Source organism: Microbacterium sp. LBN7, from assembly GCF_045690345.1.
Lineage (GTDB): Bacteria > Actinomycetota > Actinomycetes > Actinomycetales > Microbacteriaceae > Microbacterium.
Window position 1 is genome coordinate 1,413,743 of sequence record NZ_CP147856.1, and the last position, 57,671, is coordinate 1,471,413.

At 69.8% G+C, this 57,671-nt stretch carries 45 protein-coding genes (2 of these 45 running past the window's edge); 9 read left to right on the forward strand and 36 right to left on the reverse strand.

Annotation, left to right across the window (positions count from 1 at the left end):
• The 22 genes from LBN7_RS06760 to LBN7_RS06865 form a co-directional block, all read right to left on the reverse strand.
• On the reverse strand, positions 1-172 hold the start of the coding sequence (locus LBN7_RS06760) for a hypothetical protein (RefSeq protein WP_116634146.1). 185 nt of this gene lie to the left of the window's left edge; only the first 172 of its 357 coding nucleotides appear in the window; it begins with the start codon at positions 170-172; its stop codon lies off the left edge, out of view.
• A gap of 3 nt (positions 173-175) precedes the next feature.
• Complete coding sequence (locus tag LBN7_RS06765; protein ID WP_407361329.1) at positions 176-460, reverse strand: hypothetical protein; 285 nt, start codon at positions 458-460, stop codon at positions 176-178.
• A 10-nt stretch (positions 461-470) separates the two neighbouring features.
• Positions 471-920 carry a hypothetical protein gene (locus LBN7_RS06770; RefSeq protein WP_407361330.1) on the reverse strand — a complete coding sequence of 150 codons (450 nt, stop codon included), beginning with the start codon at positions 918-920 and terminating at the stop codon, positions 471-473.
• A complete protein-coding gene (locus tag LBN7_RS06775) occupies positions 920-1,345 on the reverse strand; it encodes a hypothetical protein (RefSeq protein ID WP_407361331.1) in 426 nt (141 codons plus the stop codon). The genes LBN7_RS06770 and LBN7_RS06775 overlap by 1 nt, the downstream gene beginning before the upstream one ends.
• 192 nt (positions 1,346-1,537) lie before the next feature.
• Positions 1,538-1,858 (reverse strand): hypothetical protein, encoded by a 321-nt coding sequence (locus tag LBN7_RS06780; RefSeq protein ID WP_133192774.1) that lies wholly within the window; start codon positions 1,856-1,858, stop codon positions 1,538-1,540.
• Between the two features lie 35 nt (positions 1,859-1,893).
• Positions 1,894-2,508 (reverse strand): hypothetical protein, encoded by a 615-nt coding sequence (locus LBN7_RS06785; RefSeq protein WP_116634141.1) that lies wholly within the window; start codon positions 2,506-2,508, stop codon positions 1,894-1,896.
• Positions 2,508-3,179, reverse strand: coding sequence for a hypothetical protein (locus LBN7_RS06790; RefSeq protein ID WP_243408860.1), 672 nt, complete (start codon positions 3,177-3,179; stop codon positions 2,508-2,510). The genes LBN7_RS06785 and LBN7_RS06790 overlap by 1 nt, the downstream gene beginning before the upstream one ends.
• Before the next feature lie 112 nt (positions 3,180-3,291).
• Positions 3,292-5,001 carry an ABC transporter substrate-binding protein gene (locus tag LBN7_RS06795; protein WP_407361332.1) on the reverse strand — a complete coding sequence of 570 codons (1,710 nt, stop codon included), beginning with the start codon at positions 4,999-5,001 and terminating at the stop codon, positions 3,292-3,294.
• A gap of 10 nt (positions 5,002-5,011) precedes the next feature.
• Positions 5,012-5,236 (reverse strand): hypothetical protein, encoded by a 225-nt coding sequence (locus tag LBN7_RS06800; protein ID WP_116634138.1) that lies wholly within the window; start codon positions 5,234-5,236, stop codon positions 5,012-5,014.
• Between the two features lie 122 nt (positions 5,237-5,358).
• Positions 5,359-5,652, reverse strand: a complete 294-nt coding sequence (locus LBN7_RS06805) for a WXG100 family type VII secretion target (RefSeq protein ID WP_279303202.1) — start codon at positions 5,650-5,652, stop codon at positions 5,359-5,361.
• Positions 5,653-5,756: 104 nt separating this feature from the next.
• Positions 5,757-10,265: an FtsK/SpoIIIE domain-containing protein gene (locus tag LBN7_RS06810; RefSeq protein WP_407361333.1), complete on the reverse strand. Its 4,509-nt coding sequence runs from the start codon at positions 10,263-10,265 to the stop codon at positions 5,757-5,759.
• A gap of 58 nt (positions 10,266-10,323) precedes the next feature.
• Positions 10,324-11,724, reverse strand: a complete 1,401-nt coding sequence (locus tag LBN7_RS06815) for an RDD family protein (protein WP_407361334.1) — start codon at positions 11,722-11,724, stop codon at positions 10,324-10,326.
• Position 11,725: 1 nt separating this feature from the next.
• The gene (locus LBN7_RS06820) at positions 11,726-13,357 is read right to left on the reverse strand and encodes a serine/threonine-protein kinase (protein WP_407361335.1); all 1,632 of its coding nucleotides are present in this window, start codon (positions 13,355-13,357) and stop codon (positions 11,726-11,728) included.
• A complete protein-coding gene (locus tag LBN7_RS06825; RefSeq protein WP_407361336.1) occupies positions 13,354-14,745 on the reverse strand; it encodes an FHA domain-containing protein in 1,392 nt (463 codons plus the stop codon). The genes LBN7_RS06820 and LBN7_RS06825 overlap by 4 nt, the downstream gene beginning before the upstream one ends.
• Positions 14,745-15,560, reverse strand: a complete 816-nt coding sequence (locus LBN7_RS06830; RefSeq protein WP_116634133.1) for a PP2C family serine/threonine-protein phosphatase — start codon at positions 15,558-15,560, stop codon at positions 14,745-14,747. Before LBN7_RS06830 ends, LBN7_RS06825 begins: the two co-directional genes overlap by 1 nt.
• Positions 15,557-16,864 (reverse strand): RDD family protein, encoded by a 1,308-nt coding sequence (locus LBN7_RS06835; RefSeq protein ID WP_407361337.1) that lies wholly within the window; start codon positions 16,862-16,864, stop codon positions 15,557-15,559. Before LBN7_RS06835 ends, LBN7_RS06830 begins: the two co-directional genes overlap by 4 nt.
• Entirely contained in the window at positions 16,861-19,263 is a 2,403-nt protein-coding gene (locus LBN7_RS06840; protein WP_407361338.1) for a transglutaminaseTgpA domain-containing protein, read from the reverse strand. Before LBN7_RS06840 ends, LBN7_RS06835 begins: the two co-directional genes overlap by 4 nt.
• Positions 19,260-20,522, reverse strand: coding sequence for a DUF58 domain-containing protein (locus tag LBN7_RS06845; protein ID WP_407361339.1), 1,263 nt, complete (start codon positions 20,520-20,522; stop codon positions 19,260-19,262). The genes LBN7_RS06840 and LBN7_RS06845 overlap by 4 nt, the downstream gene beginning before the upstream one ends.
• Positions 20,522-21,493 carry a MoxR family ATPase gene (locus LBN7_RS06850; protein ID WP_116634129.1) on the reverse strand — a complete coding sequence of 324 codons (972 nt, stop codon included), beginning with the start codon at positions 21,491-21,493 and terminating at the stop codon, positions 20,522-20,524. Before LBN7_RS06850 ends, LBN7_RS06845 begins: the two co-directional genes overlap by 1 nt.
• Before the next feature lie 64 nt (positions 21,494-21,557).
• Positions 21,558-27,596 (reverse strand): Ig-like domain-containing protein, encoded by a 6,039-nt coding sequence (locus LBN7_RS06855; protein ID WP_407361340.1) that lies wholly within the window; start codon positions 27,594-27,596, stop codon positions 21,558-21,560.
• Positions 27,597-27,745: 149 nt separating this feature from the next.
• Entirely contained in the window at positions 27,746-28,315 is a 570-nt protein-coding gene (locus LBN7_RS06860) for a DNA-3-methyladenine glycosylase I (protein ID WP_407361341.1), read from the reverse strand.
• Between the two features lie 28 nt (positions 28,316-28,343).
• Positions 28,344-29,390 (reverse strand): NAD(P)-dependent alcohol dehydrogenase, encoded by a 1,047-nt coding sequence (locus LBN7_RS06865; RefSeq protein ID WP_116634126.1) that lies wholly within the window; start codon positions 29,388-29,390, stop codon positions 28,344-28,346.
• Positions 29,391-29,479: 89 nt separating this feature from the next.
• Between LBN7_RS06865 and LBN7_RS06870 the strand changes: the two genes are divergently transcribed.
• Positions 29,480-30,433 (forward strand): hypothetical protein, encoded by a 954-nt coding sequence (locus LBN7_RS06870; RefSeq protein ID WP_407361342.1) that lies wholly within the window; start codon positions 29,480-29,482, stop codon positions 30,431-30,433.
• A gap of 12 nt (positions 30,434-30,445) precedes the next feature.
• Here the strand turns inward: LBN7_RS06870 and LBN7_RS06875 are convergent, their stop codons facing one another.
• From LBN7_RS06875 to LBN7_RS06885, 3 genes are all read right to left on the reverse strand, one after another.
• On the reverse strand, positions 30,446-32,530 hold the full coding sequence (locus tag LBN7_RS06875; protein ID WP_407361343.1) for an acyl-CoA dehydrogenase: 2,085 nt from the start codon (positions 32,528-32,530) through the stop codon (positions 30,446-30,448).
• Between the two features lie 156 nt (positions 32,531-32,686).
• Positions 32,687-34,456: a glycoside hydrolase family 3 protein gene (locus tag LBN7_RS06880; RefSeq protein ID WP_407361344.1), complete on the reverse strand. Its 1,770-nt coding sequence runs from the start codon at positions 34,454-34,456 to the stop codon at positions 32,687-32,689.
• Positions 34,453-35,751, reverse strand: coding sequence for an MFS transporter (locus tag LBN7_RS06885; protein ID WP_116634122.1), 1,299 nt, complete (start codon positions 35,749-35,751; stop codon positions 34,453-34,455). The genes LBN7_RS06880 and LBN7_RS06885 overlap by 4 nt, the downstream gene beginning before the upstream one ends.
• 131 nt (positions 35,752-35,882) lie before the next feature.
• On the opposite strand from LBN7_RS06885, the gene LBN7_RS06890 reads away from it, so the two are divergent.
• On the forward strand, positions 35,883-37,157 hold the full coding sequence (locus LBN7_RS06890) for a TetR/AcrR family transcriptional regulator (protein ID WP_407361345.1): 1,275 nt from the start codon (positions 35,883-35,885) through the stop codon (positions 37,155-37,157).
• A gap of 12 nt (positions 37,158-37,169) precedes the next feature.
• On the opposite strand, the gene recQ is transcribed toward LBN7_RS06890, so the two are convergent.
• Complete coding sequence (recQ, locus tag LBN7_RS06895; protein ID WP_407361346.1) at positions 37,170-39,230, reverse strand: DNA helicase RecQ; 2,061 nt, start codon at positions 39,228-39,230, stop codon at positions 37,170-37,172.
• A gap of 89 nt (positions 39,231-39,319) precedes the next feature.
• On the opposite strand from recQ, the gene LBN7_RS06900 reads away from it, so the two are divergent.
• Positions 39,320-39,652 (forward strand): GNAT family N-acetyltransferase, encoded by a 333-nt coding sequence (locus tag LBN7_RS06900; protein ID WP_116634119.1) that lies wholly within the window; start codon positions 39,320-39,322, stop codon positions 39,650-39,652.
• Positions 39,649-40,584, forward strand: coding sequence for a pirin family protein (locus LBN7_RS06905; protein ID WP_407361347.1), 936 nt, complete (start codon positions 39,649-39,651; stop codon positions 40,582-40,584). Before LBN7_RS06900 ends, LBN7_RS06905 begins: the two co-directional genes overlap by 4 nt.
• Before the next feature lie 41 nt (positions 40,585-40,625).
• Here LBN7_RS06905 and LBN7_RS06910 read toward each other — a convergent pair whose 3' ends face one another.
• The 7 genes from LBN7_RS06910 to LBN7_RS06940 all read right to left on the reverse strand — a co-directional run bounded on the left by LBN7_RS06910 (position 40,626) and on the right by LBN7_RS06940 (position 50,226).
• Positions 40,626-42,083, reverse strand: coding sequence for a cation acetate symporter (locus LBN7_RS06910; protein WP_341946495.1), 1,458 nt, complete (start codon positions 42,081-42,083; stop codon positions 40,626-40,628).
• Positions 42,080-42,454: a heavy metal transporter gene (locus tag LBN7_RS06915; protein ID WP_116634116.1), complete on the reverse strand. Its 375-nt coding sequence runs from the start codon at positions 42,452-42,454 to the stop codon at positions 42,080-42,082. The genes LBN7_RS06910 and LBN7_RS06915 overlap by 4 nt, the downstream gene beginning before the upstream one ends.
• Positions 42,451-43,170: a LytTR family DNA-binding domain-containing protein gene (locus LBN7_RS06920; protein WP_116634115.1), complete on the reverse strand. Its 720-nt coding sequence runs from the start codon at positions 43,168-43,170 to the stop codon at positions 42,451-42,453. Before LBN7_RS06920 ends, LBN7_RS06915 begins: the two co-directional genes overlap by 4 nt.
• A complete protein-coding gene (locus tag LBN7_RS06925; RefSeq protein ID WP_116634114.1) occupies positions 43,167-44,360 on the reverse strand; it encodes a sensor histidine kinase in 1,194 nt (397 codons plus the stop codon). The genes LBN7_RS06920 and LBN7_RS06925 overlap by 4 nt, the downstream gene beginning before the upstream one ends.
• A gap of 18 nt (positions 44,361-44,378) precedes the next feature.
• Entirely contained in the window at positions 44,379-44,618 is a 240-nt protein-coding gene (locus tag LBN7_RS06930; protein ID WP_407361348.1) for a YbdD/YjiX family protein, read from the reverse strand.
• Positions 44,619-44,628: 10 nt separating this feature from the next.
• Entirely contained in the window at positions 44,629-46,884 is a 2,256-nt protein-coding gene (locus LBN7_RS06935; protein ID WP_407361349.1) for a carbon starvation CstA family protein, read from the reverse strand.
• A gap of 177 nt (positions 46,885-47,061) precedes the next feature.
• On the reverse strand, positions 47,062-50,226 hold the full coding sequence (locus tag LBN7_RS06940; protein WP_407361350.1) for a S8 family serine peptidase: 3,165 nt from the start codon (positions 50,224-50,226) through the stop codon (positions 47,062-47,064).
• A 225-nt stretch (positions 50,227-50,451) separates the two neighbouring features.
• On the opposite strand from LBN7_RS06940, the gene LBN7_RS06945 reads away from it, so the two are divergent.
• The 5 genes from LBN7_RS06945 (at position 50,452) to LBN7_RS06965 (ending at position 55,117) form a co-directional block, all read left to right on the forward strand.
• Positions 50,452-50,994: an ECF transporter S component gene (locus tag LBN7_RS06945; RefSeq protein WP_116634111.1), complete on the forward strand. Its 543-nt coding sequence runs from the start codon at positions 50,452-50,454 to the stop codon at positions 50,992-50,994.
• Between the two features lie 98 nt (positions 50,995-51,092).
• Positions 51,093-52,787, forward strand: coding sequence for an ABC transporter ATP-binding protein (locus tag LBN7_RS06950; RefSeq protein ID WP_407361351.1), 1,695 nt, complete (start codon positions 51,093-51,095; stop codon positions 52,785-52,787).
• A gap of 44 nt (positions 52,788-52,831) precedes the next feature.
• On the forward strand, positions 52,832-53,617 hold the full coding sequence (locus LBN7_RS06955; RefSeq protein ID WP_341947876.1) for an energy-coupling factor transporter transmembrane component T: 786 nt from the start codon (positions 52,832-52,834) through the stop codon (positions 53,615-53,617).
• 10 nt (positions 53,618-53,627) lie between these two features.
• Positions 53,628-54,503 carry a siderophore-interacting protein gene (locus LBN7_RS06960; protein ID WP_116634109.1) on the forward strand — a complete coding sequence of 292 codons (876 nt, stop codon included), beginning with the start codon at positions 53,628-53,630 and terminating at the stop codon, positions 54,501-54,503.
• A complete protein-coding gene (locus LBN7_RS06965; protein WP_407361352.1) occupies positions 54,500-55,117 on the forward strand; it encodes an ECF transporter S component in 618 nt (205 codons plus the stop codon). The genes LBN7_RS06960 and LBN7_RS06965 overlap by 4 nt, the downstream gene beginning before the upstream one ends.
• A 53-nt stretch (positions 55,118-55,170) precedes the next feature.
• On the opposite strand, the gene LBN7_RS06970 is transcribed toward LBN7_RS06965, so the two are convergent.
• The 3 genes from LBN7_RS06970 to LBN7_RS06980 form a co-directional block, all read right to left on the reverse strand.
• Positions 55,171-56,511 (reverse strand): DUF222 domain-containing protein, encoded by a 1,341-nt coding sequence (locus LBN7_RS06970; RefSeq protein ID WP_407361353.1) that lies wholly within the window; start codon positions 56,509-56,511, stop codon positions 55,171-55,173.
• Positions 56,512-56,820: 309 nt separating this feature from the next.
• On the reverse strand, positions 56,821-57,438 hold the full coding sequence (locus LBN7_RS06975; protein ID WP_407361354.1) for a hypothetical protein: 618 nt from the start codon (positions 57,436-57,438) through the stop codon (positions 56,821-56,823).
• Between the two features lie 72 nt (positions 57,439-57,510).
• Positions 57,511-57,671, reverse strand: the 3' portion of a protein-coding gene (locus LBN7_RS06980; protein WP_341946504.1) for a hypothetical protein. Its footprint extends 76 nt past the window's final position; only the last 161 of its 237 coding nucleotides appear in the window; its start codon lies off the right edge, out of view; it ends in the stop codon at positions 57,511-57,513.

Below are 57,671 nucleotides of genomic sequence, written 5' to 3' on the forward strand. Positions count from 1 at the left end.
CGAATCCCCAGTTGCCGCTGCCGTAGTCATCGTACGAGCCGCGCACGGCGAAGGCGTCGTACAGGACGAAGGTCAGTTCGACATCCGACCTCTTGTACCTCTTCGTCGCAGCGGGGAGATGCGCGCGGACCAGGTCGAGCACATCGTCCACCGTCATGTCGTCATGCGGCATCTCTCACTCCTCCGTCGCAGCCGGGTTCGGGAAGTCGATACCCAGCGCCTGCTCGAGATCATCGAGGTCAGGAAGCTCGCGTCGTGCCTGGTCGCGGGAGATGACCTGGGGGTAGCTGAAGGCGCCGACCTCCCAGTAGGTGCCGCAGGAGCGGCAGCGACGCACCTCTGCCATGAATTCTTCGCTCTCGCCGATCGTCGCGGCGCGCGCCTCCGGCGCGTACGTCGCCCAATACCCCGAGCAGACCTCGCAGGCACCCGGGTACGTCGAGTCGACGTGCGCTGTCACGAGTCCACTCTCATGGTCGGCGCCGATCGGTCCGGCGTGATCGACCCCAGGACTCGATGCGTTCTCGTTGCGCCGCCATCTGCTCGGCGAAGGTCACGATCTCGTCGAGTTCCGCCGCCGCGAAGGTCACGACCGGCTCCGGTTGCGCATCTTCAAGCGATTCCGGGTGCCTGTACACCACGAGGGCGCCCGCCTCCCCCTGCATTCCGCTGGGAAAGCAATGCACGGAGGCGCCTTGAACCGCCACCCTCCATCCCAGAGGCTCATACTGTTCACGCGCTCGCTCGAAGGCCCAGAACGCGTCTGCGCCCACGCCCGTGAACACACGCTGGTCGAACTCGACGGAGACCGCGTACTCCCTGCCGTTCGGGCGATCAAAGTCCTGCACCACGGCGATAGTCGCGGGAACAGAGACATCACCCGCAGCAGCGATGATGCCGTCGTAGGTCAGGTTCTTCATCAGTCCTCACCGGTTCGCGCCCGTTGCCGAATCGCCTCGTACAGCCGCTCGGTCTCCGCCCGCTGCACGGCCACCGTGGTCACCGACGCGGGATCCACCGGCGCGAACGTGTCCACGAGATCCCCCACGCTCTCGGACGTCATCCGATACGCGCGCAGACCGCCGCCCTGATCACGAGCCATGCCGCTGGGCCAGACGTCGATCTGCGCACCCGCTACGCCGATCCGCCAGCCGAATGGCTCGAGCTCTTCCCGCACGAGACAGAGCGCCTCGAAGGCGTCGTCCGCGCGTGCTTCGGCCGTGCCGAATGCGGAACCGCGTACCTCCACGACCCAGGAGAAGGGCTCCTCGAACCGCCACGACACAGCGGCGTCTCGCACGATCCCTTCGCGCATCACCTGGATCTCGAGCGACCCTGCCGTCATGCTTTCAGGATATCTGCGGGGTTCCTTGTCCATATCCAGTTCGCTCAATTCCCGCCACTGTCGTGCGGACTCGGCGTCGATTCACTCAGTGCCGGCCTCGCTCTCCGCGGAGGCGCATGGGTCCTTTCACGGAGCGACTCTCCACGGCGCACAGGATTCCGTCACGATCGGGCTAGTCTTCGACGCGATGCATCAGCTGCCGTAAGCAGCCTCGTGCGCGGCGAGATACTCGGGCCCGAGCCTCAGACGCGCGTACTCGTCGACGGCTTCGAGAGCCGATCGCACTTCGTCCCGAGTGCCGCGAATACCCAGGCGCCGCCCGAGAACAGTGGACACGACGGCGTCTCCGCCCAAAGCAATACTGAATCCCCAGTTGCCGCTGCCGTAGTCGTCGTACAATCCGCGGACACTGAACGCGTCGTAGATGACGAAGCCGAGTTCGACATCCGACTTCCTCACCAACTGATTCGCAGCGGGGCGTAGTTCGCCGACCAGGGCGAGGACGTCATCCACGGTCAGAACCTCGTGTGCCATTGTCATTCCTCAGGTCAGGGACGATACGCCTGCATCGTCGTCGGATCGAACACGTACCCGTTCCTCTGCAGGAAATCGAGTTCAAAGTACAGTGCGCTGCCTGGGAAGTCCTGCGGGTTGTGGGAGAATCCGATCGGTTTCCCTTCGGCCATCATACGTTCCAGGAAAGGAACGTTGAACGCATCGAACATGTCGTCGTCTGACAGGCCATTCGCATCCTTGATGCTGTCCCACTGGTCGCCGAGGCTGAAGTACGTGGCCGGGGGGTGCCGCCCCTCGGCCACATCGACGTAGCTCGAGGTGCCGGGGACGTAGTATTTGCCGAGGATCGCTTCGAGACCGTTCGGGTTGTGCACACTCTCGTCGAGGAGGTCGAGGTAGTCCTCATCGCTCATCCCCTCGGGCTTGCGGTTCCGGTTCGGCTGCCACGGGTGCGTCGAAGGACCGTTTCCGGAACCGCTGTTGCCGTTGGGGTTGTCGAACCGGTCCTGGCCGCGCACCTGCACGCCGACGTCATCGACGTGCTTGACGATGTTGTCGGCAACCCCATGCAGCTTGTCCTTCGCGTGCGCGAAGCCCTTCAACACCGACTGCTTCACCTCACGGATGATCGGCTTGATCGCACTCATCAGTCATCACCCCCGAAGTCCAACGCCTCGAACTCCGCGAAGAAATTCGACGTCAACGACTGGATATCCGACCCATGCAACTTCATCGTCGACTGCGCATCATCCAACGCCTGCAGATCCGCATAGAACTCATCCGAATCCCCGATGTTCCCCTCCACCATCGGCGCATCCAGGATCGCATCGATCACCGCCGGCAGCTTCTCCGCCATCGGCTCGATCAACATCGGCGCCAACTGGTTCAGCAGCTGCTCCACCGCGATATCCACCGCCGCATTCAACAGCTTCTTCTTGATCAACAGCATCGGCCCCGCACCCGCCGCCGTGATCGGGTTCGTCAACATCGCCACCAGAGTGATCAACGTCGACGACACATCGACGATCACCTTCATCTTCAACGCGAAGATCGCATCCGCACCCACATCCATCGCCGTCGCCGCCGGCGGCATGATGTCGATCAGCTGCTGCAGATTCTGCGACCGGTTCGTGTTCCACGCAGACATCGTCGCCGGACCCGTCTGCCCCCGCAGCGCCCCACCCAAGTCCCCGTTCACCTGACGATCCACCGCCTGGATCACATCCTCCAGATCCGACCCGAAGTTCCGCACCAGGGTCGCACCCTTACGAACCTCGTCCTCATCGATATCCGGCCACTCGAAACCCAGCTTCTCCATCACCCAGACAAGCTCATTCGGCAACATCATTCCCACAGGGACACCTCCACAGACGACCTTACGAGTCGCGACCGCACGGTCGCGATGGGGAGAACAACCCATGAGACCGCGATCACGGAACCGCCTCCCACTGCGAGACGCCGTAGGTGAGGGGGGCCGCGGCACCGGTGCGCGGGGCGATACCCGTCACCGAGCGATCGATGATCGTTGCCCGGGGGTTCATCGCGATGGGCAGCGCGACGGCGGCGCGGACGATCGTCGACTCGATCTGCGCGAGAAGATCTCTCGCCTCGTACACGTCGGTGGTCTGCGCGTACTGCGCGACCAGTGCATCGCGTTCCGGATCCGTGCTCCCGGTGATGGATGCCGAGCCCTGGCCGCCCCACTGGTCGAGGATCTGCTCGGGGGTCTGCGGCACCGGCACACGGGCGATCACGGCATCCCACGCGCCGGCCGCGAGCGCGGCCTCGAAGTCCGCGCTGCCGCAGTCGGCGATGCTCCAGCCCGCTTCCGCGGCGACTTCGCCCAGGGCGACGAAGGCCCCGGTCGCGAACTCGCTCCCGGTGTCGTACAACACGCACACCGACGATCCCGCGGCGATCCCGGCGCTCTCCCGCTCCAGGGCTGCGTCGTCGGCGGGCGTGCCGAGAGCCGCAGTGAACCCGGAGTCCTCGTTGACGATGTCGTAGGCACGCGAACCCGGTGCCGAGAGCATCGACGTGGTTCCCGTGTAGGCGGTCGCCCATACTCCCGAGCCGCGCTCCGTCAGCGCCGTCGCCGGTATCGCACGGAGGAACGCGGCCCGCGCCTGTGCCTCGGTGAAGATCCCGGTCGGGTCGAGCATCAGCGCCCAGAGGGTGCCGTCGTGCCGCGTGTCGACCGTGAAGTCCTCGCGCTCGAGCTGACGGATGATCTCGCGGTTGGCTGTGGTGGGGGCCACCTGTGCGACATTCAGTCGCTCGCCGACCTCGGCCTCGGGCAGGTCGCCGGCCGGAACGAGCTCGATGCGCGCGACCTTGGGCGTCACGAGACCCCGGTAGGAGGGATTCGGCACGAGCGCGACGCTCTGCCCGTCGCCGTCGTCACTGATGCTGTCGACCCGGAAGGGCCCGCTCGAGAGCAGCAGGTCCGCCGCGAGCTTCCCGTCCTTCCCGACCTCGAAGTCGTCGTTCCATACTTCCGCGATCTTCGCGAGGGCGTCGTCGTCGCCGTCCTGGATCGCGCGGATGACGGCCTGCTTCGCCTCCATGGGATCGTCGGTGCCGAACGCCCGGTGCCCGACGACGTGAGCGGGCACGGGTGCGGTGACGGCCTGCTGCCATCCGATGATCGGCTGCGGGTAGGTCACCTCGATCGCGCGGGCGAATTCATCGAGCGCGGGCACCGCCGTCTCGACGGGCTCCCCATCGGCTGAGGCGTTGTCGCCGTCGGCCTCCTCCGCGTCGAAGTAGCCGGCCGCGCCCGCCCAGCCCAGCAGCAGGTCGGCGGCGTCGAGGGGGATGTCGTCCGACCAGACCGGCTCGGCGAGGTCGTACCGCACGGTGAACGGATCGTCGGAGACGATCGTGACCGAGCCGAAGCCCTCGTCCGCCACGAACTCGCCGTCGACCAGGTCGCCGAAGTCACCGCGGATCGTCTCGGCGACGTCGACGTTGCCCGGCGTGGGGGATGCCGCCGCATTCGCCGAGGTGAACGCGCCCGTCCAGCCGACGGTGATCTGCGTGTCGGGCACGACCGTCTCCGGCAGTGCCGGCGTGCAGGCGGCCAGGCCCACCGCGAGCAGCACGGCGATCGGTGCCGCGACGCGGCGCACCCCCCTCATGAGCCGACCGTCACGCGAGGTCGGTGCCGTCTTCTTCTTCGACCAGCGCGCGGAACGGCTCGCTCTCCTCGCTCTCGAGCCAGGCGCGGGCATGCTCGAGCAGCATCGCCGGCGACTCCTCCGCCTCCTCCGGCGAGCCGAACGGCCCGATGACGTCCTCCGAGGGACGCTCGTCCGCGCGCACCACCGACTGCGAGGTCAGGTTGTACCAGTAGTAGCTCTGTGTTCCGGTCATCGCTCGTGTTCCCCTCGTCTTCCCGACTGATTCTATTCGGGGCGATCCGCACACACCCCTGCACAGAGAGAGGTCGTGGGGTCGATCTTCCGATCAACCCCACGACCTCTGTGCGCGATGGTTCAGGCGCCGCCGGCCATGCTCGAGTCGGTGTCGCGGATCTGGTCCGCCATCCGGTCGAGGGCCTGGGCCATGTCGTTCACGGCCTCGGCTGCGTCGTCGAGCGACGTCGTGAGCTCCTCGTACGCCGTGGCGTAGGCGTCGGACGCGTTCTCGGTCTTGAAGCCGTCCTGCACGAGGTCGTCGATGACGCCCTGCAGCTCCTTGAGCGTGTCGGTCACAGAGCTGCGTCCGTCACGAAGTCGCGCCGCGGCGCTTTCCATCTCGCTGTACGTTGCGCCAAAATCATGGGCCATGAGAACCGCCTCCAGTATCTTCTCGTTCAGGCCGCTCGGCCTCTTACGTCGAGGTTAGCCAACGATCCCCGATGGACAAATGGGGAGCGGTGCCCATCTCGGCTCTACCCGTTCGCCGGGGCGTCGGGAACGAACGGGATCTGCATCGTGACCGTTCGCCCCGCCTGCACGAAGATGCCGCGACCGACCGGGAAGTCGGTGCGCTTGACCCGGCCGAACGGCGCCTTGAAGATCGCGTCTCCGTCGTAGGTGTCGGGCTTGAGCACGATGCCCTGACGGCCGGTCTTCCACTCGCCGAGCACGCCGATGCTGCCGCTGGCCCTGCTGATCTCCGCGTCGGCGATCAGCATGTGGTCGCTGTTGTTCATCGCCTGCAGGAGCGCGCGCATCGGACGATCCGCCGGGCCGTCGGCGAGGTGCGGGATGTCCTCGATCACGATCAGGATGCGGCCGCCGGAGATGTCGCTGACGACGAGCTCCGTGAGCTCCGTGGCGAGATCCTTCTCCTCCTCCGGGCGGACGGCGCTCTTGACCCACGGCCGGAAGTCCTTGAGCTCGGAGCGGCGCGTGCCGAAGTGGTACAACCGGATGCTCGGATCGAACCGCTCCATCGCGACGACGAGGGCCTTCAGCGTGTTCGTCTTCCCCGAGGCCGGGGGACCGGAGATCACGAACGATCCGATCGGCTCGAAGCCGTGCGCGGACAGGGTGTCGTCCGCGACGCCGAACACCGGCATCCCGTCCATCTTCGTCGGCATCTCACTCGACAGGACCATCGTCGGCAGGGCGCCGATCTCGGGAAGATCCCGCACGCCGCTCGCGCGGAGCTTCTCGCCCAGCGCGGTGAGCGCCTTGGTCTGCTCGACCACGTTCAGCGTTCCGCCGAGCACGGCGATCTGCGCCTCGTGGCCGTCGACGATCGCGCGCCCCGGTGCCGACTGCTCGTCGAGCACGTCGCGCGGGGCGCCGAGCAGCATGTACTGGCTCGGGTCGCCCATGCGGAGCACGATGCGGCGCGAGATGTTCGCGGCGACCGCGCTGGGCACGGCGTTGCCGCGGTCGGCGGTGATGACCGTGTGCACGCCCAGCGTGCGACCCTCGCCCAGGATGCGCATGAACATGCGGTAGAACGCGTTGCGACCCGCCGTGACCTCCCAGTCCTTCTTGAACTCGGGGTAGTTGTCGATCAGGAGCAGGATGCGCGGCATCCGCGGATCCCGCAGCTCGCGATACTCCTGCACGGACGCGGCACTGGCGGCGGAGAAGGCCGCCGCACGGCGATCCATCTCGCCGTCGAGCGTGCGCAGCAGACGCTGGATGCGCTCGACATCGGCGCCGTCGACGACCGATCCGACGTGCGGAAGCGACGCGAGCGCACCGAGTGCACCGGAGGCGAAATCGAGGCAGTAGACCTGCACGCGCCCGAGGTCCGGTCGCATGCCGGCCGCCGTCGCGATCGTCTTGAGCACGGTCGATTTGCCCGACCCCGATGTCCCGTAGATCACGAGCGAGCCGTCGCGGTCGGGGGCGAACACCGCCGACTGCTGCAGCTGCTTCTCCGGCACGTCGACGAGCGCGAGCGGGATGCGCGTGTCGCCCTCGTTCGGCAGGTCGTGCAGATCCACGAGCGGCGCCAGGTCGTCGAGCCACGGACGGCGCGGGCGCGGCAGGGCCGCGGCCTCGCTCGCCCGGATCAGCGTCGACACGATCCGCTTCTGGTCGTTGGGACCGAGGTCGGCCTCGTGGGCGTCGGAGTCGGCCGGAACATCCGGCTCCCACTCCGCGGCGGAGCCGAAGCGCAGCGGCGCCACACGCACCTCGGCAGCGGCACCGTCGTCCTCCGTGGTCCAGCCGCCCGCGTACGCCGACTGGAAGGGCACGAGGCGTCCCGGTCCGGTCTTCGCGATCGCGCGGCCGGGGATGGTCGCGGGGAAGGTCGCGGCGACGCCGTCGTCGACGACGTCTCGCGAGTCCGCCTCGTCGGCCATGCGGAGGGCGATTCGGAGGTTGGTGTTGGCGCGCAGATTGTCCTTGATGACGCCGGCCGGTCGCTGGGTCGCCATGATCAGATGGATGCCGAGCGAACGGCCGCGCTGGGCGATGTCGACGACACCGTCGACGAACTCCGGCATCTCGGATGCCAGGGCGGCGAACTCGTCGATCACCAGGACGAGCGCCGGCGGGACCTCGGGATCCTGCCGCTTCTCGAGTTCGAGCAGGTCCTTCGCCTTCTTGCGGTTCAGCAGGTGCTCGCGGTGCTGCAGCTCGGCCCGGAGGCTCGTCAGGGCGCGCCGGACGAGGTGCGGGCTCAGGTCGGTCACGAGTCCGACGCAGTGCGGCAGCTCGACGCAGTCGGCGAACGCCGACCCGCCCTTGTAGTCGACGAACAGGAAGGTGACGCGGTCGGGGCTGTGCGCAGCCGCCATGCCGAGTACCCAGGCCTGCAGGAACTCAGACTTTCCGGCACCGGTCGTTCCGCCGACGAGCGCGTGCGGACCCTGGGTGCGCAGGTCGAGCGCCATGGCGTCGCTCGCGCCCTGCCCGATGATCGCGCGCAGCGTGCTCGCCTTCTTCAGGCGCGGCCTCGGGTTCGTCGAGCGGTCGACGATCGTGTTGTTCTGCCGCCAGCGCTCGATCACGACGTTCGGATCCTCGGCGATCGCCGGGTCGACGAGCTGCAGGAACATCACGGCGCCCGGGATGTCGGACGAGTCGTGCACGGCCGTGCTGGCGTCGAGCACCGGCGCCAGACGTCGTGCGAGCATGTGCATGTAGGCGTTGGACACACCCTCGACCCGCACGTGCTCGAAGTACTCGCCGTTGCGGACGAGGCCGACCCGCGCGTCCTCGAGACCCGTGGTGACGTCGATGTAGCTGCGGCATACGGCCGGCAGGGACTCCACGGTCGGCGACACGAAGACGGCGTGCACGCCGTGATCCGCGCCCCGCTCGAGGACATCGGTGAGCCGGCCGCGATCGACCGGAGCGTCGCCACTCACGAACACGATGACGGACAGCGGCGGGGTGCCCTGGTGGTCACCGGCCGCACGCGAGACGTCGGTGCCGTAGAGGAGCGGATTCCACTCCTCCTTGAACGGTCCGCGCGGCTCGCCGCGCCCTTCGCCGGCTCGCTGCACGTACTCCTCGAGGCTGCTCAGCAGGGCGGCGCTCGTCGGAGCGGAATCAGCGAGCGCCATGTCGCGGAACGGGCTCTTCTCGCTGGAGGTGTGCGGCATCCACTTGAGCCAGTCCAGCTCGGGTGTCCAGGCCGAATCGGCGAATGCCACGGCCACCACGTCGTTCGGTGCGTGCAGCCCCAGCAGCTGCACGGCGATGCCGCGCATCGTGTCGGCGACGGGACCCTGCGGGCCCGCGATGCCGATGGATCCGGCATCCGCCATCGTGTCGAACACCGGCACGTCGTCGACGAACTCGTAGCGCTCGCGCAGCCGGTCGACGCGGTCGATGAACTCCGGCAGACCGTCGGGCACCTCGGCATCGTCGATCTTGTTGCGCGCAGGGAGCCGGCAGCTGCCGAGCCGCAGGCCGAGGAAGTTCCAGTGCTCCGGCCGCCGCGTCCACAGCATCGGTCCGAGCCGCATCGCGTGGTCGTAGATCTCCGCGACGGGCGGGGCCTCGGCGTTGCGGGCCTGCTCCTCCTCGGGCTTGCCCCGGAAGAAGTCCTCTTCGAGCTGCTCGTACTGCCGCTCGAAGAGCAGCACCTCGTGATTCTCGCTCTTCTTGCTCTGCGCCGCCTGGTTGATGATGTTGCCGAAGGCCATCAGCGGCGTCATCACGATCATCAGCAGGGATCGCGGGTTCTCGTTGAGCGCGTAGAGCGCCAGGCCCATCAGGATCGGGGCGATCATGATCGGCCACGGGAACAGCTTGCCGATCTTCTCGGTGGGCAGCCGCGGCACCTTGAAGAGCGTTCCCGGGAAGCGCACCTCGACGCGAGGGCTGCGGTTGAAGAGCAGACCGCCGCCGCGTTCGATGATCGGCTCCTCGGTCGCCGAGCCGTCGAAGGAGCGCGCGAGGCGCAGCACGAGGGTCGTGCCGCCGATGATGAACGGCTCGCCCTCCTCGATCCGCACGCGCTGCACCGCGACGCCGTCGACGAGCACACCGTTGGCGGAGTTCAGGTCCACGACCTCGATGTGCGTGCCGACCTCGAGTCGCGCATGGCGCTTGGAGACCATCGGATCCGCGAGGACGACGTCGTTGCCCGCGTCGCGACCGAGGAAGACATGGCCGGAGGAGATCGGGAACTCCTGGCCCGCGAGCGCCCCCGACGTCGCGAGCAGCACCCCGGCGACATCGCGCTGTCCCGCGAAGGAGTAGTCGGGACCGTAGTTGACGATGGATGCCGCGAAGCCGGAGCCGATCGGCGCCTCGCCGATCGGGACGTCGGGCTGCAGGGGCACGAGTCGCTCGGCGTTCGGAGGTGCGACCGCGAGAGTGAGCACATCGCCCTCGGCCACGGGGACCGACCGGGTCGGGTCCGCCGCGGCGACGTGACGGGCCACGTCAGCGGCGGTGGCGGTGGAGTCCGTCGTGATCACGATGTCGACGGGCTCGCCCTCCTGACGGTGCAGGGTCAGCTTCAGCCTCATTCGTCTCCCCCAATGCCGCTGGACTCGCCGGCGACCATCATCGTTCGTCCATGCTCGCTCACCCGCGGACCACCGCGGCCACGCGATCGCCGAGGCGGATCATGTCGCCGTCCACCGTCTGCACGGGTGTGCCGGCGGCGACGCCGTACTCGGTGCCGCCGCGGATCAGGCCCGACCCGTTCGTCGACCGGCAGTCGACGATCTCGAGGCCGCCGTCGATCGGGCGCACCAGCATGTGCGTCTTGGACAGCGACCGGCTGTCGTCCACCAGCGCGATCGGACGAGCGCCGGGATGCTCCGTCGCATCCGGGTTGCGTCCGAGGAGCACGGGTTCGGTGATCAGGATGCTCTCGCCCGTGTCGAAGCGCAGTCCGTAGCGGGCGGCGGGCGCGGGTGCGGCCGGCGCGACAGGCACGGCCGGCGTGGCGGGCGGCGTCGCAGCGACGGGCGGCGCTGCAGGGGCGGAGGCCGGCTCGGGCGCCGGCTGAGGCACGGGAGCGGGATCAGGCGCAGGAGCCGCGGCGGGCACCGGAGCAGGAGTAGGAGGAGAAGCCGGCTGCGGCGCCGGCGCCGCGCTCGAGAGGTCCGCGCGGACCACGCGGTCCCCCTCGGGGATGCGGTATCCACCGAGCACCGGCTTTCCGGCCTCACCGGGGCCGACGTCGACGACGGGGGCAGCGGGCAGGCCGACAGACGGACGCTCGTGGGCCTCGTACGGGCGCGCGACGCCGAGCACGCCCGCGCTGACCCGGCTTCCGGGGCGGTACGAGGGCTGAGCGGCCGGGTCGATCGGCGTGGCGAGAGACGGCAGGGCGGAGCGCTCCGGTGTCGGCTCGGCCTTCACGACCTTGCGGGCGACGCGCATCCGCTTCTCATCGAAGGGGTTGAGACCCTTGCGCACGTCGACGAGCCAGATCTTCGAGGCCTTGTCGTGCAGTCCGCGACCGCGGCCCTCGGGGTCGAACGTCGGGGAGGCGAGGATGACCGCGGGGCCCAGCACCGGAACGATGCCGGCGACCACGACGAGGAGGAACCGCAGCAGGACCGCGCCGACCTTCGGTCGCTCCAGCGTCACCACGTTGATGCTGCGCAGGCCCATGAACCCCTTGCCGATGGTCCGACCCTTGAGCCCGTGCAGGATCAGCTGGACGATGAGGAAGATCAGACTGAGCAGCGTCGACGCCGCCGCCATGACCACGGCACGGACGAAGTCGGGGTGGTTGACGAACCCGTACGACGAGATCGCCCCGCTCGCGAGCTTGAGCACCAGCGGGATCGCGCCGATCCAGAGGGGCAGCTGCAGCAGCATCCAGATCGCGACATCGATCACGGCGGCGAGAGCGCGCCGGCCGAAGGGAGCGCGCAGAAGGCCGAGCGCCGCGGCGTACGCGGGGTCGGGACGTCCCTGAGCGTCGAGTCCCTCGATCGTCTGCTTCTGCTCGTCGATTTCCCAGATCATGTCAGTCGACGCACCCCCGCGCCGGCTCGGACACCCGTCCGTCGTCGCGGCGCAGCATGACGTCGATGCAGACCGTGCCCGCGGTCGCCGGCACCTGTGCGGCCGGCGTCTCGGACTGCTGCGGATCGACCTGACCGGAGACGTCGACGAGGCTCCAGATGAACGTGTCGCCGTCCTGCGGATCCTTGTTGACCCACGTGAACGCGATGAGATCGCCCTGACGCGTGCCGCTCAGCTCCGCGACCTTCGGGACGAAGTCCGACACGACGTCCTGCGGCTCGGCGGTCTCCGTCGTCTCCACCGGAGTCTCGATGCCGGCGACCAGCACGTTCAGTCCGACGATGGTCCCCACGACGACCAGGACGGCGGCGGCGGCCGACAGCGCGATCCACAGTCCGCGCCGACTGCGCGGCGTCGCCGGGGTCGGAGCATCGCCGACGGGAGCGGCGGGAGCGGCAGCCTGCGGCGCCGGGGCAGCGGATGCCGCGGGCAGCGGCGCGACCACCATCGGCGGGCGGGCGATCGTGCGATCGTCCGGCTCGGGCGGCGCGCTCGCGGTCGGGACCCGCATCTGGGTCGCCTCGTCGACGGCGTCCACCCGGGGCGGCGAGTCGAAGCGCGGCACCTCGGGAAGGCCCGGCAGGGCGCTCTTCGGCTGCGTGGCCGCGGAGGGGCGCGTGAAGGCTGCGACATCCGGATCGATGCTGACGATCTCCCGCACGCGGGTGAGACCGTCGCCGTCGTCGTCCAGATCCTCCGCGGTCGGGTGGTCGTCGACGATGTCGATCGGCGTCACCGAGTGCGAGAGCTCGATCTGCACCTTCTGCAGCGCGCGCGCGAAGGCGACCGCGCTGGGGTAGCGGTCATCGGGGTTCTTCGCCATCGCGCGCTCGAGCACGCGCTGCAGGCTCTCCGGGGAGTCCGGACGCCCGAGCGACGTGAGGGCCGCGCGCTCGATCCGCTCGATGAGGTCGGCGCTGGAGTTGCGCTCACCGGGCCGCTCGAAGGGCGAGCGTCCGGCGAGCAGGGTGTAGATCGTCGCGCCGAGAGCCCACACGTCGGTGCGCGGGCCGCTCGACGGCGACTCGGCGAACGACTCGGGCGGCGACCACGGGATCGACATGCCGGATGCCTCGCCGGTGGCGCCGGTCGTCGAGGCGATGCCGAAGTCGGTCAGCGCCGGTCGGTTGTACGCCGTGACGAGGATGTTGGCCGGCTTGATGTCGCGGTGCAGCACGCCGGCGCGGTGCGCGGTCTCGACCGCACCGGCGACCTGCACGCCGACGCGCAGCGCCTCGGCCACCGAGAACGACTCGCGGCGCGCGCGCAGCTGGAGGTTCGGCCGGGGGCAGTACTCCATGACGAGGTACGGCCGACCGTCGCCCGCGACGCCCGCCTGATAGATCGTGACGATCGCGGGATGCGTCGACAGCATCGCCATGACGTTCGCCTCATCGGCGAACTCCTGCGCGGCGCCGCTCGAGATCCGATCGGCGAGCAGCACCTTGACCGCCACCTGGCGACGCGGCATCTCCTGCTCGTACAGGAAGACGTCGGCGAAGCCGCCCGTGCCGAGCGGTTCGAGGTAGCGGAACCCGGGGAGCTGGGGAGGTGGAGAGGGAGGACGACTCACGGCAGGTCCTCGAACGCGACTTTCACGCCGTCGCCGAGATCCACCACGTCGCCGGACAGCACGAGCGTCTGCTCCCCGGGGTGCAGGCGGATCGGGTCGGCGCCGGGCCGCAGCAGGGTCGACCCGTTCGTGGTGTGCAGGTCGATGACGACGACGGTGTCGCCCTCCGGCCTGATCTCGAGATGGCTGCGGGAGATGTCCTGCTGCGGGCTCTCGACGGCGATGAGATGCGGGAGGTTCGCGCCGCTGGCCCGCGTCGAGCGCGGACGGCGACCGATGATGACCGTGCGATCGAGCGCGACGACCTGGCCCGTGGACACGCGGATCCGACCGGTCGCCCCTGCCGCGACGCTCTCCACCGGGATCACCGCGGTCGCCACGTCGTCGGCGACCGGAGGCTGTTGACGCATGGCTCGCAGCTCCGCCGCGGAGATGGTCGCCCCGTCGTGGTCGCCCTGGATCGCGGCCGGGATCACCGGGGCTGCGGCGGCCGGCGCGGAGTGCACCGTGGCACCCCAGAGCTGGTCGAAGTCCTCGGTGGACGGCGCGAGCGTGACCTCGGTCGGCACGATCGTGGCGCCGTCGACCGCCGGTGCCGCTTCCGGCTCGGCGACCGGCTCGCTCGGCTCGTCGCCGGGTGCCTCGGGGACATCCTCCACGACCGGCTCTGCCTCGGCATCCGGCTCTGACTCGGCCTCTTCCTCGACCGGCGACTCCGCCTCGACGGGTGCGGGCGGAGCATCCGTCACCAGGGGCTCGACGTCGATCGGCGCGGGCGCGGGGAGCGCGTCCGGGGTGGAGTCGACGGATGCCGCCGCCGGAACGGCCGCGGCGAAGTTCGCGATCGACGGACCCGGGGTGCCGGTCAGGGCGGCGGCGGACGCGCCCGCCTCCTCGATCTCGATGATCGGGACCGGTCCGAGGATGCTCGTGAGCGGACGATCGTCGCCGGACTCGAGCTCCGCGCTCACGGCCGCGGCGCGCACGACGCCGCTCTGCACGGGAAGCGCGGCCTCGCTCTCCACGGCCTCGACCGTGACCTCGACGCGCGAAGCGCCGCCCACGAAGCGCTCGCTCCACGTCGTGACCTCGGCGCCGGAGAACTCGCGCGACTCGGTGCCCGAACTCACGCGGGCGCTGACGCCACCGCGCAGCGCGATGCGGATGTCGGTCCCTTCGGCCACGGCGGCCACGAACGGAGGAAGCGAGGTGAAGTCCCCGCCGGCACGCGCGGTGAGGACGTCGACGACCGTCGCGAGCGTCTTGCTCTCCGGCATCCGCTCCCACAGCCGCGCCACGACGTCTCCCGGCACATCCGGCGGCAGCGCCACGAGGGCGCCCGGCATCACGATCAGGTACCACTGTCCCGGTCGGTAGATCGTCTGCATCAGCGAACCCCTCCTGCTGCGGCCTCACGCGGACGCGTGTCCATGTCGATGTCCGAGTCCGTCTCCAGGAGCGTCCCCGGTCGCGAGGCGACCGAGACCGCATCCACGACGACCACGGTGATGTTGTCCCTGCCTCCGGCGGTGACGGCGTCGTCGACGAGCATGTCGGCCGCCTTCTGCGGGTCGGGGGTGTTCTGCAGCACCTCGCGGATCCGGGCGTCGGAGACCTCGGACGTGAGCCCGTCGGAGCAGACCATGATCCGGTCGCCGAGCTCGGCGGGGAACAGCCAGTAGTCGGCGTCTCCCGTGCTGCTGGCCCCGATGGCCCGGGTGATGATGTTGCGCCGCCGATCGGTCGCGGCATCCTCGACGGTGATCTCGCCCGCCTCGATCAGCTCCTGCACGACCGAGTGGTCCACGCTGATCTGCTCGAGCTCTCCGTCGGCCAGGCGATAGGTGCGCGAGTCGCCGATGTTGACGGCCAGCCAGTAGCCCATGCCGTCGACCGAGGCGATCACGACGCCGCTGAGTGTGGTGCCGGCGCGGCCGTTGCCCGAGGTCGACAGCTCCTCGACGCTCGCCCTGGCGCGTGACAGGGCCAGCCGCACGTCGTCGAGCTCGAGCGACGCGCGTCCGACGGAGCTCGAGAACTCCGCGATGACCGCCGCGCTCGCGCGCTCCCCCGCCTCGTGACCGCCCATGCCGTCGGCGACCACGAACACCGGGGCGCTCGCGAGGTGCGCGTCCTCGTTCAGGGCTCGGCGAAGACCGGGGTGCGTCGCCGACCCCGTCGAGACGATGAGCGCGGGCCTCACGCGTAGCCGCCGATGGTGACGATGCGGTCGCCGATCTCGATGGCGTCGCCCAGGCGCACCGGGACGCGCTGTCCGGCGGGGCACGCGATCCGCTGCCCGTCGCGGACGAGCGTCATCCCGTTCGTGGAGTGCCGATCCAGCACCCAGCCGCCGGACGACTCCGCCGCCGCCTCGAAATGCGTCTTCGAGAGCGAGAGGGTCTCGTCGCGCACGGGCACGACGACCGCGCCGTCCTCGGCTGCGGGGTTCCGGCCGAAGATCGTGCGCCGCGACACCGAGACGCGGGTTCCGTCGTCCCAGGTGAACACGAGACGGTGCCCGGGGATGCTGATCCGGGTGTCCTCGATGTCCTCGGGCTCGGCGACGAGCGCGGGCGCGGGCACGGGCGGCACGACGGGCGCGGGCGGTGCCGGCGGGACCTCCGCCACGGACGGGGCCGGCGGCACGGGCGGTGCGGCTGCGGGCGGCACCGCGGGAGCCGGCGGTGCGACGGGTCGCGCCGGGGAGTAGCCCTGCACGGTCGCGTCGAGCTCGGAGACGGCCTCCGGCTGCGGCGCGGGCGTCACGCGAGGCGGCGGAGCATCCTGGGTGATGCCCGGGACGAAGGCGATCAGCGAGCCGTCATCGGATGCCGGGGCCGCAGGACGCGACACCGACGCCGGGATCACTGGCTGCACGGGGAACACCGGTGCCGCAGGAAGCGATGGCGCGACCACGGGCTGCGCGGGAGCCGGTGTCACGGGCTGCGCCGTCGGATGCGGGATGCCGGGGATCGCCGGGGCGGCGGGGCGCGGCGGCTCCGCCGAGATCCCGGGCGCGACGGCAGCAGCAGCGGAGGCAGCGGTCGGTGCCGATGCTCGTGCATCGAGCATCAGGGAGCCGGCGACCTTGTCGTGCCAGCCCTGGAAGCGGCCGGACCCGTCGAACAGCGGCGTGAAGTAGCCCACCACGATCGAGCCGGCCAGGCCGAAGATGATGTTGCGCAGCAGCGTGCGACCGAAGCCCAGCGGCCCCTGATCCGTGGCGGAGACGAGGCGCAGGCCCTGCGCGCGCATGCCGATGGATCCGTTGCCCGCCTGCATGAGCGTGTAGACGACGAACCAGCCGAGCAGCAGCAGCGAGACGATCGGTCCGCCGATGAGCAGCGTGGTCAGCATGCCCTCGAGGCCGCCCGCGAGGCTGGCGGTGATGAGCAGCGCGCCGCCGAGCACCACGGAGAGGCCGGCCGCGATGAGCGCGTCGATGAGATAGCCGATCGCGCGGCGGGAGATCGGCGCGATCTGTGCGAACGCGGGCTGCGTCATGGTGTCTCGCTCTCGGGTGCGGCGGGCGTGCTGGTGCTGCTGCTCTCGATCGTGCCAGGTTCGCGCCGCACGCGCGCGGTCGCCGCCTCACGGAGTCCCTGGAGACCGGTCGAGAGGGCGCTGCCGCCCAGCAGCGACCGGAGGCTCAGCCGAGCCTTCGTGCGCTTCCAGAACCCGGCGTCCTCCCCCAGGCCGCCGACGATCGTGTCGACCTCGCTCCAGAACGCCTCGACGTCCTCGGGCGTCGGGTCGGTGGGTCCGAAGACGTCGGCGTCGGCACGGTGCGCGAGGTCCGCGACACGCGGCACGGCGAGCGTCGCCACCACGGCGGCGGCCTCCTCCGGCCGCGTCCCGCCCGGTGTCAGGCGTGCGCCGTAGTCGACGGCGCGGTCCGTGAGCTCGTCCCAACCTCCGCTGATCCGGTCGGCGGTGCGAGCGGCGGCGCGGCGCGAGCGGCGCTTGGCGGCCTTCCACGCCCCGATCACGATGAACGGCGACATCAGCAGCGCGATGATCCCGAGCGAGATCCCGCCGATCAGCAGGATCGCGCCGATGATGCCGGCGAGGTTGAGGTTCTCATCCTCCGACTCGCGGTCATCCGGCAGCGTCGGGGGCAGGTCGACGGGCTCCTGCGGAGGAGGCGGCGGCTGCAGCACCTGCGGCTTCGGGTCGACGCGCGGCTTGGTGTTCTGGTCGTTGGGGACCTGGTCCTCGGGCGGCGTCGGGTTGAACGGAAGCCAGCCGAACCCCTTGAAGTTGACCTCGACCCAGGCGTGCACGTTGTCGCCGGTCGCGGTGAAGACGGGCTCGCCGTCCTGCTCGTCGTCGGGGTAGTAGCCCATGACGACGCGGACGGGGATGCCGATCTCACCGGCGAGGAGCGCCATGGCGACGGCGTACTGCTCGTCGTCGCCGATCATCTGGTCGCCGCCGATGAGCGTGGTGATGCGTTCGGACGTGTGGCCGGCGCGGGACAGCACCTCGCCCTCGAGCCCGTGACTGAAGAAGCCGCCCTCCGCGAGGAAGGTCTCGAGCGCGCGCACCTGCTCGATCGGCGACTCCGCGCTCGACACCGTCTCCGCCGCGAGCGCGGTGAGCTCCTCCGGCACGTTGCTCTGCTTCGGCAGCGTGACCGTTCCGAAGTCCACGTCGGCCAGCCGGTCGTCATCGGGCATGTTCGGGATGACGGCGTCGACCGAGTACTCGTCGCCCTTGCGCAGCTTCGGGGTCGCGACGGCGGTCCCGGTCGCGGTGTTGACGTAGGTTCCGCGGCGCAGCTCCTCGGCGCGGTCGCCGGTGAAGCGGATCTCGGACAGCACCCCGGCCGTCGGCATCCACACGGCGTCGTATTCGTCGACCGCGATGTTGAGCGTCACGGGGACGCCCTCGTCGTCGGGGGACATGTTGGAGCGCAGCGGCGAGAACGCACTCGAAGAGGTCGGTCCGCCGTCGGTGACGTTGTAGACCATGCCGTCGTACTGGTCCATGACGGCGGTGCGGATACGCGCTCCCTTGGGGAGCCCCTGCACAGTGAAGAGCGTCTCGTCGACCTCGTCGCGCACGTTCTTGCGGAACGCCTGGAGCGGGCTCGGGTAGTCGCGGATGTTGAACGGGGGGATGATCACGTCGCGGAACACGTGCCGGGGCTCGGTCGGAGCGGCGATCGCGCTGGTCGCGACGCCCGCGCCGCCGGCCACGGCGAGCACCGCGACGCCGGCGAGCAGTCGACGCAGGCGCATGTGCGCGGCGCGCGAGGGATCGACCTCGCTGACCGAGACGGCCATGTTCTGCGGGGCCCAGATCTGACGGAGGGCGAGCCAGGCGATGCTGACGATCGCGAAGACGAGACCCTGCACGATCGGGAACGCCGGCTGCGGGGTGCCGAGCGCGATGACGAGCATCAGCGCCGCGCCGGCGGGCAGCAGCGCCCAGGCCACCTGCGGCAGCCGCAGGGCGAGGGATGCCGTGACGGTCGTGACCACGAGCGCCAGCAGGAACGGGACGATCAGATGTCCGTCGGCCGCGGCGACGGGCGCCACGGTCGTGAGGAGCTGCTTCCAGGCCGTGACCGTTCCCACGGCCAGTCGCTGCAGCGTGTCGAGGGTCGGGATGACGCCGACGATCGCGGTGTGCGGGAGGGCGAATGCGCCGCCGAACACGAAGTAGGCGGCCACGGTGAGACCGGCGATGAGGAGGATGCCCCAGCGACGCCAGGCCGCGACGCCCGCGATCGCGAGGCCGATGACGATGCCGCCGACGACGGCGGGGATGAACGACGGGCCCGCGAACGTCGGCCAGAAGCCGACGAGCGCGACGGCGACGAGCAGAGCGGTCGCACCGAGGTCGAGGCCCCAGCGGCGCACGGAGATCGCAGCGGGTTCGGTGGCTGGCGCTGTCATGCGAGGACCTTCTGCAGGGCGAGCGGGATCTGGTCGAGCGCGCCGATCGTGACGACGTCGGCGTCGCCGATGCGGCGCAGAGCCGGGGCCTGAGCGGACGTGTCGGCGACGACCGCGAGCGCGCGAGCCCCGAACGGCAGACGTGAGCAGGCCAACCGCAGGTCGTCGGAGCGTACCTTCGATCCGCACACCAGCACCACGACGCTCGCCAGCGGCATCGTGGCGGAGAGGACACCGGCGAGTTCGGCGATGCCGCCGTCGCGCGGCTTGCTGTTCTCGACCGCCGACAACGAGTCGAGCAGCTGCTTGCCGGTTCCGGCGGGCAGCTCGCGTCCCTGCACGCGCATGTCCACGCGCTGCGAGTCGCGGAGCGCGCGGAGGCCGATCGAACCCGCCGCCGAGATCGCGAGCTCGAAGTCGTCGGCCGAGGCGTAGTCGCCGCTCGATCGCGACAGGCCGATCACGAAGTGCGACCGGCGGGTCTCCTCGTACTGACGGACCATCATCGTGCCGGTGCGGGCCGTGGACTTCCAGTGCACGTGGCGCAGGTCGTCACCCGGCTGGTACTCGAGGAGGGCGTGGAACGACACGTCGTCGCGGGACAGGTCGGCGGCGGGCATGCCCTCGAGGTCGCGCAGGTAGCCGAGCGACTGCCCGTCGAACAGCACGGTGCGCGGGTGGACGAACAGATCGACCGGCTCGTCGCGCCGATGCGCACGCTCGAACAGGCCGAGCGGATCGCCGCGCACGACGCTGACCGGACCGACCTTCACCACGCCGCGCTTCTGCGTGGGGATCGCGAAGAGCTCCTCCGCCTCCTCGCCGGGGGCGAGACGCTGGATGCCGAACTCGCCGCGCCCGGAGCCGACCGGGAGCACGATGCGCGACGGGAGGATGGCTCGCGTGCCGCGGTTGGCCAGGGTCAGCGCGCCGACCGCGCGCTCGCCCACGACCACGCGCGTGCGCGCGAGGTCGAGCGACACGTCGTAGGCGGTGCGCCCGATCAGGAAGAGGGCGCAGAGCGCCACCGTGATCGCGATGACGATCGCGGCGACGGTGAACTCCGACCAGCCGGCGATGCGCCCGAGGATCCAGAAGCCGACGGCGAGGGCCATCAGCACCCAGGCGAGCGGACGGATGGCCGAGGCGATGATGCGGAGACGTGTCAGGACGCGCGCGCCGATGACGGCCGCGACGTCACGCCAGCCGGCGTCGCGATCCGTCGGCGCCGCCGGCGCCGAGAGTGCCTCCGTGGTCATCAGGCCGCCGTTCGCGCCTGGGGTGCGGCGATCCCGTCGAGCACGCGGGCGATCACGGTGTCGCTGCTGGTACCGGCGAACTCGGCCTCGGCGTCGAGGAGCAGACGGTGCTGCCACACCGGCCGTGCGAGGGCCTTGATGTCGTCGGGGAGCACGAAGTGACGGCCGTGCGCTGCCGCCCAGACCTTCGCGATGCGGATCATGGCGATCGCGCCGCGCACCGAGACGCCCAGGCGGATCGCGGAGTCGTTGCGGGTGGCCTCGGAGAGCTCCGCCACGTAGCGGAGCACGGCGGGCTCGACGTGCACGGATGCCGCGAGGTCGGCCATGTCGGCGACCGCGCTCGTCGTGATGATCGCGCCCAGGCCGGCCGACGGGTTGCGATCGGATGCTCCGGCCAGGATGCTCTCGGTCACCGCGAGGTCGGGGTAGCCGATCGACGTCTTGATGAGGAAGCGGTCGAGCTGCGCCTCGGGCAGCTTGTACGTTCCGGCCTGCTCGATCGGGTTCTGCGTCGCGATCACGAGGAACGGGCGTCCGGTCTCGTGCGTGACGCCGTCGACCGTGACCCGGGATTCCTCCATGACCTCGAGCAGCGCGGACTGCGTCTTCGGCGAGGCGCGGTTGATCTCGTCGGCGAGCACGATCGACGCGAAGATCGGCCCCTTGTGGAACTCGAAGCGGTGCGACTGCTGGTCGTAGATCGTGACGCCGGTGACGTCGGACGGCAGCAGGTCGGGCGTGAACTGGATGCGGGCGCTCGTGCCCTGCACGGTCGCGGCCAGCGCCTTGGCGAGGCTGGTCTTCCCTGTTCCGGGGGCGTCCTCGAGGAGGACGTGCCCCTCGGCGAGCATCGACGCCAGCACGAGGCCGACGATCTCGCGCTTGCCCTGCACGGCCTTGTCGATGTTGTCCACGAGGCGCGTGAAGGTTCCCTGGAACCAGGCGGCCTGTTCGGGGGTCATGCTCATGTGGGTTCTGCTTCCTCTGGGGGTGACGATTTCCTCTGGGGGCGACGATGGGTCGAGCGGGGCACTACCAGGCCCGGCGTTCGTAGTCGGTTCCGCCGATGGTGACCCAGACGTCGGTGCGGCCGCCGTAGCCGTGGTAGCAGCCGAGGTCGAATGTCCCGTTGGCGGGAACGGACACCGATCTGTAAGTGGAGAAGGACCTGGTCACTCCGCTGTTGCAGGTCACCGTGTAGGTGCCTGCCGGGAAGTCCTTGGTGGTGACCCGGAACGTCGCGCAGGTGCCGTCGTTGCAGTTCGCGTTGCTGACAGGTGTTCCGCGCGTCACCCACGCCCGCGGCGGCGGCGGATCACTCGTGCGCGCGGATGCCGAGGCGACCGGCGACCAGGTCCCGTTCGAGTCCTGCGCTCGGACGTCGATGCTGTGGTTCTGCTGGTACCCGTTGCCCACCGTGCGGGAGCCGCTGGCCCCGACGTCCTGCCAGCCGCCGCCGTCGATCCGGATCTGCGTGGTCTGGATCGGACGACCGTTGTAGGAGCGGTCGGAGTTCCAGCTGACCTCGACGCTCGTGCCGAGGTTCCTGGCGTTGGCCGCCGGAGCCTGGGGTGGGCCGAACGGGGTCTGCGCGACGCCGTTGGATGCCGCGCCGACGTACTGCACGCCGTCGACGTTCGCGACGCCGCGCACCTCGACCGTGTAGGACGTGCCGTTGTTCAGCCCGCCGATCCTGTTGTTCCCCGGCATCCCGGCCCAGCCGCCGCCGTTGAGCCGGTACTGGTAGCTCACCTCGGTCGTCTTGGCGCCGTTGCGGTTGCCCGCCGACCACACGACGTCCACGAACCCGTCGCCCGCGTTGACCGCACTGATGGACGGGGCGGACGGGGCGATGACGCCGCGTCGTGGCGCCGACATCGCGCTCCACTCGCCCCAGCCGGCCTTGTTGTGGCCGCGGATGCGGTAGGTGTAGCCGTTCTCCGAGGTCGGGACCACGACCGCCTGGCTGAAGGATCCCGGACTGGGAGTCAGCGTCCTCTGCAGACTGGACCCCTCCCAGACCTCGAGCTGCAGCGCATCGATCGCGTCGCCGTTCGCCGGCACCGTCCCCCAGTTGACCTGCATCTGCGCCTGGTTGCCCACGGGCTGCAGTTCCGCCGTCGTCGGCGCACCGGCCGCCAGCGGGGGCCCGGCGGGCACCTCGGATGCCGACCATGCGCTCCAGCTGGAGGGATCGGGCGCGCGGTTGTGCGCCTGCACGCGCACCTGGTAGTTGCCGCCGTTCTCCAGGCCCTCCCACGTGAGCGAGTTGCCGGTCACCTCTTTCTGGGTGATGCCGGACGGCGGGGCGGGCGAGATCTGCAGTGTGTACCGCTCGACGGGCGAACCCGGTGTCGTCGGCGTGGTCCAGGAGACCTGGAGCGACTTGTCGCCGAACTTCAGGGTCGGGGGGTTGGGCGTGTCGGGACGCGCGTCCGGGCGGGCGACGGCCGACGAGCCGGACGGCTCGGACTCGCCCACGCGGTTCGTCGCGGTGACCTGGAAGACGTACTCGACGTTGTTCGTGAGCCCGTCCAGGGTGCAGGTCGTCGACTGGCACTCCTTCGAGTACGAGCCGCCCTGCACCGACTTCACCGTGTACTTGGTGATCTCGGCCCCGTTGTTCGACGGAGCGCCGTATGTCACCACCACGGTGCGGTCCTGCACGCTCGTCACGGTCGGCGCGCCCGGCGCGTTCGGGACGCCCTGCACCGTGAGCACGACCTGGCCGGTCGCCTGACGATCGGCGTCCTCCGTCGCATCCTGGATCGTGTAGCGCACCACCATGGTGCCGACGAAGTCCTTCGACGGCGTCGCGACGACGTCGTCTCCCTTGATGCTCACCTGACCGGAGCCGGTCTCGACGTTCGCCGTCAGCAGCTTGAGCGGCGTCTCCGGGAAGGGGTTGAAGTCGTTCGCGAGCACCGGAACGGTGACGCTCTTGCCCTGATCGGCTTCGGCGACGGTGTCGGTGTTGGCGGCGGGCATCGCGCGGTTCGAAGCGGTGACCTGCACGAGGACGGAGCCCTCGACGGGTTCGGTCTCGCCGTCGCTGACGCGCAGCGTCAGCGTGGTCGCCGTGCCCTTCTTCGCGTTCGACGATGCCTCGACGAGCAGCTTGTCGCCGTCGATCTTCGCGGTGATCCCCTTGCCCTCGCCGCCGACGAGCGTGTACTTGTGCTTGCCCTTGTCCTCGGGATCGGGGTCGACCGTGAGCGCGGCGAGGTCGAGGACGCTCGCCTTCTCGCCGGGGGCCACGTTCATCTGACCGCCCACGAACTTCGGCGGCTGGTTGTCGGGCGGGAGCACGTTGATCGGGATGCTGAGCGTGGCCTTGCGACCCTCGGGGTCGTCGGGTCCCGTGCCGTCGGTGACCTCGAACGTCAGCGAATCCTGACCGAAGTATCCGGGCGCCGAGGTGTAGACCAGTGTGCGCTCGTCCTTCACGAGGTCGGAGCCGTCGGCCTTGAGAGCGCTCACCTTCGCGTGCTCGGTGATGACGACGTCGCCGCCACCGGCCACGGTGACGTACTTGTCGAGCGGCACGTCCTTGGTCTCGCCGCTCTTCACCTCGAGCGGCTTGGTCGAGGTCAGCGTCGGACGCAGGCCGTCCTGCGACGGGACGAAGATGAACGCCGAGGACTGCAGCTCGTCCTGATCCGTGAGCGTGTACCGGATCAGCTGCAGCTCGTCGGTGACGGTGACACGCACCTTTCCGTTCTCCAGCACCGTCGCGCCGGGCCCGACGTCGAGCGCGAGGCGCTCGGTCGTGCCGTCGGGATCCTCGTCGTTGTCGAGGATGTCGAGGTCGGCGGTGAGACCGCCGTCTTCGAGGTCGACGGGACGCAGCCGGTCGTCTCTCGCCACCGGTGCCTGCAGCGGCACGTTCTCATCGACCGTGACCTGCAGCACGGCCGTCGCGGTCGCGCCGCGCGCGTCGCTGACCGTGTACTGCAGAGATGACTCGAGTGCGCGGTCGGGCGCCTGCACGAGCACGCGGTCTCCGGAGACGCGGGCCTCCAGCTCGCCGGGGATCTCGAGCCCTTCCTTCACGAGCGAGATCTTGTCGCCCTCGGGGTCGGAGTCGTTGAGCATGACCGGCACGGCGATCTCACGACCGGGACGCACCACGACGGCATCCTTCACCGCATACGGCGCCTGGTTCACCTCTTCGGCCGGGGCGATGCCCACGCGGATCGTGGCGGTGCCCTCCTTGCCGAGACGGTCGCGCACCCGGTACTTGAAGACGTCGACACCCGTCGCTCCGTCGAGCGCCTCGTAGGTGAAGTAGTCCTGCGCGACCTCGGTGATGCGCCCCTTCGTCGGATTCGACGCGATGTCCAGGAGCTCGACCGAGTCGCCGTCGGCGTCGATCCCGTCGAGCGGCACGGCGATGTTGGTCTCGGTGCCCGCGAGCGTGCGGGCCACGAGATCGCGCGGCCGCGGTGCCGCGTTCGTCTCCTCGTCGATCGGCAGGATCTGCACGGTCACGTACCCCGCGGCCTTCTGCTGGCGGGAGTCCACGGCCTCGTAGGTCAGGTAGACGGTCTTGGCGACGTCGCCGGCCTTGAACCGCACCTCGTCCTGCGACACGAAGGCCTCGCCGTCCTCCGGGTCGACGAAGGGCTCGATGAGCTCGGGGGCGAGGTGCAGGGCATCGTCGCTCGGATGCGTGTCGTTGTCGAGCACCGGGATCGTCACCACATCGCCGGCGCGGACGTACACCGAGTCCGGGTTGGCGACCGGCTGCAGGATCTCCTCGGGCGCCGGGATCGGCACCACGACGACCTCGCCCTCGGCGGACTGCTCGCCGTTGGAGATCCGATACGCGATGCGGACCTGCTCGTCGAGGGTGCCCTGATCGGTGATGCGGAGAGTCTCGTGGTTGAGCACCGACACCGAGACGCCGGTGCCGGGCTCGACCGAGACGGACTGCACGACGAGGATGCCGCCGGACGGGTCGGTGTCGTTGTTGAGCACGCCGATGAGCGCGTCGCCGCCGGTGGGCAGCAGCGCCACATCGCGCACGGCGACCGGCGGCAGGGTCACCTCGGCGGCCTCGGTCACGTCGATGCGGACGAGTCCCTCGCCGTTCTCCGGGCCGGCGGTCGCGAGGTACTGCACGTAGTACACGCCGACGGTCGGCGCGGTGAAGCTGAAGGTGTTGTTGGTGATGTCGGGCAGCACGGTGGCACCCGGGACCTCGTCGACGCGGCCGAGACGCAGGCGCTCCCGACCGGAGCTGGTGTCGTTCGCCAGCGGAGCGACCGTGATCTGCTCGCCGACACGCGTGACCACGTGGTCGGCGTTCGTCTTCGGCTTGGTGGTGCCCTGCGGTCGCACATCGAGGGTGACCGTGGCCGTGGCGTACTCGCCGAAGCCGTCGGCGACCGTGACCTGGATGTCCTTGCGGCCCTGCAGGCTGGCCGTCGCCTTGTAGGTCAACTGGCCGTCGGTGCTGAAGTCGACCTCGTCGCCGGGGGCCGCCACGACGTCCTTGAGGTAGATGTCGTCGCCGTCGGGGTCGATCCAGTCCGGGAGGATGTTGTACGACACCGTGCCGCCGGTCTCGACCGTGAGCGAGGTCTTGCGCTTGGGCGTAGGTGCGCCGTTCGTGCCCTCGTCGTGCACCGACAGCGTGACCGTCGCGGTGTCCTTGCCGCCGCGGCCGTCGTCGACCTCGTACTGGAAGGTGGACGTGCCCGAAGCGTCTTCGGCGACGGCGATCTGCAGCGAGGCGCCGTTGTAGATCGGCTGGACCGTGCCGATCGACGGCTGCTCCTGTGCCATCGCGGCGACCAGGACGTCGCCGTCCGGATCGTTGTCGTTGTCGATCACCGGGAGCAGCGCCGAGGCGCCGGGCCGCACGCCGAACGAGTCATCCTCGGCGATCGGCACGGTGTTGATCTCGCTGCGCTCCGGGAGCGTGGTCTCGACCGTCTCCTCTGTCGAGTCGTCCTCGTTCTCGGTCTCGCCCTCGGGCGGGGTGAGGTCGTTCCAGTTGTCGACGCGCTGGAGGCTCTCGTTGGCCAGCCACGCCGCGCCGCCGACGGCGTCGTTCAGGATGATCACGTCGCGGTTCACACGGAAGACGAGGCTCTTCGACTCCTGCGCCTCTTCGATCGTGGCCGAGACGTCGTTCGCCGACCCTGCGCACTCGCGCACGAACGCGCCGGTGCCTCCCCAGGCGCCGTAGGTGCAGCCCTGCAGCCACACGGGAGCCGCCGGGGAGCCCTTGCCGCCGGCATCCGTCGTCGTCACCTCGGAGCCGTCGAGCGGAACGCGCACCAGCGCGGATGCCGTCGCGACCGCGACCGCATCCGTCTCGGCCGAGGCCTGCTGGATCACGGCGCCGTCGGCGTCGGGGATCTCGGTGCGGAATCCGCCGGGTGTCAGCACCGCACCGGATGCCGTCTCCAGGACCACCGGGGTTCGACCGACGGCGGTGATGGTCACCGGCTTCGACGCATCGAGCTCGCCGACCGAGGCGGTGGACGACTCGAGGGGCTCGCCCTCGTTGTCGACGGGGACCGTGACGACCTCGCCGTTCGCGCTCGACAGGGCGAAGACCGTGCCGTCTTCGGCGACGACGACGTCCGCGCCCTCGCCGAGCTCTGCGACCGGGTCGGCGGCCTCGATCTCGAACGAGGCGATGCCCTTGACCGGAACGACCCACAGGTCGCCGGACTTCTTGTCGAGGATGGCGGCGGTCTGAAGGCCCATCGCCACCTTGGCGGAGCTCGGGATTCCGGCGGAGTCCCCCAGCGAGACCCGAGCCGGGTCGACCGCCGTGACGGTCGAGGCTCCCTCGTCGACCACGAGCACGTTCGCGGCGTCCTGGACGATGTCGTAGTCCTCGCCGGCGGTGCGCAGACCTCCGTCGAGGACGGTCGACTCGTGGTTGAAGTGCCCGACGAGCAGGCCCGACGTCTTGGTGATCCAGACGCCGCCGTCGTTCAGATCGACCTTGGTGGTCGGAAAGCCCTCATACGTGAGCGCCATCGTCGTGATGGCGATCACGCCGACGGTGACACCGGCGGCAGACGCCAGCATCTTCGGCCGCGCCCTCATCCACGACAACGCCTTCATACCCGGTTCCCCCCAGGGTCGACACACTTCGACACTTCCGTGCAGGGCACGACAGCCCCACAACGCACCCGTTCATCCTAACCGCGCGCCGGAACATCGTTCGATGGGCTGATCTGCCCATCCTGCAGGCGTCAGGCGCGCCAGCAGCCCGCCAGGTGATCGTCGACCATTCCCGCCGACTGCATGAGCGCGTACATGGTCGTGGGGCCGACGAACCGGAACCCCCGGCGGCGCAGCTCCTTGCTCAACGCGGTCGACTCCGGCGTGACGGCCGGGACGTCGGACATCGTCGCCGGACGGACCCCGGATGCCGGCGGCGCGAACGACCACATCAGCTCGTCGAGCTCGCCGTCGGCCATGCCGCGGACGATCCGCGCATTGCCGATCGTGGCCTCGATCTTCGCCCGGTTGCGGATGATCCCGGCATCCGTCATCAACCGCTCCACGTCGGACTCGTCGAACTCCGCGACGACCTCGGGCTCGAAACCGGCGAACACCTCGCGGAATCGCGGTCTCTTGCGCAGGATCGTGATCCACGAGAGACCGGCCTGGAACCCCTCCAGCGCCATCTTCTCGAACAGGGCCCGGTCGCCGTGCAGCGCCGTGCCCCATTCCTCGTCGTGATAGCGCCGGTACTCGTCGTCGTCGCCGACCCACGCGCAGCGGGCGCGGGAGTCGGGGCCCGCAAGGAGGGAGGTCATGCGGCGAGGCTACCCGCGACGACCGACATCACTCGCTGAACGTCGCGGCGTCGATCACGAACCGGTAGCGGACGTCGGACGCCAGCACCCGCTCGTAGGCGGCGTTGATCTCGGATGCCGGGATCACCTCGATCTCCGCGGCGATGCCGTGCGCGGCGCAGAAGTCGAGCATCTCCTGGGTCTCGGCGATGCCGCCGATGTTCGATCCCGCCAGCGAGCGCCGACCGCCGATCAGCGACATGACCTGCACGGGCAGCGGTTCCGCCGGCGCGCCGACGCACACCATGGTGCCGCCGACGTCGAGCAGGCTCAGGTACGAGCGCATGTCGATCACGGCGCTCACCGTGTTGAGGATGACGTCGAAGGAGCTGCGCAGCTCGCGGAAGGTCTGCCGATCGCTCGTCGCGCGGTAGTCGTCGGCGCCGAGCCGGAGGCCGTCGTCCTTCTTGCTCAGCGTCTGCGAGAGCACGGTCACCTCGGCGCCGAGGGCGTGCGCGATCTGCACCCCCATGTGGCCGAGTCCGCCGAGCCCGACCACCGCGACACGGGTGCCGGGGCCGACGTTCCAGTGCTTCAGCGGCGAGTACGTCGTGATTCCCGCGCACAGCAGGGGTGCTGCCACGTCGAGCGCCAACCCGTCGGGGATGCGGAGCACGAACGACTCCGTCACGACGACCTGCTCGGAGTAGCCGCCCTGGGTGACGGTGCCGTCGCGGTCGGTCGCGCCGTACGTGAAGATCGCGCCCTCGGTGCAGAACTGCTCGTCGCCGCGCAGGCAGTTGCGGCATTCTCCGCACGAGTTCACCAGGCAGCCCACGCCGACCCGGTCGCCCACGGCGTGCTTCGTCACCTCGGCGCCGACGGCCGCGACGGTGCCGGTGATCTCGTGTCCGGGAGCGAGCGGGTACTGCTGCGGCCCCCAGTCGCCCTGCACGGTGTGGATGTCGGAGTGGCAGATGCCGGCGAACGCGATGTCGATCAGCACATCGTGCGGGCCGAGCTCACGGCGCTCGATGACGGTCTTCTCGAGCGGGGCGGCTTCGCTGGGGGCGGCGTAGGCGTGGACGCGGGTCATGCGGGCTCCTCGGGTGTGCGGTCCTTCGAGACTACCCACCGCACGCGGAGTCGATACGGTGGACCGAGACTCCGGAGGGGGAAGTCATCATGCGCGGATCCCGCACGCTCGCTCGTCTGATCACCGTCGTCATCGCGGTGATCGTCACACCGGTCGCCGTGGGGCTGCTCTCCAGCGGCGGCACGTCATGGCTCATGACCTACTTCCAGTACGGCGGCGCCCGCGACGGCTTCGGCTCGCTGATGATGCCGACGCTCCTTCAGGCGCTCGGCATCCTGCTCCTGATCGCCGTGGTGCTGACCGGCATCTGGAGCTCGGCTGGCCTGATCGCCGCGGGGGTGATGGCCGTCGTGCCGCTCCTGCTCGCGCTCCTGCCGGCGCTGCTGCTGGAGTCGTATCGGATGCTGGGGCCGATCCTCCCGCGCGAGTGGCTCGACGGCCTCACCTACGGCATCCCGCTGGTCCTGCTCCCGGCGCTCGGAGCGATGGGCATCGTGCTCGCGATCGTGCGCCACCGCCCCCAGCGGACCGCGACCGGTCTCTCGATCATCGGCCTCGTGGCCGCGCCGGTCCTCCTCGCGGCGGGGATCTGGCTGCTGTCGTGGGGCATCGCTCGCGGTCAGTTCACCGCGCTCCAGCAGTTCCGGTTCGACTTCCTGCCGGATGCCGCTGCCGCCGTGCTGCTCGGGACGCTGCTCTCCGTCGCCGGGGTGCTCGCCACGCGGTGGTCGACGTTCGCGCTGGTGCTGCCGGCAGCGGTCCTGCTGCTGCTCGGTCTGCTCGTGCTCGTCCCCGACGCGGTCTTCATGATGGTCGGGCGGATCCCGATGGTCGGCCGGACGCTTCCTCAGCTGCTGATCCTCGGAGTGGGGACGGCGGTCGCGCTGGTCTATCTCGCCTTCACCGCGGTGCTGCTGCGCGTCCGGAAGCAGGCGATGTCGACGGCGGCGGGAACGGGCGAGTCGCCGTTCCCGGCCGCCGGCTATCCGCCCGTTCCTGCGCCGCCGTACCCACCGCAGTACCCGCCGGCCGCGGGCACCTGACGCCCGGCGCGATCAGCGCTGCTTGAGGTCGCCCAGCGGCTCTCGCTTGACCTTCTTCTCGCGCACCGGAGCCTGGCCCGACGCCTCGAGGTCGGCGTAGTACGCGCGCGCCTCGTCCTGACGCTGCTTCTCGATGCCGCTCGCGATGGGCGCGCGCACGTGCTCGGGCTCGTACCCGAACGCATCGACGAGGTCGAGGGCGTAGGGACGCAGTCGCGCGCACAGGCGGTCGATGTAGCTCGATACGGCGGCGGCGCGCTGGGTCGACAGACGGCCGTTGATCAGGTGCCAGGCGAGGTGCTTCTCGATCAGCTGCAGGCCGAAGAGGTCGCGCAGCCAGGTGAGCACCTTCTTGGTGTCGGCATCCTCGATCTCGTGCACGGCGTCGGTGAAGGCCTCCCACTGGAGCAGCTCTCCGTGCGCGCGGGCCGCCTCGATGAGCTCGGCCTGGTTCTCGTTGAAGAGGCGGGCGCCGAGCGCCTTGTCCTTCGCTCCGGGACGCAGCCGGCTCGCGATGTCCGCCACCATCTGCTGCACGCGACCGGCGAGCAGATCGTGCTGCTGCTCCTCGCGGAGGCCGCGCTCGACCGACCGCGACACCTGGCCGAAGTCGGACACGGCCTGACCGAGCTGACGGAGGCCTGCGCCGTGGAAGACCTTGCCGGCGGTCATGCCGACGGCGAATTTCGCCAGCGCCGCGGCATCCTTGCCCTTGAACTGTTGGGCGTAATCGGTGAGCAGACGCTTGCCGACCAGCTGCAGCAGGACGTTGTTGTCACCCTCGAAGGTGACGTAGATGTCGAGGTCGGCGCGGAGTCCGACGAGGCGGTTCTCGAACATGAAGCCCGCGCCGCCGCAGGCCTCGCGCGCCTCCTGCAGGGTGTCGAGCGCGTGCCAGGTCGACAGCGGCTTGAGGGCCGCCGCGAGCGTCTCGAGGTCTTCCCGGTCGGCCGGGGTGTCGATGCGACCCGAGAAGACGCCGTCGAACTTCTGCAGGAACTCGTCGTGCGCGAAGATCTGCGCGTACGTGGTGGCGAGACGCGGAAGCAGCCGGCGCTGGTGCTTGCCGTAGTCGAGCAGCACGACCTCCTGCCCGTCGGCGCCGTCGAACTGGCGGCGCTGGGTCGCGTAGGTGATCGCGATCTTCAGTGCGAGGGCGGATGCCCAGCTGGCCGCGCCGTCGAGCGAGACCCGCCCCTGCACGAGGGTGCCGAGCATCGTGAAGAAACGACGGCCGGGGCTGTCGATCGCGCTCGAGTAGGTGCCGTCGGCGGCGACGTCGCCGTAGCGGTTCAGCAGATTGGTGCGCGGGATGCGGACCTGGTCGAACGAGAGCCGGCCGTTGTCGATGCCGTTGAGCCCGCCCTTGAGGCCGTCGTCCTCACGGCCGATACCGGGAAGATCGTTGCCGTCCTCGCCGCGCAGCGGCACGTAGAAGCAGTGCACGCCGTGATTGACGCCGTTCGTGATGAGTTGCGCGAACACGGTCGCCGCGATGCCGTGCAGTGCGGCGTTGCCGAGGTACTCCTTCGTCGCCGCGCGGAACGGCGTGTGGATGACGAACTCCTCGGTCGCAGGATCGTACGTCGCGGTCGTGCCGACGGCCGCGACATCGGAGCCATGGCCGATCTCGGTCATCGCGAAGGCCCCGGGGATCGACAGGTCCATGACGCCGGGCAGCCACTTCTCGTGGTGCTCCTTCGTGCCGAGCTGCAGGATCGCCGACCCGAACAGCCCCCACTGGACGCCCGACTTGATCTGCAGGCTCGGGTCGGCGACCACGAGCTCCTCGAACCCGGCGATGTTGGCGCCGTTGTTCTCCTCGCCGCCGAGCGACTTCGGGAAGGCCCGGTGCACGGCCTTGTTCTCGACCAGCAGGTGCAGCTGGCTGAGGACGCGCTCGCGGTGCTCGTCCTTGCCGAGCTCGTCCTTTCGCCAGAAGGCGGAGTCCTTGATCATCTCGCGCGCCTCGCGGCGCGTGTCCGCCCAGGTGCCCATCAGCGCGTCATTGACGGCGGCGACATCGATCTGCGGGGTGTGCGCCGCATCCTGCGGCTCGGCGGGTGTCGTCGAAGGACGGACGGCGGCGTCGACCATGGCATTCCTCCAGGGAGAAGTAGGGATGCTCCCATGGTAGGTCTACGACAAATCTCCGTGAAGTCGACTGTACTGATCCTCTAACGATGCGCCGGGACGCCGGGTCCGCGGATTGTCGGCTCCGGACAGGAACCGGCAATCCGCGGAAGCCTCGCCTCAGAGCGCGAGGCCGTGCCCGAAGCGGAACAGCGGATCGGCGGTGTCGAACGGCACGTCCGGACGCGAGGCCTCGACGGCTGCCATCGACCGCGGGAGATCGAAGGGGAGCTTCCCCCGTGCGGCGACGGCACCGCTCAGCACGTCGAGGAGGGCTGCTGCCGAAGCGCCCCAGTTCACGGTGACCGCCGCGACGGCATCCGTGATCGGGGTGAGGACGGGCGGGCGGTCGGCGAGCACATCGACCACCGTCGGAACGACGGATGCGACCTCGCGCACGTGGGCGACCGCATCGTCGGCGAAGTCGAGCGACCCGGCGTGGAAGAAGTTCTCGAACATCGTCTCCCGCTCCTCGAACGGGGCCTGCAGGCGGATGACGGCGAGATCGGCCTCGGCCGGCGTCGCGACGACCTCGCCGAAGGATGCCGCGACCTCGGCGTCGATCCCCTCGACGTACAGCTTCAGACCTCGCGCGAACGGCAGGGCCCCGTCGTTCGTGAGCACCGTGATCGACGCGCGCTGCGCTTCTTCTCCTGCGGCGCGGAAGTCGGCGCGGCCGACGACCTCATCGGCGGCATCCTCGTCGACGAAGGGATTCTCGAAGAGCCCCAGCTCGAACTTCTCCCGGAGGATCCGGCGGGCGGAGACGTCGATCCGTTCCTCGGTGATCTCGCCGTCGGCGACGAGCTCGAGCAGCAGCTCGGGGTTCGCCTCTCCGCCGAACTGGTCGGCTCCGGCATCCAGCACCTTCTTCATACGCTGACGCGGTGTCAGATCCTCGACGCCCCAGGCGCGGGCGGGGAACGGCTGGCCGAAGATCTCGGAGTCGCTGATCAGGCCCCAGTCGGTGCAGACGAGACCGTCGAAGCCGTAGCGCTCGCGCAGGAGTCCGGTGATGACCGACTTGTTGAAGCCGAAGCCGACCTCCTCGTACTCGGTGCCGACCGGCATCCCGTAGTACGGCATCATCTGGCGGGTGCCGGCGGCGAGCGCGTCTTCGAACGGCTTCAGGTGCAGCTCGAACTCCCCGCCGGGGTAGACCTGCTCGCGGCCGTACGGGAAGTGCGGGTCCTCGCCGTCCTTCTGCGGTCCACCACCGGGGAAGTGCTTCGTCATGGTCGAGACCGAGCCGGGCCCGAAGGCCTCCCCCTGGAACCCGCGGATGTAGGCGGCGCCGAGCCTGCCCGACAGCTCGGCATCCTCTCCGAACGTCGCCGTCTGGCGTGCCCAGCGCGGCTCGGTCGCGAGGTCGACCTGCGGGTGCAGCGCGACGCGCAGTCCGACCGCCGTGTACTCCTGGCGGGCGATGTCGGCGAACCGCTCGACCAGCGCCTCGTCGCCGATCGCCGCGAGACCGAGGGTCTCGGGCCACTGCGAGAAGGGCCCGGCGAGGATCGAGGCGCCCGGGTTCTCGCTGAACGAGTGGCGCGGATCGGTCGACAGCGTCACAGGGATGCCGAGGCGTGTGGATGCCGCGAGCCGCTGCAGCGCGTTCTGCCAGGCCGCGATCTCCCGGCCGGTGGGCGCGGCGCCGAGCAGGTTGAAGTGCGTCATCTGCTTCGTCTCGAGGAACTCGCGCGCAGAGGGCGTCGCGAAGACGGGGTTCGGCTCCTCGAGATCGCCGATCGCGATCATCGTGTGGAAGAAGAGTCCCGCCTTCTCCTCGATGGTCATCTCGTCGAGAAGCAGCTGCACCCTCTCGTCGACCGGCAGATCGGCATCGAGCCAGGGGCGGACGGTGGTCGTGGTGGTGGTGCCCGAGATGATCACTTGACTCCCTTGATGCGGTAGACGAGAACGGCACCCGCGAGCGCGACGAGCGCGCCGAACAGGTACCAGGTGGTGTATCCGCCGAGCGGCGTGGCGGCGCCCAGCGCGATGATGCCGGGGGCGATGGCCGGGGCGATCGACTGCGGCAGCGCGTTGGCGATGTTCAGAACGCCGAGGTCCTTCGCGACGTCGTCGGGGTTCGGCAGCACTTCGGTGGCGAGCGCGAGGTCGACGGAGAGGAACGACCCGGCCCCGAGGCCGATGATCGCCTGCGCCACGATCACGGTCGTGATGTCGGGGGCGACGGCGAGGATGACGAGGCCGACGACCATGATGAGTCCGGCGACGGCGACGAACGGGCGACGCTTGCCGATCTTGTCGGAGAGGAACCCGCCCAGCGGCGAGGAGATCGCCATCGCGGCCATCGAGGCGAGGTTCGCGGCGAGGATGATGCCGACCGCGCCCTGCTCGTCGAGGCCGAACTTGGTCACGAGGTACAGCGGCAGGAAGGTGGCGATGCCGGCGTAGCCGAACATGACGAAGAACTTGGTGAGCCAGGTCCAGCCGAAGTCCGGGTGCTTGCGCGGGTTGAAGACGAACGACCCGAAGAAGGTGCCGACGGTGAAGCGGTCGGCGGGCTTCTCGGCAAGGCGGCGGTCCTTGAGCAGCAGGACGAAGACGATCACGAGGACGAGGGCGATCGCGCCGGGCACGAAGAAGCGCTCGAAGTCACCCGGAAGGAAGTTCACGAGGAAGCTGCCGGCGAGGATGCCGATCGGCGTGGTGATGCCGATGATGCCCGAGACCTTGCCGCGGCTCGAGACCGGGACCTGGTCGGGCAGCGTGGCGTTGGCGGCGGCGAGGACCGCGTTCATCGAGGCCTGCACCAGGCACCAGGCGATCAGCACCACGAGCACGGAGCTCGCGACGCCGATCAGGGCGAAACCGCCGAGTCCGACGATCGCGCCGCCGAGGATCCACGGGCGGCGCATGCCCCAGCGCGAGGTCGTGCGGTCGGAGAGTCGGCCGACGAGAGGGTTCGCGATGAGCGCGAAGGCCGCGCCGACGCCCATGACGAGGCCGAGGCTCCCCTCGGTGTTGGTCGGGTCGATGTGCTGGATCTTGAACGCCATCGACACCATCACCGGGGTGAGGAGGGCGAGGTAGACGCCGAAGTTCACGGCGGCGAGGCCGGGCGTGTAGCCGCGCGGCGTCTTCGGCGGGGTGGTCCCGGGCGCCTTGAAGCCGGTGGTGCCGACCGCGGCCGCGTTCGCGGCGGATGACAGCTCTGTCATGACAGTCCTTTCGATGCGCCGCACGTCTTCGGGCGAGGCGGCTCTGGGAAGAAGATACACCAATCTCGACCGTTTGGTAAGTGAATATCGACCGGTCGGTAATGAGGGAGGATGGGGGTGGAGAGGAAGCGATGACGATCACGACGCCCCGGGGCTCACGGCACGCGCGCGCCGCGGAGACGCGGCAGCGGATCATCGCCGCCGCCCGCGAGCTCTTCATCGGCCACGGCTACCGCTCCACGTCGCTGCGCGACATCGCGGCGGCGGCATCCGTCAGTCATCCCGGCCTGCTCGGGCACTTCTCCTCCAAAGACGCGCTGCTCGTGGAGGTCGTCGGCGAGTTCGAGGCCGAGAACGAGGACGTGTTCAGCACGATCGCCGCGGCATCCGAACCCGGCGAGCTGATCTTCGCCCGGCTCGCCGAGCGGAACTCCCGGACCGAGGGATACCTCGAGCTCTTCGCCGCTCTCACGGGCGAGGCCTCCTCACCCGGACACCCCGCCCACGAACGGATGCGCGAGCGCTACGCGCGGCTGCGCGAACTCAGCCGTGACGTGCTGGCCGACGCGCAGCATCTCGGCGCCATCGACCCGGAACGCGACGTCGACGGCGAGGTCACGCGCCACACCGCAGGCTGGGACGGCCTGCAGCTTCTGGCGCAGTACCTGCCCGACCAGGTCGACGTCGTCGAGATGCTCGAGGAGCGCGAGGCGCTGTGGGTGCTGCCGACCGGATGGCGCGATCCCGACGACGGAGAACCCTCACCCGAGGCGTCGGGTCCGCTGCCTGCTCCGTTCGGCGTCGAGCCGGCCGACGTCGATCCGGGTTACGCGGTGGGACGACGACGGCGGACGCAGATCGTCGCCGACGCCATGCGCCTCTTCTCGCACGACGGCTACGGCGACACCAGCCTGCGCGACATCGCCGAAGCCGTCGGGGTCTCGAAGTCGACCCTGCTGCACCACTACCCCTCGAAGGAGCTGCTGCTGAGCGCGGTGCTCGCCGAACGCGACAGCGCCATCCGGGAGAGGGGCGTCATCCGCACCTCGGATCGCGCCGGCGAGCTGCTCCGCGGCATCGCCGACGGCGCCCGCGTGAACGCGCTCGAGGAGCCGGGCCTGATCCAGGTCTACGCCGTGCTCTCCTGCGAGGCGGTGCCGGCGTCGCATCCGGCCCACGACTACTTCACCGAGCGCTTCTCGAGCGCGATCGCCTACTTCACCGAGCTGTTCCGACTGGCCCAGCTCGACGGCGATCTTCCCTCGCACCGCGACCCCGCGCGCGAGGCGATCTGGCTCATCGCGATGTGGGACGGCCTGCAGTATCAATGGCTGTACGATCGGGACGCCGTCGACGTCGCCGCGCACCTGCGCGCGCACATGGACGATGTGCTGCCGGTGCGCTGACCGAGGTGCCGGTCAGGCGGCGGCGATGACCGCGAGCACGCCCTCGCCGTAGGCCTCGCGCTTCTTCGCGCCGATACCCGTGATGCCGTCGAGATCGCCGAGGGATGCCGGGCGGTGCTCGGCCAGAGCGCGCAGCGTCGCATCGCCGAACACGATGTACGCGGGCACGCCCTGCTCGCGGGCGGTCTCGGCGCGCCAGGCCCGCAGGGCCTCGAACAGGCCGCGGTCACCGGCATCCAGAGCATCGGCGGCGCTGGCCTTGCGGGCACGGGTCTGTGACGTCGGGCGCCCGATCGTGTCCTTGCGCAGCGGCACGGGCGTCTCGCCGCGGAGCACGGCGGCCGCCGCCTCGCCGGGAGCGAGCGTGCCGTAGTCGCCCTGTGCGACGAGGATGCCGCGGGCGAGCAGCTGCCGCACGACGCTGCGCCAGTCCTGGTCGGAGAGGTCGGCCCCGATGCCGTAGGTCGCGAGCTTGTCATGGCCCTGCTGACGGATGCGCTCGGTCGAGGCGCCGCGCAGGATGTCGACGAGGTGTCCGGCGCCGAACGCCTGGTTGCGCTCGCGCTTCAGCCGCACGATCGTCGAGAGCAGCTTCTGCGCGGGGACGAGACCGTCGAACGTCTCGGTGTCGTCGAGGCAGGTGTCGCAGTTGCCGCACGGCTGCGAGTCCTGGCCGAAGTACCCGAGCAGGTTCTGCCGGCGGCACTCGACGGTCTCGCACAGGGCGAGCATCGCGTCGAGGTGCTGCCCGAGCCGCATCTTGAAGGTGCGGTCGCCCGGGCTCTGGTCGATCATGCGGCGCTGCTGCACGACGTCGCCGAGGCCGTACGCCATCCAGGCCACCGACGGCTCGCCGTCGCGGCCGGCACGACCGGTCTCCTGGTAGTACCCCTCGACGGACTTCGGCAGGTCGATGTGCGCGACGAAGCGCACGTCGGGCTTGTCGATGCCCATGCCGAACGCGATGGTCGCGACCATGACCACGCCGTCTTCCCGGAGGAAGCGCGACTGGTTCGCGGCGCGCACCTCGGCCGGGAGACCCGCGTGGTACGGCAGCGCGTCGAGCCCCTGGGCGGCGAGGTAGGTCGCGGTCTGCTCGACCGACTTGCGGCTCAGCGCGTAGACGATGCCGGCGGGCGGGGTCCCTGCGTCCGCCGAAGGGGTCTGCGAGCGGATGAACGCGACGAGCTGCTTGCGCGGATCGACTTTCGGCACGATCCGGTACTGGATGTTCGGGCGATCGAAGCTGGCGACGAAGTGCTTCGCCGTGTCGAGGCGGAGCCGCTCGGTGAGCTCCTTGTGCGTCGCCGCGGTCGCCGTGGCGGTGAGCGCCATGCGCGGCACACCGGGGAACCGCTCGCCGAGGTCACCCAGGGCGAGGTAGTCGGGGCGGAAGTCGTGCCCCCACTGCGACACGCAGTGCGCCTCGTCGATCGCGATGACGCTGAGCGTGCCGCGCTGCAGCAGCGCCGTGGTCTGCGCGCTCGACAGGCGCTCGGGCGCGACGTAGATGAGGTCGAGCTCTCCGGCCACGTAGGCCCGCTCGACCTCACGCCGCTCGTCGATGGCCTGGGTGGAGTTCAGATACGCGGCCTTGACGCCGTTGGCGCGCAGCGCGTCGACCTGGTCGTGCATGAGCGCGATGAGCGGGCTGATGACGAGACCCGTGCCCTCGCGCACGAGCGCCGGCACCTGGTAGGTGATGCTCTTGCCGCCACCGGTCGGCATCAGCACGACCGCGTCGCCGCCCGCGATCACCTGCTCGACGATGGCCGCCTGATCGCCGCGGAACTCGTCGTAGCCGAAGACGGTGTGCAGCGCCTCGCGCGCGGTCGGGTACCTGCTCGGCGTCGCCTTGCGGACGGCCGGGGCGACCTTGGTGACCGGCCCGGGACCCCAGTCGAGCGGCGGTTTGAAGCCCGCGCCCTGCGGCTCCCAGTCCATCGGCTCGGGCGGAGCGGACGACTCCCAGCCGTCGTCGTAGGGCTCGTCGCCATATCCCCCGACAGGGACAGGCCCTTCGACAGGCTCAGGGACCCAACCTTCGTACGGGTCACGGGGAGTCTGCGGCATCCCTCCAGCGTAACGATCCCCGCCGACGTCGACGGCGCCTGTCCACAGATCCGGGCGTAGGTTGGATGCAGACGCATGAAGGAGCCCCCATGACCGACATCACCGTCACCCGCAACGACGAGGAATCGCGCTACGAGATCCGCTCGGGCGACGTGCTCGCGGGCTTCGCCGCGTTCGATCTGCGCCCCGGCTCCATCCGCTTCCTCCATACCGAGATCGACGACGAGTTCCAGGGTCAGGGTCTCGCGGGGAAGCTCGCTTCGGCGGCGCTGACGGATGCCGCGGGTCGCGGCGAGGCGATCGTGCCGCTGTGCCCCTACATCGCGAAGTACCTCGAGACGCATGAGATCGAGGGCGCCGAGATCCGCTGGCCCCGCCCTTCGACAAGCTCAGGGACCCAGAGGGCTCAGGGGTCCGAATGATCGGGCAGCGCCGCCTCGTCCTGGAACCGCGCGAGGTTCCGCTCGGCGGGGTGCGCGGCATGAGCGTGCTGCGCGCGCTTCCGCATCGCAACCTGCCCACGATCGGCGCCTGGTGCTTCCTCGACCGGTTCGGCCCCGCCGACACGAGGATGCGGGTGGAGCCGCATCCGCACATCGGCCTGCAGACCGTGACCTGGCCGCTCGTCGGCGAGATCCGGCACCGCGACTCGCTCGGCAGCGACGCCGACCTGCGCCGTGGCCAGCTGAACCTGATGACGGCCGGGAACGGCATCTCGCACTCGGAGTACTCGATCGGCGACGACCCGATCCCCCTCGACGCCCTGCAGTTCTGGGTCGTGCTGCCGGAGTCCACCCGCCACGGCGCTGCCGGATTCGAGCGGCACACCGAGTTGCCGGGCGTGGCCCTCACGGCGGATGCCGGGGCCGACGCCACCGCGACGGTCGTGCTCGGCGAGTTCGCCGGCGTCCGCTCGCCGGCGACCGTGCACACCCCGATCGTCGGCACCGAGATCGTGCTCGCCCCCGGCTCCCGCGTCCGCCTGCCGCTCCGCCCCGACTGGGAGCACGCGCTCATGCTCGTCGAGGGCGATGCCGTCGTGTCCGAGCATCCGATGGAGCGCAATGATCTGCTCTACCTCGGCGACTCCCGCGACGAGGTGGAGGTGTCATCGACCGAGGGCTCCCTGCTGTTCCTGCTCGGCGGCGAGCCGTTCGAGGACGACATCGTGATGTGGTGGAACTTCGCCGGCCGCACGCACGACGAGATCGTCGCGGCCCGCGAGGCGTGGGAGGCGGAGTCATCCCCCGACGCCGCGACGCCGCGGTTCGGCGCGGTGGATGGTCACGATGTGCGCATCCCCGCCCCGCCGCTGCCCGACGTGCGGCTGATGCCGCGCGGCCGCCGGATCTGACGGCGCCGTTCGTCTCACTCCGCTCGCCCAGGAACCGGGGCTCAGCCGGGCTCCGGCGTGTGCACCCGCGCGAGGAAGCGCTCGGTGCGCGGCGACGGCCCGCGCGGGTCGAGCAGCGACACCACGACCGTGACCACCGCAGCGAGCGGGATCGTCCACGCCGCCGGCTGCGCCAGATACGGGGCAGCCGCTCCGACTCCCCCGATCACGGCATGCACCAGCAGGGCGAGCCCCGCCGCGACCCCGCCCGACAGCATCCCCGCCACCGCGCCGCGGGCGGTGAGCCCGCGCCACCACACCCCGAGCAGCACGACCGGCGACAGCGTCGACGCGGCCACGACGAACACCACCCCGACGCTCGACCCGAGGCCCGCGGGGGCGGTGAGCAGCGCCACCGCGAGCGGCACGACCGCGCACAGCACGGCGGAAAGCCGGAACGAGCGCACCGAGCCGGAGAACACGTCCTGGCTGATCACGCCGGCGAGCGACACCACGAGCCCCGCCGATGTCGCCAGGAACGCAGCGAACGCGCCCGCCACGATGAGCGCGGTGAGCAGTTCGCCGAACACCCCGGGGAAGACGCGCGAGGGCAGCAGCAGCACGACCGTGTCGGCGATGCCGGGCACGGCGAGATCGGGGGCGGCGATGCGTGCCAGCAGACCCATGGTGCTCGACACCGCGTAGAAGGCGCTCACCATGGCGATCACGATGACGGTCGTGCGCCGGGCCGACACCCCCGTCGGACTCGTATAGAACCGCACGAGCACGTGCGGGAGCCCCATGGTCCCCAGCAGCAGGGCGAGCAGGAGGGATGCCGTCTCGTACGCGTCGAACCCCGACGGCCCCGCCTCGGCGGGGAAGACGAGCGCCGGATCGAAGTCGTGCGGTCCGCCGCTCAGCGCGAAGGCGATGCACACGACCGGGACCAGCAGCGCCGTGAGCTTGAGCCAGTACTGGAACGCCTGCACATAGGTGATCGCGCGCATGCCGCCGGCGGCCACTGCGGCGGCCACCAATACCGCGACGGTCACGGCGCCCACCCACTCCGGCACACCGGCGACCACGAGCAGGGTGATCCCCGCGCCGTGCAGCTGCGGCACGATGTAGAGCCACCCGATGATGAGCACCGCGATGCTGGTGACCCGCCGCGCGGCGCCCGAGTCCAGCCGCGCCTCGATGAAGTCGGGGATCGTGTACGCGCCGCTGCGGCGGAGCGGAGCCGCGACGAACGCCAGCACGAGCAGATACCCGGCCGCGTAGCCGATCGGGAACCAGAATCCCCTCGCACCGTCGAGCAGCACGAGCCCCGACAGGCCGAGGAAGGTGCCGGCCGACAGGTACTCCCCGCTGATCGCGGAGGCGTTCCAGACCGGCCGAACCGTGCGGGAGGCGACGAAGAAGTCTCCGGTGGTGCGCGAGATCCGCAGTCCGTACACGCCGATGAGCAGCGTCGCGACGATGACCAGCGCGACGCCGACGAGGTCGAGGACCGCGTTCACTCGCGGTCCCGCAGCGCCCGGTAGCGCCGCTCGTTGCGCGCGGCGGTGCGCACGTAGAGCACCGCGAACACGAGGATGATCGGGTAGAACGCGTAGGCCTGCAGCAGCCACGACAGCGGCAGCCCCCAGATGAGGACCCGGCCGATCTCGGGGATCAGCGCGATCGCCAGCGTCAGCGCGACCACCACGAGCACGAAGCCGGCAACGGTGCCGAGCGCGAGGCGGAGCTGGCTGCGCATGAGGGCCCTGGCGTACACGGCATCCGCTTCGTCTACCGGTGAACCGGGCAGGGCGATGCCGCGAGTCGAGGTGGACGGCCGCCGTGCGGGGAGGTCGGCCGTCACCCGCACGCGCTTCGGGATCTCGCTCATCCGATTCCCTCGCCGCGCACCAGGGCTTCGCGCACGGCCGGCACGAGGCGCCGGCTCACGGGCAGCGACAGCTCGCCGATCGACACCGCGGGGTCCGAACCCGACAGGCGCGCCTCGGTCACCGCTGCGGTGCGGACCAGCGACGAGCGATGGATGCGGAGGAATCCGGCATCCGCCCACCGCACCTCCAGCTCCGAGATCGGGATGCGCACGAGATGTCCGGCGCCGTCGCCGGTGTGCAGCCGCGAGTAGTCGCCCTGCGCCTGCACCCAGCGCACGTCGCTCCGGCGCACGAAGCGCACCGCCGAGCCGACCGTGACCGGCAGCATCTCGTCGTCACCCGGTCGCGCCGTGTCGGCCAGTTCGATGACGCGATCGATCGCCTGTCGCAGCCGCTCGGCGCGGACCGGCTTGAGCAGATAGTCCGCCGCGCGCAGCTCGAAGGCCTCGACGGCGCGGGCATCGTCTGCCGTGACGAACACGACGGCCGGCGGCTGGGCGAGGGCGAGCAGCGCCCGCGCGAGCTCGGTGCCGGTCAGCCCGGGCATGTGGATGTCGAGGAAGGCGATCCGCACGGCCCGCTCGGAGAGCTGCCGCAGAGCATCCGCCCCGCTGCTCGCGGTGAGGATCTCGCCGATCCGATCGTCGGTGCGCAGCAGGTGGACGAGCTCGTCCAGCGCGGGCCTCTCGTCGTCGGCGACCAGCACGTCGATCATGGGCTCACCTGGTCGCGCAGCGGATCGTGCAGCGGCTGGGATTTCGGGACCCGCATGCGCACCAGGGTACCGGCGCCGGTGTTGGTCTCGACGACCAGTCCGCCCTCGGCGCCGTAGAGCTGGCGCAGGCGGGTGTCGACGTTGCGGAGTCCCACGTGCAGGCCGTCGTCACCGGCGGTGAGCGTGGTGCGCAGCCCCTCCGGATCCATCCCCACACCGTCGTCCTCGACCGCGATCTCGGTGTGCGTGCCGTCATCGCGGGACAGGATGCGGATCTCGCCGCCTCCTTCCCCCGGCTCCAGCCCGTGCCGCACGGCGTTCTCGACGAGCGGCTGCACCGACAGGAACGGGATGACCGTGGCCAGGGTCTCCGGCGCGATCTGCAGGGTGACCCGCAGCCGGTCGCCGAAGCGCGCGCGTTCGAGCTCGAGATACGAGTGGATGCTGCCGAGCTCCTCGGCGAGCGTGGTGAACTCGCCCTGCCGGCGGAACGAGTAGCGGGTGAAGTCGGCGAACTCGAGCACCAGCTCCCTGGCGCGGGCGGGGTCGGTGAGGACGAACGACGCGATGGCGGTGAGGGCGTTGTAGATGAAGTGCGGGGAGATCTGCGCGCGCAGCGACCGCAGCTCGGCCTCAGCCAGCTGCGTGCGCGAGGCATCGAGGCCGCCGAGCTCGACCTGCGCCGCGCACCAGTCCGCGACCTCCTCCGCCGCGCGCACGAGCGCCGCGCGCGCCGGGGCCGCGAACGCCACGACGACGCCGATCACGCGGCCGTCGACGAGGATCGGCGCGCCGACGGCCTCGAGATCGTCGTCGGGGCCGGGCGACGGGAAGACCTGCCGACGACCCGACTCCTCGACCTGCCTCGCGATGCGGAGCGCCGCCGACTCCAGCCCGTCGGACGGGCCGTCGAACGACACGGTGCCGTCGGCGCTCACGATCGCGACGGCCGCGCTGCCGAGCAGCACGCGCAGATGCCGCGCCGCCTTCACGACGTCGGGCGCCGACAGCCCGGCACGCAGATGCGGGGCGGCGAGGCTCGCATGGTGCAGAGCGTTGAGCGCCGCCTGCTCGGCGTCGCTGCCGAGGTCGGCCGCCCCGCGCGCGAGGCGACGAGCGAGCAGCAGCAGCACCGTCAGGACGATCCCGCCGAGCACGCCCAGCACAGCGGCGAGAACGACGTCGGTCATGCGTTCAGCCTAGGGAGGTCAGCAGCAGCGGGCACCGGGGTTGCGATCCTGGTCGTCCATCTTCTGCCGCCAGAACTGCCGCTCCGTCATCGGCTCCTCGCCCGGATGCTCGCGGCGATGGTGCGTGACGTACGTCGCGTACGCGGTGTCGCCCATCAGGGTCGTCATGTACCAGCGGATGCCGCGGCCGACCCGCCCCACCGCACGCGCGAGCATGCGCAGGGGGTGGGTGGTCGCGGCATCCGCGTGGTTCGTCATGGTGACCATCTCAGTGGGTCGACGCCTTGCGGTCGTCGGCCAGGATCGGCTCCCACTGCTTCTCGAGCTCGCGCTCCGCGGAGTTGGGCAGGAAGCCGGCCGGGGCGAAGCGCCGCGAGGCGACGGGCTCCTCCTCGGTGTTCTCACCACCGCCGTTGCGGATCGCCTTGATCGTCACGATCACGGCCGCGACCATCACGATGATCGCCAGCGTGACGAAGATGATCGACAGGGTGCCCTGCACCGCGGTGTTGCGGATGACCGCCTCGAGCACCTCGGGAGCGCCGAGCGAGTCGTCGCCCGAGTCGCGGGCCGCCACGTACTTGAAGTGGTTCGCCCAGTATCCGATCGCCGGGACCGGCGAGAAGATCTTGTACAGCGAGGCCGTGATCGTGACGACCGCGGTGAACGCGAGCGGCAGCCCGATGATCCACAGCCACCGGAAGTAGCTCTTCCCGCGCTTGGCGACGATGGCCAGCACCACGGCGAGCGCGATCGCGGCGAGCAGCTGGTTCGCGATGCCGAACAGCGGGAAGAAGGTGTTGATGCCGCCGAGCGGGTCGGTCACGCCGAGGATGAGGATCGCTCCCCAGCCGGCCACCATGATCGCGGTGCAGATCCAGACACCAGGACGCCACGAGACGTCACGGAACTTCGGGAACCAGGCGCCGATGGAGTCCTGCAGCATGAAGCGGGCCACGCGGGTTCCGGCATCCACCGCGGTGAGGATGAACAGGGCCTCGAACATGATCGCGAAGTGGTACCAGAAGGCCATGAGCGCCTGCCCGCCGAGGGCCTGCTGCATGATGTGGGCGAGTCCGAGCGCGAGGGTCGGGGCGCCGCCGGTCCGGGAGACGATCGATTCCTCGCCGACCAGGGTGGCCGTGCCGGTGAGCATCTCGGGCGTGAGGTTCACCCCCGTCAGCCCCAGCGAGTTCACGAAGGCGACCGCCCCTTCGACCGTGCCTCCTGTGGCCGCGGTCGGCGCGTTCATCGCGAAGTAGATGCCCTGGTCGATCGAGATCGCGGCGACGAGCGCCATGATCGCGACGAAGGACTCCATGAGCATGCCGCCGTACCCGATGAAGCGTGTCTGGCGCTCCTTCTCGATGAGCTTCGGCGTGGTGCCGGAGGCGATCAGGGCATGGAAGCCCGACAGCGCGCCGCAGGCGATCGTCACGAACAGGAAGGGGAAGAGGGGACCGGCGAACACCGGCCCCATGCCGTTCTCGCCGAAGATGCTGATCGCGGGGACGGTGATCTCCGGGCGGACGAGGATGATCGCGCCGGCGAGCATGACGATCACGCCGATCTTCATGAAGGTGGAGAGGTAGTCGCGCGGGGCGAGCAGGAGCCAGACCGGGAGCACCGCGGCGATGAAGCCGTAGATGATGATGCCCCAGGCGATCGTGGTGCGGTCGAGGTGGAAGATCGCCTGACCCCAGTCGGTCGCCGCGACCTGACCGCCGCCGATGATCGCGGCCATCAGCAGCACGAATCCGATGATCGAGACCTCGGTGACCTTGCCCGGGCGCAGGAACCGCAGGTAGATGCCCATGAAGATCGCGATCGGGATGGTCATCGCGACGGAGAAGACGCCCCACGGGCTCTCACCCAGGGCGTTCACGACCACGAGCGCGAGGATCGCGACGATGATCAGCATGATCAGCAGGGAGGCGATGATCGCCGCCGTGCCGCCGATGCGGCCGAGCTCCTGCCGGGCCATCTGGCCGATCGTGCGACCACCGCGGCGCATCGAGAAGAAGAGCACCGTGTAGTCCTGCACCGCGCCGGCGAGCACGACGCCGACGATGATCCAGATCGTGCCGGGGAGGTAGCCCATCTGCGCGGCCAGCACGGGGCCGACGAGCGGGCCGGCGCCGGCGATCGCGGCGAAGTGGTGGCCGTAGAGCACGCGGCGGTCGGTGGGGACGTAGTCCTTGCCGTCCTGCTTGACCTCGGCAGGGGTGGCGCGGCGGTCGTCGGGGCGGGTGATGTACTTCTCGATCACCTTCGAGTAGAAGCGGTAGCCGATCAGGTACGTGCAGACCGCCGCGAACACGAACCAGATCGCGTTCACGGTCTCGCCACGGACGATCGCGAGCATGGTCCAGGCGACGGCCCCCAGCAGCGCGATCGCCGCCCAGAGGACGATCTTCGGCAGGGTCCAGCGGTTCGCCTTCTCGTGATGCTCGTCGGAGAGAGCAGTGGAAGGGAGTTTCGGGTCGGTGACGATGACGGGTTCGGTGCTGCCCGGTGCGGTCATGGGGGTCTCCTCGGGGTACGCGTCGTTGCGTTCCCCCACGCTAGGAAAGCCCCGGCACCGACGGACGGCCGCCGGACGGATGCTGCGACGAGCGGCGCCGATCGCGCGACGAGCGGGTGCCCGGACGCACACAGCGCCCCGCGGTCCGTCGACCGCGGGGCGCTGTGCTGTGGGGGCTTACTCCGGCTTCGGCGTCTCCGGCGCCTCGGTCGGCGGAGCTTCCGTCGGCGGGGCCTCGGTCGGCGGGGCTTCCGTCGGCGGGGCCTCGGTCGGCGGGGCTTCCGTCGGCGGGGCCTCCTTCTCCGGGGCCTCGGCGGCCGGGGCGTCGACCGTCAGGATCGTGCGGACCGCCGAGTCGCCGTACTGCACGAGCCCGAGGTAGCGGGCGCCGGCGGTGAGGCCGGTCCAGCCGAGCTGGTAGCTCGTCTTCACACCGCGGACCACCGGGAGCGGGTTCGGCGTCGCCGTGAACGCTCCCTCGCCGCCGGGCACCACGTTGGCGTAGGACATGTCCCACGTCATCGGCCCGGTCGTCGAGTAGATGTTCGCCACCACGAGGTAGGTGCCGGCGGTGGGCGCGGGGATCGTGATCCTCTCGTCCGCCGAACCGGTCGCCGACTGCCAGCGCTCGTAGTAGCGCAGATCGTCGGCGCTCACCACGCGGTAGACGGTGAGGTCGAGATCGCTGCCGTCGTCATCCGACGAGTCGAGGTCGAACCGCGAGAGCGTCGTCCCCGCCGGCACGTCCACGATCCAGGACACGTCCTTGTTCGCGTCGCCCGAGTTCTCGTCGCCCGAGTGCCCCTCGACCGGGTTGTCCGGGTCGGCGAGCAGCTCGAACGGGGTGAGCCCGGAGAGGTTCAGCGGCAGATCGCCGTCGAGACCGGGGGTGATCTCCACGGTGGTGCTGCCGTCGACGCCGGTGCCGGAGACCTCGGCCGGAGCATCCGCCGTCACCGGGAACACCGCGATCGGAGAGCGGACCGTGTTCTTGGTGCTCGTCCAGACGAGAGACCCGGTGGTCCACTGCTCGACCGGGGCGTCGGCGTTGTCGAACGTCACCGTGAACGTCTTCGTCTGCCCCGCCTTGTCGAACGTCAGCTGCTGCGGCGAGACCTTCACGTTCAGGCCGGGGACCGACGCCTGCGCCGTGAAGACGCCCTTCTCGGTCGAGGTGACGGAACGGGTCACGGTCTGCTCGCTGGCCAGGGAGCCGATCGAGATCGACGCCTGGTTCAGATCGCTGCCGTCGATGGGCTCGATCCCTGGGAAGTCCGAGAGACCCTTCCCATCGAGGAAGGCGGCCCAGTCCTTGACGCCGTTGAGGTAGAGCAGGCCGGGGTTGAAGAAGCGCCGCGGGTCGACGTGACCCGCCCCCTGTTCGAACGGATTCGTATTCGGCGAACCGTCGGCCAGCACGGTGTCGTAGGCGGTGGTCATCATCGCCGACTTGACCTCGGCGGGCGTCGCCTTCGGGCGCTCCCCGAGGTACAGGGCGCCGAGGCCCGCGACGTGGGGCGAGGCCATGGACGTGCCGGAGAGGATGCCGAAGCTCGGCTCCTCACCCGGTGCGTTGTGGGTCGCCGCGAGGATCGCGACGCCGGGAGCCGAGACATCCGGCTTCAGCACGTCGCTGCCGTCGGCGAGCATCGGGCCGCGGCTCGAGAAGCCGGCGATCTGCGGCGTCGGCGTGGTCACGCCGGTCGTGTTCTCCCCGACCAGCGTGATGGGCAGGTCGGTGCCGCTCTGCACGTAGGCGAGAACGGCTTCACGATGCACGGATGCGAGGTGCACGGTCGGCACCGCGTGGAAGTCGTTGTCGAGGGAGTCCGCGCCACCGGGCACGTTCACCAGGACCATGCCGATGCCACCGGCATCCTTCACAACCTGCGACTTCTCGGCGCGCGCGTTGTTGCCGCGATCGCAGACCACGATGTGACCTGCGACCTTTGCGGGGTCGAGGGTGCCCGGCAGGCAGACCTGCGCGTCGACGGCACCGTCGGCGGCGGCATCCGCTGCGGCGATCGACGGACCGGTCACGGTCGTGCCGAACGGCACGCTCACCGAGGCGCCCGCCTGCGCGAACCCGTCGAACTGCACCGTGCCCTCCCAGGTCGGGATGGTGGATGCCGCGACGGTCGTGTACCACGGCGAGGCGTGGTCGGCCGTGACGGGGTCGGGGCCGTCGTTGCCGGCGCTGGTCGCGACGAAGACGCCGGCGGCGGCCGCATTGAAGAACGCGAGGTCCTCGGGCGCGAGCACGGTGCTGGCTGCGCCTCCGCCGATCGAGTAGTTGATCACGTCGACGCCGTCGGCGACGGCCTGGTCGATCGCAGCGACGAGGTCACTGAGCGCGCAGATGTCGTCGGTCGTGACGGTCGTGTCGGGCCCGACGTAGCAGGCCTTGTAGGCAGCGACCTTCGCGCCGGGGGCAACACCCGAGATCGTGCCGAACTCCACGTCCTCGATCTGGGCCTTGACCTTGAAGTTCCCGGCTGCCGTGCTCGCGGTGTGCGAGCCGTGGCCGTCGCCGTCGCGCGGCGAGAGGTAGTCGTACTGGAAGTCGAAGCCTGCCGCCTCTGCACCGGCGTAGAAGTACTGGCCGCCGATGAGCTTGGACGAGTAGTCGCGCTTGTCCCAGTCCTGGCCCTCGACGATCGCGGACTGGAACTGCCCGCCGTCGGACTTGTCGAAGTAGACATACGTGCCGTCGGTGTACGGCTGGCTGCCCTTGTGGCGGTTCTGCTGCTTGTTCTGCTTCTTGAGCTTCTTGCCCTCGAACGACGGATGCTCGGGCGCGATGCCCGTGTCGATCACGCCCACCACGACGCCTTCTCCCGCCTTGTCGACGCCGCCGGTCTGCTGCCAGACGCCGCCGCGGCCCTTGCGGTCGTCGCCGAGTCCGAGGAAGTCGGTCGAGGTCTGCGCGTCGGGGTGCCGGATCTCATCCGGGTAGACGCCGAAGACGTCCTTCGAGGCGCGGAGCTCGTCGACCTGCGCGCCCGTGAGGTCGGCGCTGAAGCCGTTGAGCACGACCTGGTAGGTGGTGTCGGGCGTGACCCCGACCTGCGTGGCGAGGTCGGTCTGCTCGGTCTGGAGATGCTCGACATAGCGCTGGGAATCCTGCGACTGGGTCTCGAGCTGCTCGCCTTCGGCGGGCTTGGTCGCCTTCAGGCCATCGACGTCGCCTTCGTAGCTGGCGAGCGGATCGGACTTCATCACGACGATGTAGTGCCCGGGGGTGCCGGCGACGGGGACGGGGTGCGTCACCTCCTCCGCCGCGTAGCCTGCGGTTGCCGTCGATGCGATGAACAGCGTGGCCAGGGTGGTGGCTGCTGCCATCCGGAGGGGTGTTCGACCCATGTGCTTCTCCCGATGATCTCGGAACGGCGTCGTTGCCGCACCGCGGCTCAAGGTAGTCCGGGGTCGGCGACCGCGCCAGGTGCATGTCGGAAACATAGACGAAGGGCCACAGGGGGGACTTTGGTCGAAGGGGAGACGGTCGCGCGTCGTTTTTCCCGGCCCTCCCGCGGCGCTCCTCGGCGGCGGCGCAACTAGGCTGGGAGGGTGGCCCGAACACCCGTCCTCTCGACCAGATTGCTGCTGGTCTGCGCGGCGATCGGCGTCGCCACGGGCATCATCGGAGGGATCGCGGGGCTGCTGACACCGGTCGTGCTGCTCGCCGCCCCGTTCGCCTACGGGCTGCTTCTCGGGTCGCATGTGCTGCCCGGCATCATCGCGCAGGAGGTGCTGCGTCGCCCGCTCGTGGCATTGATCACCCATGTGATCGCGGCTCTCGTCGCCAGCGCGTTCAACCCGGCATGGGCTCTGCGCTTCCTCGGTACGGCACTGCTGTTCGGCGCGATCCAGGAGGGAGTCGCGGCGCTCACCCGGTACCGCGCCTGGGGCGCCTGGCGCTTCTTCGTCTCTGCCGTCGTGATCGGCGTGCTCGTCGCGGTGGTCGTCTTCTTCGCCGCGCATCTCGGGGCTCTGCCGCTGTGGGCCCAGGTCCTGTACCTCGTGATCTCGGTGCTCGGGCCGATCGCGTGGACGGCGGTCGGACTCGCGATCGGGGCGGCTCTGCGACGGGCCGGGGTCGCGCAGCGCTGAGCCCTCGCCGTGCTGGCCGCGGGATTCGGCCCGATGGCGGATCAGGTAAGGCTCAGCTAAGTTAGAAGCGTTCGATCCGCCGACTCCGGGACTCCGCCGTGCGCTCATCCGCGCCTCTGCTCCGCGTGCGTGAGCTCTCTCTCACCCACGCGGATGCCGCGCACCCGTCGCCGCGCGACGTGACGTTCGACATCGCCGCCGGGGAGGTCGTGCTGCTGCTCGGCCCGTCGGGTTCGGGCAAGTCGACGCTCACGCTCGCCTTGAACGGGCTCATCCCCCACGCCGTGCCGGCGACCATGACGGGCACGGTCGAGGCGGGCGGGCTCGACACGGCTGCGGCGCACACGGCGACGCTGAGCACCCAGGTCGCGATGGTGTTCCAGGACCCGGATGCGCAGATCGTCACAGGCACGGTCTACGACGAGGTCGCCTTCGGTCCGGAGAATCTGCTGCTCCCGCTGGAGGCGGTACGCGCCAGGGTCGAGGACGCGCTGCGCCGCGTGGGGCTGTGGGAGCGTCGCGACGACAACCCCGACCATCTCTCCGGCGGCGGACGGCAGCGTCTCGCGATCGCCTGTGCGCTGGCGATGGGATCGCCGCTGATCGTGCTCGACGAGCCCACGGCCAATCTCGACCCGCAGGGCATCGACGACGTGTACGCGGCGCTCGCCGATGTGGTGGCGGCGGGCGATCGCGCGATCCTGCTCGTCGAGCACAACCTCGACGCGGCGATGGCCTTCGTGACGCGCACGATCGTGCTCGACCGCGACGGACGCGTGGTGTTCGACGGACCGGCATCCGAGATCATCCGCACGCACGCCGAGGAACTCGTCGCGATGGGCGTGTGGCTGCCCACGGCGACGCTGGCCGCGCTGCGGCTGCGTGAGGAGGGGTACCGATTCGATCCGCTGCCCCTGTCGCCGGAGGAGCTGGCGCGTTCGCTGCCCGCGACTGACGTCTCGTCTCGCCCTGCTCGCTCGATTCGCGCGACGACCGAGGATGCCGCTCCGGCGATCATCCGCGCTCGAGGCCTGACGGTGCGGCGGCGCCGGACCGAGATCCTGCACGGGATCGATCTGGATCTCGCGGAGGGGAGCCTCACCGCGATCGTCGGCGCGAACGGCGCCGGCAAGACGACGCTGATCCAGGCGCTGGCGGGCGTCGTGCCGCCGCCGAAGGGCCAGGTCAGCGTCGACGGCATGGATCCGGGGTCGGCATCTCCGCGGGATCTCGCTTCGCGCATCGGCTTCGTGTTCCAGAATCCGGAGCATCAGTTCATCGCGCACACCGTGTTCGACGAGTTGGCGCACGGACTGACCCTTCGACAGGCTCAGGGGCCCAGGGATCAGAGGATCTCGGAGGCGGAGATCACGACGCGCGTGGAGGAGATGCTCGCCCGGTTCGGGCTCGAGCACAAGGCGGGCGTGCATCCGTTCCTGCTGTCGGGCGGCGAGAAGCGGCGCCTGTCGGTGGGAACCGCGCTGATCACGCGCCCTCGGGTGCTGGCGCTGGACGAGCCGACGTTCGGTCAGGATCGAGCGAGGGCATCCGAGCTGCTGGCACTGCTGCGGAGTCTGCGCGCCGAGGGCACGACGATCGTGATCGTCACGCACGACCTGCAGCTGGTTGCCGAGCACACGACGCACACGGTGGTGCTGAAGGACGGACGCGTTCATGCGGCGGGTCCCACGTCGACGCTCTTCCGGGACGAGCAGCTCTTCGCCGAGGCGGAGCTGCGCCTACCCGCACTGCAGGGGGTTCTGGCATCCGCCGGTCTGGAGGTGGCCTCGTGACCGCCACGACTCCCACGACAACGGCGTTCGATCCGTATGCGACGATGACGGGGAGCTCGCGCCACCAGTTCCTGTACGCCCTGAATCCGCTCGCGAAGGTCGTGGGTTTCGCTCCGGCGATGGTGCTGCTGATCTTCGTGCGGGATCTCGCGACGCCGGCGGCGTTCCTCGTGCTGGCTTACGCGGTGATCCTCATCGGTGCGCGGCTGACGGGGAGGCTGCTCGCGCTGATGCTGCTCGCCCTGCCGGTCGGGATGCTCGCGATCGGCGTCGGATTCTCGCTGTGGGTGGATGCCGGGCTCGTCGCGGACACCGCCCCGTTCCTGCGCATCGGCGAGTGGACGCTCTACGCCGGCGCCCTCGAGATCGGCTTCGCGACCGCGCTGCGTCTCGGCGCGATCATCGCTCTCGCGCTGATCGGCGGACTCACGACGACGGGTCCGGATCTGGTGCGGGCGAGCGTGCAGCAGCTGCGCGTGCCGTATCGGATCGGATACACAGCTCTGGCGGCCTTCCGGTTCGTGCCGCGGTTCGGGCATGAGCTGGCGGTCATTCGGGCGGCGCATCGCGTGCGCGGGCATCACGGCGGACGGGGTCCGTTCGCCCGGATCGCTCGCGGGTGGGGGTACATCGTGCCGTTGCTCGCGGGAGCGATCCGGCATGCGGAGCGGGTGGCGCTCGCGATGGATTCGCGCGCGTTCGGCGCCCACTCGACGCGGACGGAGCGGCATCTGGTGCCGTTCCGTGTGCGCGACATCATCTTCACGGTCGCGAGTCTCGCGGCATCCGCGGCGATCTTCGTCGTGTTCTTCCCCTGGCAGCTTTCCTGAAAGGCGTCGTATGGCATACAGCAAGCTGGTCAAGCCCGAGTCGGCCGAGCTCATCCACCTCACGGTGCTGCGCAGCGAACAGCTGTCGGCGCATTGGATCAGGGTGACGCTCGGCGGCGGCGAGATCGAGAAGTTCCGGCCGATGGGCTTCGACCAGTGGTTCCGGCTGTTCCTGCCGATCGGAGGCGATGCGGGCCTCGATCGTGTGCCGGCGAAGGCGAACAAGATGTTCGGGTATCTGAAGTTCCTTCGGATCCCCGATGGCGAGCGGCCTGTCATGCGCAACTACAGCGTGCGGGCGTATCGCGCGGCGACCGCGGATGCCGGGGCGGAGATCGATGTGGACTTCGTGCTGCACGGCTCCGCGGCGGAGGGCACGGCCGGTCCGGCGTCGCGCTGGGCAGAGACGTGCCGGCCGGGGGAGCATGTGCTGATCATCGACGAGGGGCTGACGTTCAATCCGCAGCGCGGGACGGATCGTGTTCTGCTGGTCGGCGACGAGACGGCTCTGCCGGCGATCGCCTCGATCAGCGCCTCGCTGCCGGAGGATGCCGCCGGCCTCGCGATCATCGAGGTGCCGACCCGGGAGGACGCACTGTCGTTCCCCCATCCGGCGGGCGTCGAGGTCGTCTGGATCGTGCGACCGCATGAGGCCGCACCGGGTTCTCTGGCACTGGAGACACTCGGCAGGACGGCACTGCCGGATGCTCCGTTCCACGCGTATGCGGCAGGCGAGCAGGCTCTCGCCTCGGGGGTGCGCAAGCATCTGGTGGGTGAGCGCGGTGTCGACAAGAATGCCGTGAGCTTCTGCGGATACTGGAAGATCGGTGCGGCATCGCCGGCGTCGAAGGCCGCGCGCGAGGCAGCTGCGGAGCCCCTCGCATGAGCGGGACGAACGCGAGCACACCCCGGTCGCGCGGGCGCTTCCGCTTCCCGACCGCGATCCTGTTGACGTGCGCGGCGCTCGGCGTCGCGGGCGGTCTGCTGTTGGCTCCGGCGAACTGGATCTCGACGATCCTCTTCCCCGGCCTGCCGTTCGTGAGCGTCGCACTGGCGGGGCTCTGGCTGCTGCCGTCTGTCATCGCGCTGCGACTGTTGCGCCGGCCGCTGGTCGGATTGCTGGTCGGTCTGCTCGCCGGGCTCGTGATCGTGCCGTTCTCGGGCTATGGATTCGGCAGCGTCGCGACGAACCTGTGGTGGGCGGCCTTCACCGAGCTGCCCTTCCTCTTCGTGATCTGGCGGTACTGGGGAACGTGGCTGCACTATGTCGGCGCGGTGGTCGTCGGCGTCGTGTATCCGCTGCTGGCGTGGGCCTCGTTCAACCTCGAGACCATGCCCGTGGGTGTGCGCATCGCGTTCTTCGCCATCACACTGGCGAGTTGCGTCGGGGCGACGGCTCTCGGCATCCTGATCGCGGATCGCCTGCGCCGCGCCGGCGTCGGCGGGCGGCTTCCGCTGCCTCGTTCCGCACGCACGCCAGCCGCGAAGCCGGAGGCCTGAGAGCTCGACACGCAGAGATTCCGAAGTGCCGTTCTTGCGGCCTGACTCGTCGTTCATGCGGCGATGTCGAAGCGATAGCGGCCGCCGGTGCGAGGCGTGCGGGCGGGGTCGACGTAGGCGGGCGGGATGAACAACACTCTCGCGGCGACGCCCGTTCCGTCGATGCGGATGTCCCATCCGTTGTCATGGATCCGGTGGTGGCACGTCTCACACAACAGCACTCCGTTACTGAGGTCGGTGGGGCCGTGGTCTCTCGTCCACCATCGGATGTGGTGCGCTTTCGTCATCCCCGGTGGCAGGCCGCACATCGCGCACCCGCCGTCGCGTTCGGCCAGGGCGAGGCGTTGGGCGCGGGTGAACAATCGTTTCTCCCGCCCCCAGTCCAGGATCTCGCTCCCACCACCACACACCCACGGGATGATCCCCCCACTGCCGGCCATGCGTCTCGCGGCGCCGATGTTCACCGGGTGATCCATCCCGTCGATCGTCGCTGACCCCGACCCGGACTGCAGGTCGTCAAGCGTCAACCGGACCACGACCGTGGCACCGGCGAGCGGGACCCGAGACTCACACCCGAGAACATGCGCACAGAACACCGCCAGCGCATCCGCCTGCAGCATCGCCACGGTGCGTCGGTCGGCATCCGGAGCATCCGGGTCTGGCGCATCGTTGCGGGCAGCGAACGCCGCAGACACGTAGCCACGGATCGCAGTCACGATCGGGGCGGCGGTCTCCGCATCGAGGACCGCGTTCAGGTGCACCATCCCTTCCCGCTCGACCATCGTCAACGACCGTCTCGCCCGGCGTTCCTCATCCTTCGGTTCCACACCGTCGGGGTCCATCCAGGCTTCCGCCCGGGCGATCAGCTTGCGGACATCCTCCAACGCCAACCCGGCACACCGCTTCGCCAGCAGCCGCTCCGCCAGGCCGATCCGCTCCGCCCCGGCCACCACCCGACACCGGTCCAACAGCGCGACGATCAGTGCGGCCGCTTGCACGCTGAGTTCTCCCGACGCGAGCGCCCCACGCAACAGTGCATACCGGGCGGGCAGCTTCGTCCCCAGCAGGTCCGTCCGGGGCGCGGTCGCTTCCCCGACCTTCACCAGGCGTTTCGCATCCCCGGTCGACACCCCGCCGGTCGCGGCGAGCAGTTTCGCCGCCGTCCGATAGCCCTGCTCCTTCGCGAGACTCCCCGCCCCGAGCTCACGCCGTGACTCGTGCGCGATCCGCGCGGCGACATCCGCATGCGCGGCATCCGCCTGGCGTTGCAGCACCCCGATCGCGTCGTTGACGGCGATCAGCTGTTCCCGCGACAGCCCTGTCGCGTCATCCGCATCGGCCCACAACTGATCGAGGCGGGTGACTGCCTCGATCAAGCCAGGGAGCTTCGACATGCCCACAGTTTACCCGCGAAACACCCGACATTCGAAGCTATGTTCGATTCAATATCGGCATTTCACGGTAAGCGTGAAGAGGCAACGACAGGCGGGAGAGAAGGAGGCACGCCGTGGATACGCACGATCGCATCTTCCGGCAGATCATCAGCCGTGACGACCTCCACCCGTCCGTCAGGCGAGCCGCTGACGCCGATGGCACCCGGGACCGCGCCGCGCGAGACATGGTCTTCGAGGATCGACAGGAGCGAGGAGGGCAATGCAGTCGATTCACGCGCGGGACGGACGGACACTGTCCATGGGCTCAGCTCACCAGCAGGTGCGCAGCTCCGCGATCGCGCCCTCCGTCTCCTCGTCGCTCGGGCCGCGCAGGCCCGACCCGCTCCTCGGTGCCAGGGTGAAGAGGATCTCCTCACCGGAGATCAGCAGGATGGCGAGCTTCCGGTACGACATGCTGGTCGCCTCGCGCGCGAAGACATCGCTGATCTCATCGAAGCGGATGCTGCGCCGCTCGCGCGGGGCCCCGGCGCCGAGCGATTCCCGGCGAAGGTCGATCTCGAGGCGATCGTCCCAGACGAGGACGAAACCGGGAGCCGACGAGTCGCCCGCACGACGGGCATCGCCGGGGAACTGCGCCTGCAGGAATGCGAAGCTGCTCCGGGCGCCTCCGGCCGCTGCCGCCTTGTCTGCGCGCCTGACCAGAGACACCCGTCGGAAGGCCATGACCATCGATCCGGTGATCAGCGCCGTGCCCAGGAGGAGAGGGAGGAGAGCGTTCGGCATCGGCGCCCAGCCGAGCGGAAGGACGAGCAGGCAGAAGATTCCGAGGACGGCATATGTCCCGATGGCGAAGTTACGAGCAATCGTCAGGATCGGAGCGAGGGGTGCGCTGAAGCCAGCGTTCAGCGGCCCCGGGTCAGGACTCATCCGCGCTCCTCCGTTCGTAGCTCGGACGAATGAACAGAAACAAGAGCAGCCCGAGGCCGCTAAGAGACTTCTTCACGCGTCATCCTCCGGACCCGAGACGACCCGCTTCGCTTCGTCTACGCGCTCCGAATAGTCGGGGGCGAACACCACGTCGATCTTCGTCTCCAACTGCGACTCCAGATCCCAGAGGACCCGGTGCTCCGCGTCATCCGCCGAGAGAACATCGGAGTCGT

Coding starts and splice junctions, on each gene's coding strand:
- LBN7_RS06770 (WP_407361330.1), bottom strand. CDS start 920: ATGAAGAACCTGACCTACGACGGCATCATCGCTGCTGCGGGTGATGTC.
- LBN7_RS06775 (WP_407361331.1), bottom strand. CDS start 1,345: ATGACGGCAGGGTCGCTCGAGATCCAGGTGATGCGCGAAGGGATCGTG.
- LBN7_RS06785 (WP_116634141.1), bottom strand. CDS start 2,508: ATGAGTGCGATCAAGCCGATCATCCGTGAGGTGAAGCAGTCGGTGTTG.
- LBN7_RS06790 (WP_243408860.1), bottom strand. CDS start 3,179: ATGGAGAAGCTGGGTTTCGAGTGGCCGGATATCGATGAGGACGAGGTT.
- LBN7_RS06795 (WP_407361332.1), bottom strand. CDS start 5,001: ATGAGGGGGGTGCGCCGCGTCGCGGCACCGATCGCCGTGCTGCTCGCG.
- LBN7_RS06800 (WP_116634138.1), bottom strand. CDS start 5,236: ATGACCGGAACACAGAGCTACTACTGGTACAACCTGACCTCGCAGTCG.
- LBN7_RS06805 (WP_279303202.1), bottom strand. CDS start 5,652: ATGGCCCATGATTTTGGCGCAACGTACAGCGAGATGGAAAGCGCCGCG.
- LBN7_RS06810 (WP_407361333.1), bottom strand. CDS start 10,265: ATGAGGCTGAAGCTGACCCTGCACCGTCAGGAGGGCGAGCCCGTCGAC.
- LBN7_RS06815 (WP_407361334.1), bottom strand. CDS start 11,724: ATGATCTGGGAAATCGACGAGCAGAAGCAGACGATCGAGGGACTCGAC.
- LBN7_RS06825 (WP_407361336.1), bottom strand. CDS start 14,745: ATGCAGACGATCTACCGACCGGGACAGTGGTACCTGATCGTGATGCCG.
- LBN7_RS06835 (WP_407361337.1), bottom strand. CDS start 16,864: ATGACGCAGCCCGCGTTCGCACAGATCGCGCCGATCTCCCGCCGCGCG.
- LBN7_RS06840 (WP_407361338.1), bottom strand. CDS start 19,263: ATGACAGCGCCAGCCACCGAACCCGCTGCGATCTCCGTGCGCCGCTGG.
- LBN7_RS06845 (WP_407361339.1), bottom strand. CDS start 20,522: ATGACCACGGAGGCACTCTCGGCGCCGGCGGCGCCGACGGATCGCGAC.
- LBN7_RS06850 (WP_116634129.1), bottom strand. CDS start 21,493: ATGAGCATGACCCCCGAACAGGCCGCCTGGTTCCAGGGAACCTTCACG.
- LBN7_RS06855 (WP_407361340.1), bottom strand. CDS start 27,596: ATGAGGGCGCGGCCGAAGATGCTGGCGTCTGCCGCCGGTGTCACCGTC.
- LBN7_RS06860 (WP_407361341.1), bottom strand. CDS start 28,315: ATGACCTCCCTCCTTGCGGGCCCCGACTCCCGCGCCCGCTGCGCGTGG.
- LBN7_RS06865 (WP_116634126.1), bottom strand. CDS start 29,390: ATGACCCGCGTCCACGCCTACGCCGCCCCCAGCGAAGCCGCCCCGCTC.
- LBN7_RS06870 (WP_407361342.1), top strand. CDS start 29,480: ATGCGCGGATCCCGCACGCTCGCTCGTCTGATCACCGTCGTCATCGCG.
- LBN7_RS06875 (WP_407361343.1), bottom strand. CDS start 32,530: ATGGTCGACGCCGCCGTCCGTCCTTCGACGACACCCGCCGAGCCGCAG.
- LBN7_RS06885 (WP_116634122.1), bottom strand. CDS start 35,751: ATGACAGAGCTGTCATCCGCCGCGAACGCGGCCGCGGTCGGCACCACC.
- LBN7_RS06890 (WP_407361345.1), top strand. CDS start 35,883: ATGACGATCACGACGCCCCGGGGCTCACGGCACGCGCGCGCCGCGGAG.
- recQ (WP_407361346.1), bottom strand. CDS start 39,230: ATGCCGCAGACTCCCCGTGACCCGTACGAAGGTTGGGTCCCTGAGCCT.
- LBN7_RS06900 (WP_116634119.1), top strand. CDS start 39,320: ATGACCGACATCACCGTCACCCGCAACGACGAGGAATCGCGCTACGAG.
- LBN7_RS06905 (WP_407361347.1), top strand. CDS start 39,649: ATGATCGGGCAGCGCCGCCTCGTCCTGGAACCGCGCGAGGTTCCGCTC.
- LBN7_RS06915 (WP_116634116.1), bottom strand. CDS start 42,454: ATGAGCGAGATCCCGAAGCGCGTGCGGGTGACGGCCGACCTCCCCGCA.
- LBN7_RS06920 (WP_116634115.1), bottom strand. CDS start 43,170: ATGATCGACGTGCTGGTCGCCGACGACGAGAGGCCCGCGCTGGACGAG.
- LBN7_RS06925 (WP_116634114.1), bottom strand. CDS start 44,360: ATGACCGACGTCGTTCTCGCCGCTGTGCTGGGCGTGCTCGGCGGGATC.
- LBN7_RS06930 (WP_407361348.1), bottom strand. CDS start 44,618: ATGACGAACCACGCGGATGCCGCGACCACCCACCCCCTGCGCATGCTC.
- LBN7_RS06935 (WP_407361349.1), bottom strand. CDS start 46,884: ATGACCGCACCGGGCAGCACCGAACCCGTCATCGTCACCGACCCGAAA.
- LBN7_RS06940 (WP_407361350.1), bottom strand. CDS start 50,226: ATGGCAGCAGCCACCACCCTGGCCACGCTGTTCATCGCATCGACGGCA.
- LBN7_RS06955 (WP_341947876.1), top strand. CDS start 52,832: ATGACGGGGAGCTCGCGCCACCAGTTCCTGTACGCCCTGAATCCGCTC.
- LBN7_RS06960 (WP_116634109.1), top strand. CDS start 53,628: ATGGCATACAGCAAGCTGGTCAAGCCCGAGTCGGCCGAGCTCATCCAC.
- LBN7_RS06965 (WP_407361352.1), top strand. CDS start 54,500: ATGAGCGGGACGAACGCGAGCACACCCCGGTCGCGCGGGCGCTTCCGC.
- LBN7_RS06970 (WP_407361353.1), bottom strand. CDS start 56,511: ATGTCGAAGCTCCCTGGCTTGATCGAGGCAGTCACCCGCCTCGATCAG.
- LBN7_RS06975 (WP_407361354.1), bottom strand. CDS start 57,438: ATGAGTCCTGACCCGGGGCCGCTGAACGCTGGCTTCAGCGCACCCCTC.